This window comes from Kitasatospora sp. NBC_01287 (assembly GCF_026340565.1).
GTDB lineage: Bacteria > Actinomycetota > Actinomycetes > Streptomycetales > Streptomycetaceae > Kitasatospora.
The window spans coordinates 1,025,605-1,082,300 of record NZ_JAPEPB010000001.1 but is presented as its reverse complement, the minus strand read 5'-3'; the positions used below and the strand labels follow the sequence as shown (position 1 = coordinate 1,082,300).

The window sequence follows — 56,696 nt, the reverse complement described above, 5'->3', positions numbered from 1 at the left end:
GCCGCGCGTACGGCCGATACGTCGAATCCGGCGACGATCGGTCTGTTCACGGTGATCCTCCGGGTTCGCTCCCGCCATGGGGATGGTGGCCCGTTCTCCATCGTGCGCGCCGCAGATGGAGCGGGCCAGCGGAGCGGCGGCCCCCGCGGTACGGCCTTCCGGTGGGTGGCCGCCGAGTCGGCGATACGCCGGCAGCGCCGGCAGCGCGATGAGCGTCACGAGAGCCACGGCGACCAGAGTCATCGGTCCGTACCTCCAGCCGTTCATGCCTCCGTGGTCGAAGCCGTGGAATCATCGCGCGCCTCCTGGGCCCAACCCTCGTGAGTGTCCCCGAGAACCACTCCGCGTCGACGGCAGGCGAAGTGAACAGGGCCGCTCGGCGCGGCAGGCGGGGCCGGCCGGCCCCTGCGCCCGGACGCTTGCCACGCGCACGATGGGCGGTGGGAGGAGGAACCCCTCCTCCGCCGGCGGAGGAGGTCCTCATGCTCACCTCGACCCTCGACGCCGCAACCCTGGAGAATCTGGTCTCCGCCGCGGTCGCGGCACCGTCCATGCACAACACCCAGCCCTGGCGCTTCCGCTTCCGCCCCGAGACGACCACGCTGGAGGTCCGGGCCGTGCCGCAGCAGGCGCTGCAGGTCACCGACTCCGCAGGCCGCGGGGTCCACATCTCAGTCGGCGCGGCCGTGTTCAATCTGCGCGTCGCCGTCCGCCACCTGGGCCGCGAACCGGTCGTGCACCTCCTGCCCCACGCGGCGGAACCGGACCTGCTGGCCGCCATCCGTCTCGCCGGCCCCACCCACGTCGTCGCGGGCGGTGATCGGGACCTCCACGAAGCGATCTGGCACCGGCACAGCAGCCGCCTTCCCTTCACCGGTCGGCCGGTCGACCGTACGATCCTCGCCGAACTCGCCGCTGCCGCCCGTGCGGAGGGCGCGGAACTCGAAATACCCAGCGAGGCAGAGGTTCTCCGGCTGCTGGCGGTGACCGCGGAGGCCGAGCGACGCAACACCACCGAGCCCCGACGCGGCGCCGAGAGCCGGCACGCCCTTCACGCGGCCGACGGCGGTCGCCACGGGATTCCGGCGACTTCCCTCGGCCCACAGGATGCCGAAGGCCGACTGCCGGTGAGGGACTTCTCCGCCGTCAGACCCGCCGAGCACTTGCCAACCGCCTCCTTCGAGGCCCACCCGTGCATCGTCCTGCTGTCCACCACCCACGACGAGGCTGCCGACTGGCTGCGCGCCGGCCAAGCACTCGAACACGTTCTGCTGCTCGCCACCGACCACGGATTGCGTGCCTCGCTGCTGCACCAGGCGATGGAGTGGCCTGACCTGCGCTGGTCCCTGCGTGACCCGCACCATGGCCCCGGCCACCCCCAGATGCTGATCCGTCTGGGACACGGGCCCGAAGGAGCAGCCACACCTCGCAGTCCGGCGAGCGACGTCCTGGACGGTGAACCCGATGAGCCCCGCTGATGCCCCCAGGGCTGCGCGGCGGCCCACTGCCCCGCCGACCGGTCCGCCCGGTCCGACCGGTCGGCCTGGTGGCGCGCGTGGACACCGCACACTCCTCCCTCAGCTCCCTCAGCGCTCCTTGCGAACAGTGAGTGCGAGGCAACAGCGGGCCGTCGAATCGTGTGCTGTCCGGGTCAGGAACCACCGGACGTGACGTGGTGCCGGTCGGTACCGGCGGATGGGGGCTGGGCCGGTGGCTGCAGGTGGTGCCGCGACGGCGCGTTGCTCGTGCCGGGAGTAGTGGCACTGACAGTCGTGGCCTGGCCGGGAAGGACATAGGCGAAGACACCGGCCAGGGCCGCGCAGAGCACCGCTGCCGCTGCCGCGCAGCGGCGGGTCCAGGATGCCGTTCTCGCCAGGCCCTCGTCTCGCAGGCGATTGCGAGGGGTGTTCACGGGCCGCACCTCCAGATGCTCACCGCGCTGACGGTGCGGCCGTAACCGGGAGTCGGCGCACCAAGGGGTTCACGCTGACTCCAGTGTGCTGGAGCGTCGGTAGGCGACGGGTGAAGAAACCCTGCGGGTCTTCTTCAGATGCGCAATCGCCACCCGTGGCCGGCTACGTGCCGCTTCGTGCGGAAGCCACGGCATGCGGAGCGTGGTGGCGCGAGGTGTGGTGGGCGGCCGTACTCCAGTGGGAGGCCAGGGGGGAGCCGGCCAGGGCGATGGCCAGCCCGGCGCCCAGGGCCAGCGCCAGCAGCGACCAGCGCGCGGCGGCACCACCGATCCGGCCCGAGCCGGAGCCGGGGCGTGCCGACCGGATCCGCAGATCGGCACCGATCAGTCGGGGCAGCCGCCAGACGTGTGACAGGACGTGCGCCGTCATCGCGGCGGCCCAGCACACGAAGCTGGCCTTGTGCAGGAAGAGGACCGGGACCGGTCCGGTGTCGCGTCCCAGGAGGGCGAGCGTGCTGCCGGTGGCCAGGAGCGCGACGGTGGTGGCGACCACGAGGGGTGCGAGCAGGCGCAGCAGCAGGTGCGGCGGCCCCTGGCGCCGGTAGGCGGGGTGGCCGGTGTAGTAGCGCACGAAGCGGTAGCCGGTGGAGCCGAGTTTGAGGCAGACCGGGCCTATCAGCAGCATGCCGATGAAGAAGTGCCAGGTGAGGAGCTGCCCGAGGAAGAGGATGGTGACGCCCTGGGCGGCGAAGAGCACCAGCAGGAGCGCGCCCACGGCGGCGATCAGCCGCCGGTTGCCCTCGGGACCACCGCGACGGCCCTCGTCCTGCGGCGTGGTTCCGCTCTCCGCTGGTGCCACGTCGCTGCTGGTCAGAGCCATACGGGTCGTCCGCCTTCCACTGGTGCCGGCCCGGGGGCGCGGAGGAGGCGGCGCCGGTCCGGGGTTCGCGAGAGTGCCCGTGTCTGCGTCAGGTCAGGGCAGACAGCAGTGTGCCGGAGCACGGACTAAGAAGTGGTTCAGGTCACGTGTCAGCTGTCCGCCGCGATCACTGACGGTCGGTGGACCGGTCCAGCCGCAGGGCCAGCACCGGGCAGGCGGCGACCGCGCGCCGGGCGTTGGTGAGCAGGCCGTCGCCCACGGTGGTGTCACGGATGATCGGATAGCCCCACTCGTCGAGGTCGATCAGCTCGGGGAGCAGTTCGGCGCACAGGCCGCGTCCGTCGCAGGCGATGCGGTCGATGCCGAGCCGGTGGGTGCGGGTCATCGCCATCCCTCGCTCTCGGGGCCCTGGGCGTCGGGGACGGGCAGGACGGGCCGGCGTCCGGCGGCGGCGCACGGTCCGCTGGTCAGGTGGTGGTGGACATCGTCGGCGAACGCGTGCAGCGCGGTGGCGGCGAGCCGGGCCGCGCCGTCGGGGTGGCGGCAGGCGCCGCGGCCGGGGAGCTGCCCGGTGCGGCGGTGCAGTCGCTCGATCAGCGCGGAGTCCGTTGGGCCCCAAGCGAGTTGGATGAGGTCATCGGCGACGGCGGGCAGTCCGAAGCGGCAGGGTCCGCACTGGCGGGCGCTCTGGGCGGCGAGGTGGTCCAGCACGCGGGCGGTCTCGGCGAGGCCGCACGCGTCCTGCGGAAGGGCGACCAGGACGCCGGCGCCCGGCCCGGCACCGGCGGCGGCGAGGTCGGTCTTGGTGAACGGAACGCCGGCGGCGGGGGCGGCGGGGAGCCAGCTGCCGAAGAAGCCGCCGACCAGGATCGCCTGGACGGGCTCGGCGACTCCTCCCGCACTGTCCAGGACGCTCCCGAGCGGCGTGCCGAGCGGGATCTCGTAGACCCCCGGAACGCGGACGGCACCGGAGAGCGTGACCAGAGTGGTCCCCGGAGCGTCCGGTCGGCCGGTGCCGCGGAACCAGCCGGCGCCGTAGCGGGCGATGAGGGCGAGGTGCGCGAGGGTCTCCACGTTGTCGACGAGGGTCGGGCGTCCGTCCACCCCCTTCTCGAAGGGCCGGGGCGGGGTGGCCATGGGGCGGGCCTCGCCGCCGTTGAGCCACCGCACAAGGGAGGTCTCCTCGCTGGAGACGTAGTGGTGCGGAAGGGCGTGCACCCGCACGGGGATCCGGTCGAGCCCGGCCCGGCCGCGCTCCTCGACGGCGGCCGTCAGCCGGCGCACCTGCTCGGCCCGGGTGCGCGGCAGGCACAGGTGGACGGCCGCGGCCCCGACGGCCGAGGCGGCCAGCGCGGCCCCGTCCAGGACCAGGTGCGGGGCGAGGTCGAGCAGCACCTCGTCCTTGCGGCTGGCCGGTTCGCTCTCCATGCCGTTGACGACCACCACCGCCGGTCCGCGGCCCTCCGAGACCGAGCGCAGCTTGCGGCCGGTGGGGAAGGCGGCGCCGCCGCGTCCGGTCAGTCCGGACTCCTCCACGGCCTGGATCAGCTGGGTGGCCGGGCGGCGGCCGGGCGGCAGCGGGGGCGGGCCGTAGCGGTGCAGGTGCTCAGCCAGGTCGGCGCGCCCGCCGGTGCTGTACCAGCCGTGCAGCAGGCGGGCGCCGTGCGGTCCGCCGCGCCCGTTCTGGACCTGATCGGTCAGGACGGCGTCCGGTCGCTGGTTCACGCACTCTCTCCCGTTCGGTCGGCGGTCACGGTGGCGACGCTCGGCGCGGCGCCGTCGGCGCGGTGCGCCCAGCCGGCCTTGAGCGGGCCGGTGGCCAGGAACACCGCCAGCACGACGGGGACGGCGGCGACCGCCAGCGCGGCCCAGAGCCGGCCGGCCCGGTGGTCGGGTCCGGCCCGGTGGAGCCGCCACCAGACGGCGACCATCACGATGGCCAGGCAACCGGTGGAGAGGACCAGTTGGAGCGAGAGCCGGGTGTCCGTCCCGGTCCCCGCGCCGTGGAACAGGGCCAGCGGCCAGCTCGCGTACGCCAGCCAGTGCACCGCCTTCCAGCGCCGCTGCCCGATCCGCAGCCGCACCGCGCTGGTCACCAGGACGGCGAGCAGCAGGTCGAACGCCAGCGTCCCCAGGCCCAGCCAGAGCGGGCGGTAGGAGGAGGCGAACGGCACGAACGCGTCCAACCAGGTCAGGTGCACGAAGGTGTCGGCGATCGCGGTGACGATGTGCAGCGCGAGGAAGGCGAGTGTGAGGATCGAGAGGTTGCGGTGCAGGGCGCCGATCTCGAACCGGGCGATCCGTTTCGGTGCGTACTGCCCGCCCGCGACGATGCCCAGCACGACGGTGGCGGTGAGCAGCAGCAGGGCGACGGTGCCGCCCGCCCGGGTGGCGTACCAGAGCGGGCTGGGCCCGGCGGTGGCGAGCTGGACGGTACCGGTCATCGGGGGCCTCCCTGGGGGCGGTGGGGGCTCGGTGGGTCGGCGGGCCAGCCACCCAACCGGGCCACGGACCCGTCCACGCGCACCAGCCGCGCCGGCAGACCGGTGTCGCGCAGCCAGCCGAGCGCCCGCTCGCCGCGGACGATCGCGGCGGTGCTGGCGGTGTTGGCGTCCACGCAGGTCGCGGCGGCGACGCTGACGGTCCGCCAGAACGGCGCGGGGACGTCCCCGGTGGCGGGGTCGACGATGTGGTGGAGCGTGCGGCCGGCACGCAGCCAGGTCCGCACAGTGGTGCCGGAGGTGGCCAGGCCGCCGCTGCGGACGGCCACCACCGGGCCGGACGCGGAGGAGGGCGCCGCGTGGTCGTCGGCGATCGCCACCTGCCAGCCCTCGGCCGGCGCGGAGCCGGCGGTGGCCAGGTCACCGCCCAGGCACACCAGTACCCCGCACCCCGCGGCAGCGGCGGCACGCCCTGCCGCCCGGTCCGCGGCCAGCGCTTTGGCCGTCGCGCCCAGGTCGAGCGCCGTCCCGGGCGGCAGTCGCAGGCGTCGGCGCTCGGGGTGCCATTCGACGCCGCGCCAGCCGGACGGGCGCACCGGTGCGACCGGGCGGACGTCCTCGGGCCGTACCGAGGCGAAGGTCCGGTCGTAGCCGAGCGAGACGAGCGACCGGCCGACTGTCGGGTCGACCGCGCCGTCGGTGAGTTCGGCCGCCCGCAGCGCCGTGGTGATCGCCTGTGCGAACAGCGGCCCGACGGTGACGGTGCGCCCGGCAGCGGCGTTGGCCCGGGACAGCTCGGAGTCCGGGCGGAACCGGCTGCAGGCCAGGTCGATCGCGGCGAGCTCGTCCTCCAGGACCTCCCGGGCCGCCCGTGTGCGGGCGGGATCGGCCACCAGCAGCACCGCGGTGGTGCCGAGCGCGGCGAACCGGGTGACGCCGGGGCCGGCCGTCGTGGCGCTCATGACGCGCCGGACCTGGTGGGCGGCGGCTGCGGAGGCTGTGCGACCGGTGCGGGCGGCTGGGCCGGGGGCTGCAGGGCGGGCGGCTGCTGGGTCTGCGCGGGAGCCGGCTGCGGTGGCGCCTGCTGCGGAGCGGGTGCTTGCCGGGTCTGCGCGGGAGCCGGCTGCGGTGCCCGGCTCGTGGGGATGTTCGATTGCGTGTGTGCCGGCGCAGGCGGCCGCGGGCGGGAGGGGGCGGGCGAGGCGGACGGTGCGGGGGGCGCAGGGGCGGCCGTCGGCGCCGTGCCGGGCGCGGCGCTGGTCGGGTCCACGCCGGGCGAGGGGGAAGCGGCACGGGATGCCGGACCGGCCGCCGTACCGGGCAGTGACTGGGCGTATCCGGCGCCCATCACCACGGAGCCGGCGGCTGCGACGACGGCCACCGCGACGGTGGTCAGACCGACCCGCCGCAGTCCCCGGTCGCGTCGCCGGACCGCCCGTCCGCCCGGGATGCGCTCCGCGTGGGGCATCGTGGTGCTCCTCCTGCTCGGTGTCCCGGGCCGCCCCGCACCATCGCAGCGGCGCCGGCCCAGCGGACGCACCTGTCGCACGTCTGGCTTCCAGCCTCCGGGACGAGCGGTCGGGATACCGTTCAGAAAACCTTCGCAACCCGTTAAGCCGTCGAAAATCGTGCTGAGAACCCAGGGTCGAGGGGAACGCAGAGGCGCGGCGCCGAGCGACTCGGTCTCAGCCGGTGGCCGGCGGCCCGGGTGCCTTCACCTGGTCATGGGCGCGGCGCGTGCGAGGAAGTCCAGCTCGACGGTCAAACCGCCGCCGTCGGTGTCCTCCAGCCGGGCGGTGCCGCCGTTGGCGGTGACCAGGCGGTGCACGATGGCCAGGCCGAGGCCGGTGCCGCCCGCCTCCGGGTTGCCGAACCGGCGGAACGCGGACTCCCGCGCCCGGACACTCATCCCCGGGCCGTCGTCGACCACCCGCAGCTTCGCCGCCCCGCGACCCGCTCTCCCCTCCACACGCACATGGCCCCCGCCGGGGACCGCGTCCAGCGCGTTGGCCAGCAGGTTGTCGAGCACCTGCTCCAGGTCTCCCGCTCCCAGAGGGGCGCTGAGCCCGTCCGGGCAGTGTCCGGCGAGTGCGACCCCGCGCTCGCTCGCCAGCGGCTCCCAGGCCGCGATGCGCTCCGCCACCACCTGGTCCACCCGCACGGTTACCGGTCGAGGGACCGCACTCTCGGCCCTGGCCACCGCGAGCAACCCGTCCACCAGCCGCGACAGCCGGGCGATCTCGTCCTGCGCACCCGCAAGATCCGTCGCCGTCTCCTCGTCGGCATCGGCAGCGAGCAGATCGAGCCGCAGCCTCAACGCCGCCAGCGGGGTCCGGAGTTGGTGCGAGACATCGGCGATCACCGTCCGGTGCCCGTGAACGAGGGCCTCGTTGCGCCCCGCCATCGTGTTGAACGTCGCCGCCAGCCTGCGCACCTCCTGCGGCCCGCGCCCGGTCGGCGCCCGCACCTCCAGCGCACCCTCGCCGAGCCGCTGGGCGGCCTCGTCCACCTCGCGCAGCGGACTGCCCACCCAGCGCGCCAGCCGGACCGAGAGCAGCACGCCCGCGAGCAGTCCGGCGACGCCGATGGCGGCCAGCCAGCCCCACACCACCGCGATCCGGTCGTTCAACGGGTCGGCCGACCTCACCAGGACCGCCACCCCGACGGCGTCCTCGCTGTCCCCGATCGGCGCCGCCACCGTCAGCCGGCCGTCGGCCCGCGTGACGTCGGTCCGCGGCTGTGCCAGGACGGCGGTGACCATCGCCGGGACGGAGCCGCCGGTCGCCGTGGTGCAGGAGGTGCGCGCGATCGCCTGCCCGGTGGCGTCGTAGACCGCGGCGCAGCCGCCGTCCGCCTGCGTGTCGGCCAGTACCCGCAGCATCTCGGTCTCGGGTTTGTGGTCGGAGAGGTTCTCCTCCGCGGCGGAGGCCAGAGCGCGGGCGCTCGCCTCGGCCGCACTGCGGAAGGAGGTCTCCTCCCGCTCCGTCAGCAACACCCCGAGCGGCACCACCGCCAGCACCAGCAGCACGGTGACCAGGGCCAGCACGGTCAGTGCGATCCGGCGGGTCACGGCCGCTCAGCCCGGTTCGCCGAGGCGGAAACCCCGACCGTAGACCGTCTCCACCAGTCCCGGTACGCCGAGCTTGCGACGCAGCGCCGCCATGTGGACGTCCAGCACCTTCGTCGGGCCGTACCAGTGGGCGTCCCACGCCCGCTCCAGGATCTCCTGGCGCGTCACCACCCGGCCCGGGTCCGCACTCAGGCACTCCAGGATGTCGAACTCCTTGGGCGTCAGCGCGATCTCGCTCCCGTCGACGGTCACCTTTCGGGTGCGCGGGTCGACAGTCAGACGCCCGTGTCTCAGCAGTTCCGGTTCGGCCGGACGGGTGCGGCGCAGCACCGCCCGGATCCGTGCCAGCAGCTCCGCCAGCCCGAAGGGTTTGACCAGGTAGTCGTCGGCCCCCTCGTCCAAGGCGGAGACCCGGTCGCCCTCCTCGCCGCGCGCGGTCACCACGATGATCGCCGCGTCGCAGCGCCGGCGCAGCAAACGGCAGACCTCGACGCCGTCCACATCGGGCAGGCCCAGGTCGAGCAGGACCACCTCCGGTAGCGGATCGGCCCGTAGCGCGGCGCGGCCGGTGCCGACGCTCTGCGCCGCATAGCCGGCTCTGGCCAGCCCGCGCACCAGCGACCGGGCTATCCCGGGGTCGTCCTCGACCACCAGCACCCGCACGGCGTCAGCGGCCGCGTTCATCTCCTGCATGGGCGACAGCGTAGGCCGTCGCCCGGCCCGAGGCGGGAGGCCAGGACCGACCCGCGACGCCGTGGCACCGACGGCGAGAAGCCGTTCAGACGATTCCGGTAGCCGGCGCCGGCTACCCTCACCGGTTGACGCGGGACAACGTGCTCTTCGAGAACCGCGGGCTCGGCCACGCGAGCTTCGAGCCGGTCACCCACGCTCCCCGTTGTCCGGCGTGCGGATGACGCGGCCGCTGAGTTCGGTCGGCTTGATCCGGACCCACAGGTCCCGTTCGCCGCCCGCCCAGGGGGAGGGGGCGTCCCGCTCCTTCAGATGGGCGAGAGCCGGTTGGTCGTCCACCCGAGCCGCGGTGCCGACGGCCAGCACGGACCAGCCGGTGCGCAACACCTCGTCGATCCGGTCGACCTCCAGGGCCACACGCGCTCCGACTGCGCCGGCCAGCGGGCCGTCCGCAGCGGTGCGGAAGATCAGTGTGCCGTCCAGCACCCAGTAGTTGACCGGCAGGACGACCGGACCGCTCGCGGTGGTGAGCGCGATCCGGCCGATCCCGTACGTGGCGAGCCGCTGCCAGCACTCGGCATGTGCGAGCTCCTCCAGCACCGGATGCGCGGCGGCCTTGTCCCGGCCGGGCGGCAGGTCGAGTCCGCCGCCCAGCAAGTCGTCGACTGAGGTGTCCAGCGCGGCGGCGAGCCTGACGAGCGTGCCCCGGTCGGCGACGCCGGTGGAGGTCTCCAGGTACTCCAGGTACGGCACGGCCATGCCGGCCTGTGCCGCGACCTGCTCCCGGCTGAGCCCCTGCCGCTCGCGGCGCCGGGCGACGCGGCGGCCGACGTCACCGGGATTGCCGGGCCGGGCCCGGTCGACTCCTTCACCAGCGCGTTGACCGGGCCCGGCCTCCTCCGCCTCCGGCCGGTCGGGCGCGTCCGGCCGCTCTGGCGGGCACGTAGCGGAGTCATGGTGGGCGAAGTGGTGCAAGTGGGTGTCCGGGCCGGGGAAGAACGTGGTGGTGTGCCCGTTGTCCGACCACAGGACGTCCCACGGCGGGTCGCCGTCCGGGTGGTGCAGCGCGGTCACCCGCCCGTCGCGTCGCGGTGTGCCCGGGCGGGTGCCTTCCACGATGACCCGGTCTCCGATGGTGGCTTTCATCGCGGCCTCCCCGCGGGATGTCGTCGTGCGGGGTGGTGAGTGCCTGCCCCGCCTCCCAGCACAACAGAGCCGGGCCGTCGGTGCCAGGGCCGAACGGGCCCGACGCGATCCGTGGACCGGCCGGCCGGCCTTGTGCACCCGCCCTTCGACGCACGGCTCCGACCGCCGCCCAGCAGGATGCCCTTCCCGGCCAGGCCGACCCGCGACGCTGTCTTGCTCGAGCCGCGGTTGCGGCACTCGTGGTGGAACTGGGCGGCGAGGTGCCCGAGATCCGACCGAGCCGGCACTTAGGGTGAGAATCCGTACCGCTACGTGACCGCCGCGGCTTGACGGCAGGGGCATCGAGTGCGCTGCCAGGGTCGGCTGCCCGGGGCGAATGACCTGGGCCTGTCGTGAGGAGGGCCGATTGAGCCAGTGGGCCGTGGTGGTCGCCGGTGTCGTCGTCGTCGGCTACGGCACACTTTCGCGACGGTTGGCGAGGACCGCGGTCTCCGGGCCGTTGGTGTTCACACTGTGCGGTCTGGCGATCGGTCCGTTGGGCCTGGGCCTGATGGATCAGGCCCGGGATCCGGAGGTCACCCGGACGTTGCTGGAGGGCGCACTGGTGCTCCTGCTCTTCGCGGACGCGGCGGCGATCCGGGGCCGGGACCTGCGCAGGGAGGAGTTCCTGCCGCTGCGACTGCTCGCGCTGGGCCTGCCGGCGACCATGGCTCTGGGGTGGCTGGCGGCCTGGCCGCTGCTGCCCGGTCTCAGTTGGGGGGAACTGGCCTTGGTCGGCGTCATCCTGGCGCCGACGGATGCCGCGCTCGGGCAGCAGGCCGTCGCCAACGAGCGGGTCCCGGCGCTGGTCCGCGGTGGCCTGGCGGTCGAGTCGGGCGTGAACGACGGTCTGGCGCTGCCGTTCTTCGTCCTGGCGCTGGCAGCGGCGGGTGAGGGCCACGGCTATCCGGGCGTCGTCCCGACGTTCGCGCGTGCGCTGCTGCTGAGTGGCGTGATCGGCCTCGCGGCCGGCTGGGCAGGGGCGAGCCTGCTGCACTGGTCGGCCGTCCGGAGGTGGAGCGGTTCCGACTGGGCGCAGTTCCTGGTGCTCGGCGTCCCGGTCATCGCGTACGGGACGTGCGCCGCGGCCGAGGGGAGCGGTTTCATCGGCGCCTGGGTCTCGGGTTTCGCCTTCGGCGTCCGCCTGCGCCGAGTGTCCGCCGGCGGCGGCGGCGTTCGTGCGCCGGCTCCGGATCCCGTGCGGAGCACGGCGTTCACCGAGCGTCTCGGCCTCCTGCTGGCCTCGCTGAGCTTCCTGGTGTTCGGCGCGGTGATCCTGGGACCGGCACTGCAGCACGTGACGTGGCGAATCGTCGTCTACGCGGTGCTCAGTCTGACCGTGGTCCGGATGCTGCCGGTCGCTCTCGCCCTGCTGGGCACGGGCCTGCGCCCGGCCTCCGTCGCCTACGTCGGCTGGTTCGGCCCGCGTGGGCTGGCCTCCCTGGTGTTCGGCCTGATCGCCATCGAGGAGCACCTGCCCGGCATCACGTTGCTGGGCGATGTCATCGCGGTGAGCGTCGGTCTGAGCGTCCTGCTGCACGGTGCCACCGCACCGTTCCTCGGGGACCGCTACGCAGACTGGTTCACCCGGGCGCTGCGCGCCGAACCGGGCCTGCGGGAGAACGCGCTCGCGGCCGACGGCAGGTCGGGCGCGCCCTCGGCCCGGTAGCACAGCCGCCTGAGCGGCAGGGTCGTAGAGCGCACCTGGGGGCGGTCCGGGAGGCACGCGGTGATCCACGACTTCGACAACCACGAGGCCCTCTCTGTCAGCCTTGGGCTAGACGTCCCGCTTTTGTCGGGTCAGCTCGACTCGGCGGCCTTCGAGGAGATCGGCCGGCTCCTCGACGGCTGACGACGCCCCGCCGGAGGGAGTGGCAGGGCAAGGATCTGTCCGTGTCGACGCATCTGGCCACGCGCCTTCTGGCGGTCGGTCAGCCCCTCGCCGGTGGCGGCACGAAGACTCGACGTCTGTCAGGCCGGCCACCACGGTCCGAGGCACACCCACCGCACCTCGAAGACGCCGCCCGGGGGCCTCCGCACAAGGTGCACGCTTCGAGCCCGAGTACGTGCCACTCGATAACGACCGGAACGTCCAACCGACGGACTGAGCGTCAGGTTTCGGGGCCGCGGACCACCACGACCGGGCACTGCGCGTGGTGGACGCAGTGCTGGCCCACCGATCCCAGCAGCGCTTCCGCGAAGCCTCCGTGGCCCCGGTTGCCCACCACCAGGAGTGCAGCGCCGTGGGTGGCCTCCAGAAGCGCCGATGCTGGGTTGCCCTGGACGACGTGCGTGCGGATCTCCACCGGTCGGTCGGGGCCCACGGCCGCCAGGACGGCGTCGGCCAGGATCCTCCTCGCGAGCAGCCCGTACTCGAACGTGTGGCTGGTCGGCGGAGTCCAGCCGTACCAGGCCAACGGATACTCCCAGGCGATGACCGCCTCGACGACGCCGCCGCCCGACTCGGCGTACCGCACCGCCCAGCGCAGCGCCGCTTTCGACGAGTCCGAACCATCCACCCCACCACGATGCGCTGCTCACCTGCCGATCCGTCACTCATCACGCGTCTCCTCTGCCGACTGGGACCACGGCCAGGGCGTGCTCGCATGCCTTGGCCAGCTCCTCCACCGGGTGCCCACGGATCACCTCGTGGGTCAGGTCGACGTCCGGATACGTCTCGTGGCGCCCGGCCACCGCCTCGGAGCCGACGACCAGGCACTGCGCGTGGGCGGCTGCGAGGGCCAGTTCGGCTGCCGGGTGGCCCATCCTGACCTCCTGGCGGACCGAGACATCGGGGTAGCGTTCCCGCCAGCCGGCGAGCGTCCTGGAGAGCGCGAGGAGCGACTCCTCCTCGAAATCGGGAGTCCCGACCTCGCGCGGCGCCCGTACCTCGACGGCCGGCAAATCTGTGTGGCGCAGTGCCGCGTCCTGGAAGGCGAACGCGGCGGCGGCGGAGCACTCGGAGCCGTCGATGCCCACGACCACCGGTCCGCCGGCGGCGGGCTCGGGTGGGCCCTCGGTAGCTGTGCCGCACTACCCGGTGAGCAGGACGGCGACGCCGGTGACCCGGTCGGCCGCCAGGTCGGCCAGCGCGGTGTCGGCGTGCTCCATGGCGTAGCGCCGCACGTGGACGGCGGGGCGGGTGCGGGTGGCCTCGGCCAGGTAGGCCAGGCCGTCGGCGCGGGTGTTGGCGGTGACGCTGCGCAGGGTGCGTTCCTGGAACAGGTGCTCCTGGTAGTTCAGTGCGGGGATGTCGGTGAGGTGGATGCCGGCCACCGCGAGGGTGCCGCCCCGGTCCAGGGCGCGCAGTGCCACCGGGACCAGGTCGCCGACGGGGGCGAAGAGGATCGCCGCGTCCAGTGGCTCGGGCGGTGCGTCGTGGGCGCCGTGGGCGGAGGCGGCGCCGAGGTCGAGTGCCAGCCGCTTGGCCTGCTCGGATCTGGTGAGGACGTGCACGGTGGCGCCTCGGGTGAGGGCGAGTTGGGTGGTCAGGTGCGCGGAGGCGCCGAAGCCGTAGATCCCCAGCCGGCCGCCCTGCGGCAACTCGGCGCGCTGCAGTGCCCGGTAGCCGATGATGCCGGCGCAGAGCAGCGGGGCGAGCTCCTCGGCCGGCGGCCCCTCGGGCAAGTGGTAGCTGAATCGGGCGTCGGCGAGCAGGAGTCCGGCATAGCCGCCGTGCCGGTCCCAGCCGGTGTAGCGGGAGGCCGGGCAGAGGTTCTCGTGGCCGGCCCGGCAGTACCGGCAGGAGCCGCAGGTGCTCGCCAGCCAGGCCACGCCGACCCGGTCGCCGGCCGTGAAGTCCGCCGGTCCGTCGCCGGTGCGCAGCACCCGCCCGACCACCTCGTGGCCGGGCGTGCAGTGCGGAGCGCGGGGGACCAGGTCGCCCTCAGTCAGGTGCAGGTCGGTCCGGCACACCCCGCAGGCCGCCACCTCGATCAGCAGCTCTCCGGGTCCCGGCTCGGGTACCTGCCGCTCCACGCGCCGCAGCGGAGCGCAACTCAGCGGCCCCGGTTGCTCCACCACCCATGCGGTTGTCTCGGGCATGGCACCTTCCTCGGGAGTCCGTGGCGATGCCGCGCGTTCCGTACGGCGGTGCCGGGCGGGCGCGGGCCGTTTCCTTCTCATCGTGCGCCGCCGACCGTCCGGACGCCGTGGGACCGAACGGGCCCGGCAGCGGTCCGTACGTCCCGTGCCGACAGGGGCCGGACAGCCCGCTCGCCGAGCGGCCTCCCAGGCGCACGATGGGGGCAGCGGCGGCGGTTGCTCGCCGCCGGAGCAGAGGGAGGCCATGATGCTCACCTCAGGACTCGACGCGGTGACCCTGGAACGGCTGGTCTCCGCCGCGGTCGCGGCGCCGTCCATGCACAACAGCCAGCCCTGGCGCTTCCGCTACCGTCCCGAGACGACCACGCTGGAGGTCCGCCTGGTGCCGCAGCCCGGCCTGCGGGTGACCGACCCCACTGGGCGGGGCCTGCACCTGTCGGTCGGCGCGGCGGTGTTCAATCTCCGGCTGGCCATCCGGCAGCTGGGCCGCGAGCCGGTGGTCCGGCTGCTGCCCCGGTCACCCGAGCCGGACCTGCTCGCCGCCGTCCGGGTGGCCGGCCCGGTCCGGTCCGCCGAGGAGAGCGGACCGGACCTCTACCGGGCGCTCTGGCACCGGCACAGCAGCCGGCTGCCGTTCTCGGACACGCCCATTCCCGGTGAGGTGCTGGGCGAGCTCGCCGAGGCGGCCAGAGCCGAGGGAGCGGTCCTGGAGTTGCCCGGTGAGCTGGAGATCCACCGCCTGCTGGCGGCCACCGCCGAGGCCGAGCGGCGCGGTACCGCCGAACCCGGCCGCAGATCCGAGAGTCGGCGGGCGGTTGACCGCGCCTCCGACGGTCCCTACGGCATCCCGGCGGAGGCGCTCGGTCCGCAGGACGCCGAGGGACGCCTGCCGGTGCGCGACTTCGGTGCCCTCGACCCCGCAGAGCACCAGCCGCCGGTTCCGTTCGAGGCGCGTCCCCGGGTGGCGGTGTTCTGCACCGCGCAGGACGAACCCGCCGACTGGCTGCGTGCCGGCCAGGCCCTCGAACACGTCCTGTTGCTGGCCACCGCCCACGGCCTGCGCGCCTCACTGGTGAGCCAGGCGCTGGAATGGCCTGATCTGCGCTGGGCGATGCGGGACCCGCGCCACGGTCCGGGCCACGTGCAGATGCTCGTCCGGCTGGGATACGGGCCCGAGGGCGCACCGACACCCCGGGCTCCGGCGGCCGACGTCCTGGAGCGGGGCCCGGACACCCGCACCTGAGGACCTGTGCCGTCAACACGACTGGTGGCCGCCCTGCTCTCCGCTGAGCGGGCACGCGGTTGCTGCCGGCATGGTGGCAGACCCGGCCGGGCAAGGGCAGCGTGGAGATCAGCGGTGGGGACCGACCTGTCCGTGTCGCGGGGGCCGACCGTCCGGCCGGTCGGGGCGAGCGGACCTATCCGTCCGCGCCGGACACCGCAACGCTGGGGCGGTTCACCGGATCAGTACGCGCTCGCCGGAGTGCGGCACGACGGCGGTCCAGCCCAGCTCGCGGTCGATCCGGTCACGCAGGGCCTGTGAGCCCTCCGGTTCGCCGTGCACCAGGTAGGTGGCGCTGGGTGGTGGTGCGGTGTGCAGCCAGTCGATGACCTCGGCGGCGTCCGCGTGGGCCGAGAAGGCGGGCACGTTGACGACCTCGGCGCGCACCGGAACGTAGCCGCCGTACATCTTCAGGACCCGGGCGCCGTTCACCAGGTCGCGGGCCCGGGTGCCCTGGGCGGCGAAGCCGACCACGACCACGGTGTTGCGCGGGTCGGGCAGCAGGCGGCGCAGGTGGTGCACGACACGTCCACCGGTGGCCATGCCGGAGGCGGAGACCAGCACGCAGGGCACGCTGGAGCGCTCCAGCGCCAGCGACTCCTGGAGCGAGTGGATCAGCGTGAACGGTTCCGGGTCGAGCGCCGCCTCGCCCTCGGCGAGTACCTCGGGGCGCAGTTCGGGGGAGCGGGCGGTGAAGGCCTCGCGGTAGATCTCCAGCGCGGCCAATGCCATCGGGCTGTCCACGTAGACGGGGGCACCGGCTGCCAGCCGGCCGGTGCGACGCAGTTCGGCGAGCTGGTGCAGGACGACCTCGGTGCGGTCGACGGCGAAGGAGGGGATCAGCACGGTGCCGCCGCGGGCCAGGGTGCGCTCGACGGCGCGCGCGAACCACTCGCGGGCGGCTGTCTCCTCGTGGTGCCGGTTGCCGTAGGTGGACTCCAGGAGCAGCACGTCGGCGCCGGTGAAGGGCTCGGGCGCGCGCAGCAGCGGATGCACGGGGCGGCCGAGGTCTCCGCTGGCGGCCAGAGTGTGACCGTCCTCCAGGGTCAGGTGGGCCCAGGCGGAGCCGAGGATGTGCCCGGCCCGGTGCAGGCGCAGGGTGGTGCCGCTGATGATCTCGACGTCGGTCTCCAGCGGAACCGGGTCGAACATGGTCAGGGTGCGCTCGACGTCCTTGTCGGTGTAGAGCGGTTCGGCAGGGGAGTGCTTGGACCAGCCGTTGCGGTTGGCGTGCTCGGCGTCCTCGCGCAGCAGGTGGGCGCTGTCGCGCAGGATCAGTTCGGCGAGGCGGGCGGTGGCCGCGGTGCACAGGATCGGGCCGCGGAAGCCGTCGCGGACCAGCCGGGGCAGGTAGCCGCAGTGGTCCAGGTGGGCATGGGTGAGGACCACGGCCCGCACGTCGGCGGGGTCCAGCGGCAGCGGACGGCGGTTGCGGCGGCGCAGCTCGGCCAGGCCCTGGAAGAGGCCGCAGTCGACCATGATCCGGGCGTGGTCGGTCTCCACCAGGAACTTGCTGCCGGTGACGGTGCCGACCCCGCCCAGGAAGGTGAGCAACCCGGGACGGGGCGTGGCGCTCGGGGCGGTGTTCGCTGTGTTCATGGCGTCCTCCGGGACGGGCCCCTGCTGGCGGCCCCTCCTTCCATCGTGAGCCCGCGCCCGCCCGCTGTCGTGGCCGGGGCGGCCCTGGTGCGGGGTCGAACGACCCGGGGAAGTGCGGCAGGGCGGGCGCAGAGTGGTGGTAGGGGACCGAGCTGTGAGGAGTGAGGACCATGCAGCACCGCACTGTCCACGACGTGATGACCCGGGAGGTCGTCAGCGCGCGGCCGGACACACCGTTCAAGGAGGTCGCGGCGCTGTTCCACCGCAACGACGTCACCGCGATCCCGGTCGTCGACGACCAGGGTCGGCCGGTCGGCGTGGTGTCCGAGGCCGACCTGATCCGCAAGGAGGCGGTGCTGCCCGATCCCGGGGGCCGCGACCCCGGCCGCCGGCTGGACGCGTACGACCGAGCCCGCGCCGAGGCGGAGACCGCCGGTGGCCTGATGACCGGCCCGGCCGTCACCGCCCGGGGCGGCTGGAGCATCGCCGAGGCGGCCCGGGCGATGGAGAAGCACAAGGTCAAGCGGCTGCCGGTGGTGGACGAGATAGGCCGGCTGGTCGGCATCGTCAGCCGCAGTGACCTCCTGGAGGTGTTCCTGCGGCACGACTCGGCGATCCGCGAGGAGATCGACCACGACGTCCTCGGCCGGACCCTGCGGCTGGCCCCTGACGATGTCCGGGTGGCCGTGCACGACGGCGTGGTCACGCTGAGCGGCCGCCTGCCGCGCCGGAGCCTGGTCCCGATCACGGAGCAGTTGTGCCGGGCGGTGGACGGCGTGGTGGCGGTCCACCAGACGCTGACCTGGAGTGAGGACGACACCGAACTCCGGGTGGAGCACCCGCACGCCTATGGCGCCGGTCGGCGCTGACCGGGCGCGCGGTGGTGGTCAGGAGCAGGCTCCGGCTCCCACCCTCGCCCGCGCGGTGGCCCATCGTCAGGGGCGTCAGCCTCCGTGGCGGGCCTGAGCGGGGCGGTTCCGGCAGGGCCGACCGGCCCAACACCGGGTACCCCGCAGGCCCTGTCGGTACTGGGGGCCGATGCGGTCTGCTGGTCGCAGCGGGGGCCGCAGGGCTGGAGGGCCATCATGCAGACCGAGAGCATCGCGCACGAGCAGAGCCTGCTGCGCACCCGCAGCGGCCGGACCATCGCGGTCTCCCGCTACGGGGTGGGGACGCTTCCGCCAGGGCGAGGCCGGGTGGTGCTGGACACCGAAAGCGAGCGGTACGACCTCGGCGAGGTCTGGGCCTCGATCACGTCGGACGAGGCCAGGCAACTGGCCGGGCTGCTGCTCCAGCAGGCTGCCCTGGTGGACGGTACCGGTGCTGAGCCCGAGCACCGCATCACGGCCGTCGGGGTGGAAGGCGACGTGTACGCCGTGACCGTGCGCGGCCACCTGGTGACAGTCGACCAGCCCGCCGCCGAGGGCGGTACGGATGCCGGTCCCACTGCGGTCGAACTGCTGGTCGCCTCGCTGGCCGGTTGCGTGGCGCACTACGCCGGACGCCACCTGGACCACCACCGCGTCCCGCGGGCGGGTTTGCGGGTGACGGCCGACTACACCATGGCCGACGAGCGCCCCGGCCGGGTCGCCTCCGTGGACCTGCGGCTGACCGTTCCCGGCCTGCCACCGGAGCGCGCCGCCGACCTGCTCGCGGAGGCCCGGCTCTGCACGGTCCACACCACGCTCTCCGACCGCCCTGAGGTGACGGTCGAGCTGGAGCCGCGATCATGAGGGTCTCCGAGCTGATGGTCACACCGCCGGTCACGGTGCCCCCGCAGGCCACCGCTCGGCTGGCGGCGATCCGGATGACCGAAGAGGCGGTCGGCTGTGTGCTGGTCGCCGAGGACGACCGGCTGCTCGGCATCGTCACCGACCGCGACCTGGTGGTCCGGGGCTTGGCAGGCGCCGCCGAACCCGACACAACGGTCGCCGAGCTGATGTCCGCCACCATGGTCACCATCGAGGCGACCGCGGACCTGGAGACCGCGTACCGGGCCCTGCGCCGCACCGGCGTGCGGCGCCTGCCGGTGCTCGACGGGCACCGGCTGGTCGGCCTGCTCACCGTCGACGACCTGCTGCTCGACGTTCTGTACCGGCTGTTCGATCTGCTCGGCCCGGTCTCCTGGAGCGCGTTGCGCGAGGGTGGACCCCGTGACCATGAACGGAACCCGATCGGAGGAGCCTGCCATGACACGCCAATGGAACACCGTCGCTGATGTGATGACCCACCCCGTCATCGCCGCCGGCCGGGACACGACGTACCGGGAGATCCTGAAGATGCTCCAGGAATGGAAGGTCAGCGCCGTTCCCGTGCTGGCCGGAGACGGGCGGGTCGTGGGCGTGGTCTCCGAGGCGGACCTGCTGCTCGCCGGTGAGCGCGACCCGTGGCACGCACCGACGATGACGGCACGGGACCTGCTGACCTCGCCCGCGGTCTGCGTGCACCCCGAGAGCCCGATCGCCCAGGCCGCCCGCGCGATGGCCCGCCAGCACCTGAAGCGGCTGCCCGTCGTGGATTCCGAGGGCGTGCTGGTCGGGATCGTCAGCCGCAGTGACCTGCTCAAGATCCACCTGCGTTCCGACGAGGAGCTCGCCGATCAGGTGCGGATCGAACTGCTCGCAGTGCTTCATTCGCAGCAGGCGTCCGATGTGGACGTGCGGGTCGAGGAGGGGCGGATCACGCTGACCGGAAGCGTGGCGGATACGGAGGAACTGCCCGTGCTGGAGCGGCTCGTGCGGGCGGTGCCCGGGGTGGTCGACGTCGAGGTCAGGCCGGCCACCAAGTCCTGAGACGCGGCCCCGCACGGCCGCTGGGCAGCGAGGTCACCCGGTCCCGTCACCGAGTCCGCCCGTGCCGATCCCGTCGGCGCCGCCGCCCCGGTCGCTGCCCTGCGCGGCCTGGGTGGCCGCCGGGCTGGGCGGGCCGCGCAGCAGCCAGGCGAGTGGCACCGCGAGTCCGGCGCCGATCGTGCTGCCCCCGTTCGAGATGGCCGTGCGGGAGGGGCGGCCGCGCTCGGTCATGCACGCCTACACCGACACGGACGGCATCCCCTCGGCCGCCGACCCGGAACTGCTCACCGGGCTGCTCCGGGACCGCTGGGGGTTCGCCGGGACGGTGGTCGCCGACTACTTCGGCATCGCGTTCCTCAAGCTGCTGCACGGCGTCGCCGCCGACTGGACCGAGGCCGCCGCGATGGCGCTGGCCAGTGGGGTGGACGTGGAGCTCCCGACCGTCAAGACCTTCGGGCAGCCGCTGCTGGACGGTCTGTTGGACGGGCGGATCGACGAGAGCCTGGTCGACCGCGCGCTGCGCCGGGTGCTGGTGCAGAAGGCGCAGCTCGGACTGCTCGACCCGGACTGGTCCCCGGTGCCGAGCGCGCTGGCCGGCCTGGCCGGCCTGGCCGTCCTGGACGGCGAGTCGGGCGAGGAGGCCGAACCGCGTGGGCGGATCGACCTGGACGGCTCCGCCAACCGCGCCCTGGCCGAGCGGATCGCCGAGGCGGCGGTGGTGCTGGTCCGCAACGACGGTACCCTCCCGCTTGGCCGGCTGCGCCGGATCGCGGTCGTCGGCCCGAACGCGGACACCGCGCAGGCGCTGCTGGGCTGCTACTCCTTTCCGGTGCACGTCGGCAGCCAGCACCCCGACATGCCGCCCGGCATCGAGCTGCCGACGCTGCTGGGGCGGGTCCGGGAGGAGTTCCCCGGCGCGGAGGTGGTCACCACGAACGGGACCGGCATCGACACCGCCGACACCTCAGGCATCGCCGCGGCGGTGATGGCGGCCCGTGGCGCGGACGTGGTGGTGCTCGCCCTGGGCGACCGCGCAGGCCTGTTCGGGCGCGGCACCAGCGGCGAGGGCTGCGACGCTGAGTCCCTGGAAATCCCGGGAAGACAAAGACAGTTGCTTGACGCACTGCTGGACACCGGGACCCCCGTGGTGCTGGTGCTGCTGGCCGGGCGCCCCTACGCGCTCGGGCGGGCAGTGACCGAGGCGGCCGCCATCGTCCAGGCCTTCTTCCCGGGGGAGGAGGGTGCCCGCGCGGTCGCGGGCGTGCTCAGCGGCCGGGTGAACCCGTCGGGGCGGCTGCCGTCTACAAGACCGTGCACAAGGTCGTCGCCGAAGGCGACCTGGTGCTGCTGCAGTCCGAGGGCGAGTTCGGCGTGCCCGTGGCGTACTGGGACCTGTTCCGCGTCGGCGACGGCAAGATCGTCGAGCACTGGGACGTCATCGCCCCGGTCCCGACCGAGCTGCCCCACTCCAACGGACTGTTCTGAACCCACGGGGGCCGGCACGAGTACGCTCGCCCACGCCGGGAAGAGGTTCCGGTTCACCGTCGACAACGGCTCGGTGTTCCACAACACCTACGCATCCGACGGTACCAAGCTGCACCGGGAAGCTGTCGCAGGCCACCACGCCCCGTCCGTGCGCGAAGGTCGGACGTCTGAGGTCAGTGGATCCTCCAGCACGCTGGGATCACGACGCACCGGCCTGCCGGCCGCCGGGCCGAGCGCGCGGTCCTCAGTGAACGACCGGCTCGGCGTGGGAGGAGGCCGGGGCGGTGCTGGCCCGTAGCGAGACCGGCGGGGTGAGCAGGATGTGGCGTGGTGGCGCGGCGGGCTCGGCGATCCGCTCGACCAGCAGCTCGATGGCCTGGGCGCCCATCTGTTGCGCGGGGACGTCGGCGGCGGTGAGCGGCGGGCGGAAGTCCTCGGCCCACTGCCGGGCGGCGACCCCGGCGATCGAGAAGCCGCCGGGCACCCGCAGGCCCGCGTCGTCCAGGGCGTGCTGGATGCCGGGCAGCGCGGCCTCGTTGAGGGTGACGGCGGCCGTCACCTCGGGGTGCTCGGCGTGGATGCGGCGGATCACGGCGCGGCCGGAGGCGGTGTCGTCGCCGCAGGGGTACGGGTAGCCGGCGATGCCGCGTTCGGCGGTGGCCGCGGCGAAGCCTTCGGCGGCGCGCAGGCCGGGACCGTAGCCGGCGGTGAGCAGCTCGGGGGAGCGGTTGATCAGGGCGACGGCACGGTGCCCGAGGTCGGCCAGGTGGTGCACGCAGCGGGCGACGAGGGTGGTGTAGTCGACGTCGATCCAGGACATCCGGTGGTCGCCGGCCGTGTGGCCGATGCCGACGAACGGCAGGTCCTCACGCAGCAGTCGCTCGACCCTGGCGTCCTTGACCCGGATCTCCATCAGGATCACGCCGTCCACCCGGCGGCCGGAGACCAGGCGCTCGAAGGAGCGGTCGTGGTCCCCGCCGGACGGCGAGAGCAGCACGTCGAGATCGGCCTTGGCCGCCGCCTCGACCACGGCGGCGACGAAGTCGAGCTGCATGTGGGTGAGCCGGGCGGTGGCCGGAGGGATCACCAGGCCGATGGTGCGGGTGCGGCCCTCCGCGAGGGCGCGGGCCGCGGCGTTGGGCTTGTAGTCGAGCTCGTCGATGACGTCCTGGATCCGCCGCCGGGTGGCCTCGGAGACGCTGCGCTTGCCGCTCAGCGTGTACGAGACGGTGCTGCGGGACACGCCGGCGCGGCGCGCGATCTCCCCGATGTTCATGGTTCTCCTGGCGGCGGCTGTCGCGACGGTAGTCGAACCGATTCGATGACTATAACTGCCTGCTGGTGCTGGGTAAAGAACAAGTCCTGTGAGAGGGCGGTACGTGACGTGATGTCCGTTTCGGTGCCGCCAGATCGTGTGACTGTGGAACCTTGGGTTACTTGAGGATCTCCAGCATCCGGTTCCCGAGGACCGCGGCCGAGGCCGGGTTCTGTCCGGTCACCAGGTTTCGGTCCTCGACCATGTAGGGCTCCCAGACCGGACCACGACTGAACTTGACCCCGACCTTCGCCTTCACGTCGGTCTCCAGCAGCCATGGTGCCTTGGCGGCCAGTCCGACGCCATCCTCCTCCTCGTCGGTGAAGCAGGTGATGTTGTGGCTCTTGAAAGGCGATTCACCGTGGATCCTGGTGGCCAGCATCGCGGCGGGACCGTGACAGACGATGAACAGCGGGTTGCCCGAGGCCAACTGCTGGGTCAGCAGCCGCCCCACATCGGCGTCCCACGCCAGGTCTGCCATCGGACCGTGACCGCCCGGCAGGTAGACCGCGTCGTAGTCCTCCAGGCGCACGTCTGACAGCTGCAGCGGTCGACGCATCACCTCCGCGGAACGGATGACGGCCTCCAGCTCCAGGGCGCTGTCGTTTCCGCCGACCATCTCGGGACGCAGGCTCATCATGTCGACGGTCGGAGTCACACCGTTCGGCGTCGCGACGACGACGTCGTGACCGGCGTCCGTGAGGATCTTGTACGGGTTCGCGAATTCCTCGGCCCAGTAGCCGGTCGCGTGTCGCGTGCCGTCCTTCAACACCCAGTAGGTGGCTCCGCTGACGATGAAGAGCACCTTTGCCATGGCAGAAATCCCCTTTCGGGCGCATGCCAGGAGTGGTTTCGGCGGGATGCCCCACCCAACCGACTCGCCCCGCCGGTGATCTCTCCCTCCCCACCACAACCACGCTAGGCAGCTGCGCCGACCGCACGCAACCCGCGGCTCCGTCGGCGGACTCGGACTCGTCTCGCGCCGTCGGCGGTTTGCCCTCGACCACGGACGCATCCGGTCACACGTCCAGGACCACGTCGGTCGGCTCGGCCGGCCGGGCCGCGGCCGGGGGCGTCGAACAGCAGATGAGCGCGCTTCCTCCAGCGGGGGCCCCGGGACTGCGGGGCGTACTCGACGTGGCCGCAGGTAGAGCAGCGCGTCGATCTCCGCGACGGTCATCTCCTCAGACCCGAGGAGACTTCACGATCTTGTCCCCGGCCCGCACCCGCCCTTCGGTCAGCACCCGCATGGAGAGGGCCCGGGTGCCGATGGGACAGCAGCAGGGCGGCCATCTGTGGCTCGCCGAGCCGCAACCCCACGCGGTAGCACGTCAACCGGGGTTGGTTGACTTCGACAACCGCACCGCCGATCTGGTAGCGGTCACCGATGCACACCTCGTCGTCGGCGAGTCGGTCCACGGTGAGGTTCTCGCCGAACTGGCCGTACGTAAAGTCGTTCCGTTCCAGGGAGTCCTGCCAATGGCGGTAGGAGCTCAACTGGTGTACCAGCACGGCACGCTACTCGCCGGCGTGCCCGGCAAGGTCACCTTGGCCGTCGCAGTCCAGGTCGAGCCGGCGCGCCATCACGGGCCCGGCGACGGGGTGCTTCCAGATGCCGCTGCGGGTGGTCCTGCCGTGCCAGGGGACGCCCCTCGGCGTGCCGACGTTCACGGCAATCAGAGCGGCCATGACCTGTGCTCCTCCCACGCTCGGCAGGGCGGTGCGTCCAGCGTCGTACGGTCGGCCGCCGGCCGTACCCGATGAGCTCCACGCGGGCGCCGGGGCTCGGCCGGACGTAGGGTGGAGCCGGTGGGCGCAGTCGTCGTGCGCGGCCCGCCGTGAGCCGGAGACTTCCAGCGTGAGCACCTCAGCTTGGACATGCCGATGAACTCGGAGAAGAAGGTGGCAATCGTCACCGGTGCGTCACAAGGCATCGGTGCGGCCCTCGCTGACGCGTACCGCGGGCGTGGGTACGCCGTCGTCGCGACCGCGCGGTCCATCCCCTCGTCGCACGATGCGGACGTGCTCGCCGTGCCCGGCGACCTGAGCCGGCCCGGTACCGGTGCACAGATCGTCGAGCAGGCGCTGGATCGCTTCGGTCGGATCGACACACTGGTGAACAACGCCGGCGTCTACATGGAGAAACCGTTCACCGACTACACCGACGCCGACTACGACCTGGTGACCGGCGTCAACCTGCGCGGCTTCTTCGACGTCACGCGCAGCGCCATCCCTGCGATGCTCGCCGGCGGCGATGGCGGGCACGTCCTGTGCGTGTCGACGTCGCTGGTCGACCGCGCCAACGCACGCATACCCGCGGCGCTCACCTCGCTGACCAAAGGCGGCCTGGCCGCAGCGACGAAGGAACTGGCCATCGAATACGCGGCGCGCCGGATCCGCGCCAACGCCGTCTCACTCGGCGTCATCCGCACTCCGCTGCACCCGGACGACCCGGGCGGCACGCTCGCCGCGCTGCACCCGCTCGGGCGGATGGGCGAGATCGAGGACGTCGTCGAGGCTGTCATGTACCTCGAACAGGCCTCGTTCGTCACCGGCGAGATCCTGCACGTCGACGGCGGCCAGAGCGCCGGCTTCTGAAAGAACCGGGATCGGGAGTGATCGACCCATGCGCACGCGCAAGCAGCTGACTCCGCTCGGCGCCGTCGGTGCGGGTCTGGCGGCGGGAGTGATCGGCACCGTCTGCATGGACACCGTGCGGTTCCTGCGCCAGCGACGAGCCGGCGGCGAACACAACGCCCTGCACTGGGAGTTCGCCCCGGTTCGCAGCTGGCAGGAGGCGCCGGATCCCGGCCAGGTCGCCAAGCGCCTGGCCGAGGCCTTCACCCAGAGCGAGCTGCCGGACAGGGCGGCGTTCCCCGTCAGCACGTTCATGCACTGGGCCTACGGAGTAGGCAACGCCGCCTTCTACGGCGTCGTCAGCGCCTCGCTGCGCAAGCCCCACGTCCTCTACGGGCTCCCGTACGGCGCGCTCGTGTGGCTCAGCGGATACGTGGTACTTCCGATCGCGGGACTCTACAAACCCATCTGGACGTACGACGCGAAGACGCTGGGTGATGATCTGACCGCCCACCTCGCCTACGGCGTCGGCACGAGCAGCGCTTTCTGGTTGCTGAGCAGGGCTTCCGTGTTCTCGCGGCAACTGTAGTCCGCGATCCGCGGTGACGGCGTGCCGATCGTCACCGCCGAGATGACTTACCGACACGGCCCGGACTGGACCGGACCTCGGTGCCCGAATACCGCTCGCCCGGTACAACCTTGCCGCCGGACCGACCTTCCTCGTCCGCGAGGGACCGGCCGCCCGCAGCCACGACGGGTGCGCGAGGTCCGCCAGCCGTTACCCACCTTCTGAAAGGCGCCTCACAACGCGATCCTGGCCGAGCGGCCCCGGCCAGTGCCGGCGTTCGGTGACTTGCGGCGACAGCCCGCGCATCTGCCGGAAGGGTGATGCCGTGAATTATTGGCTTCTTCGAGGGAATGCTGGAGCAACGCTGAATCCCGCTCATGTCAACGCCGCCTGCAGGCCTCGCGGTCAACGGGCTATGAGACCGACCTGCGGAGGTACCAGATGGCCGAGCTCCCCCCACCGCCAGAAGGAATTGTGCTGGCCCACTTCATCGTCTCGGACGATGTCGAGCGCTCTCGGCGCTTCTACACCGAAGTACTCGGCGGCCGGGTGGCCTACTCCGGCCCCGGAGGGCTGACCTATGTCGCCCTGGCCAACAGCTGGATCATCATCAATGTCGGCGGCGGCCCGACTGACGACAAGCCGTCGGTCACCCTGGCCACGCCACGCGATCCCGACCGCGTCAGCAGCTTCCTCAATATCCGGGTCAAGGACGTCCACGCCTTGTACGCGGAGTGGAGCGCCCGGGGCGCCCAGTTTCTGACACCGCCGAAACAGCACGAGTACGAGATCCGCTGCTACATCCGCGATCCCGACGGCCACCTGATCGAAGTAGGGCAGACTACCGACCCCGAGGGAGACTGGTCGCCCGCTCACTGGCCGTCAGGTACGCGCGCTGGCGATTCGGAGTGAATGCCGGGGTCCCGGCCACACTCGGCGCGTCCCACCTGCCCGCGAATCGCGCGAGATGGAAGCCCGATCTGGGCCGAGAAGAGTATCGGAAGTTCAGAGAACAAGCTGTCGCAAGGTAATGCTATGCATGCAGAGGGTCATGTCTACTTTCGATCCGGTCGTCAGTGGGATGACACAAGCCAGTGGGGGTGTCAGATGGTCGAGCTCCCGCCGCCCATCGATGGGGTTCTGCTGGGGCACTTCATCGTCTCGGACGATGTAGAGCGCTCCCGGCACTTCTACACCGAGGTGCTCGGCGGCACCACGATCTTCGGCGGAGTACCGACCGTCGTCGCTCTGTCCAACACCTGGATCGTCATCAACGCCGGTGGCGGTCCGACCGACGACAAGCCGACGGTCACGCTGGAGACGCCGCGCGATCCCGACCGAGTCAACAGCTTCCTCAATTTCCGGGTCAGGGACATCGAGGCGGTGTACGCCGAGTGGAGCGCCCGGGGTGCTCAGTTCCTGACGCCGCCGAAGCAGCACCCGTACGAGATCCGCTGCTACATCCGCGATCCCGACGGCCACCTGATCGAGGTGGGTCAGACCACCGACCCGAGGGGCGACTGGGCGCCTGCTTTCTGAGGCGCCCCGAGGTTTCCGGACAGAGACCCAAATCCAGCACAGCGGTGAGCTGCGTGATCTGCTCGGCCTGCGCGGCGATCTCCCGCTCGCGCTCCTCCAGTCGTGCCAGCACCGCACCCAGGGTCAGTTCCCCACCGGTCATCCGCCGCGCCAGGATAGGGTCGCGCTGCCCGTTAGTCGACGGGTCATCACGTCGCTTATCGCCCAGTACACCCGGGATTCGGCCGAGGACGGGCGGTGCTCGTAGTCGCGCACCAGCCGCCGGTGCAGCATCAAGATCCCGTTCGTCTGCTCCACGCGCCACCGGATTGACGGAGGCAGCCAGCACCACCACGGCGATCACCAGACCCAGGACGTCCACAGTAAGTCCCCGCAACCGCGAGCGCTGACGCCTCGCTGACCGCCTACGGGCTCACCAACACCCGTCCGTACCAGATCAACGAGTACGGCGCGCTCTCCCAGCAGGACCCCGGCGGCGGCGCCTGGTTCATCGGCCGCCTGGAGCGGGCCGGCGCCGACGGCCTGCGCGGCAACTGGGGGTGGGGGACAGGCCTGCACGATGACGAGGCAAACCTGCTGACCAAGAACAGCGCCGGCCAGTACCTTCCTCTCGGTGAGTGGTTCACGTACCGCTACTACGGCTCGCAGACCGGAAACGTCGTCAACCTCGTCCCCGGCAACGGCATCGACGGCTTCGTGACCAAGGACAACGCCGCGGGCAACGCCAAGGTCCTGCTGGGCTCCAACGGCAACACCGGCAACGTGACCGTCGCCCTCACCGGCCTCAACACCACCTCCGTGGTGCAGAACGGCCAGGTGCGCGCCGTGGTGCAGCGCGTTCCCGACAACAACGGCACCGCGGTGGACGGCCCGGTCACCATCTCCGACACCACCCTGGCGGTCGGCAACAACGCCGCCTCGGTGACCGTCCCCTACACGGATGCCAAGGACGGCTACACGATCACGCTGCTCCCGCCCTCCGACACCACGGTCTCCACGGTCGCGGTCAGCGAGAACAGCGGCCAGTGCCTGGACGACACCAACCTCTCCACCAGCCCCGGCACCCGGTACCAGCAGTACTCCTGCGAGGGCGGCTACCAGCAGATGCTGGACCTCAAGCCGGTCGCCGGGCAGGCGAACACCTACACCGTGGTCAACGAGCACAGCGGCCTGTGCCTCGACGTCTCCGGTGCCTCGACCGCTGACGGCGCGGCGGTCATCCAGTGGAACTGCAGCGGCCAGGCCAACCAGGAGTTCACCCTCAGGCCGGTCGCCGCGCTCGGCAACAGCCAGGACTACCAGCTCGTCGCCGCCCACAGCGGCAAGTGCGTCGACGTCTACGGCGTCTCCACGGCTCCCGGCGCCGTGATCCACCAGTGGACCTGCGACACCGGCAGCACCCTCGCCACCAAGACCAACCAGATCTGGCGCCTCCTCGGCAAGAACTGATGGGACGTCAGGACGTCCCGCGCGGTGCGCCATCGGTCGGATGGCGCACCGCGCGGGCTCGGTCCGCGTCAGCGAACCAGGCGTACCTCGCGCAGTCGGACGCTGGCCGCCGGGCCGACCGCTTCGAACCGGACGTCGACCGGCCCGCCCGGCCCGCCCGGACGGTCCGCGTCAAGCGTGAGCACCGGGGAGACCTCCCCGTCCTCGGGGTGCGAAGAGGGTGTCAGCGTGCCCAGCACGCGCCCGCCGACCCCGGCTCGCGGTACGCGGGGTCGTCCGGGGCGCCGCCGAAGAGGCCGCCGCTGTCGGTGTTCCACCAGGGGATGCCGCTCATCGCGACGTTCAGCCCGGCCCTGATCTGGCGCGCGAGGGAGTCGAAGGTCGTGGGGATGTCGCCGGACCAGAGCAGGGCCCCGTGCCGCTGGCTGCCGGCCAGAAGCACGCCACGCCCAGCGATGCGCCCACCGGCATCGGCGGTCCACCGGGTGCTGTCGGCGCCCAGTTCGACTTCGAAGCGCTACTCCGTCCGGCCGCCCGCCGTGTGGACCCGATGGCCGGCGGGATGCGTGTGCGGGCTCGTCTCAGTGAGGAGTTCGCGGCCCGAGACGGCGTGACGGAACGTCAGCCGACCTTCCGCGGAGGCCTCGACGGCGAGGCGACCGTTGGCCAGGCGGGCACAGCCATCGTCCGATACGGACAGTTCGGCGTGCGGGGAGGGCGAGGGGCTCTCCAGCGCGCCGGGGGCGGTGGGGTCGATGGTCCCCGGCCGAAGCCCGCACCCGGACGGCGTCCGGCCCCCAGGGCTCGATGCGGAGGACTTCGGCGGCGGTGTGCCGTTCCAGACCGCCCGCGCGGATGCTGTAGGGCAAGGCGACTCCTCTTTCCTCCTCTTTCCTCCTCTTTCCTCCTCAAGGGTCCGGAGGCGTGTTTGTGTTCGGGCGCCGTGGTCGCGATCGCCGGTACCGTCCGTGGCGCGACGGAACCGGCGGGTGGCCGACCCGTTCAACGAGTCAGCGGGCGCCGAGCAGGTGCTCGATGGCCAGCTGGTCCAGCTGCTCGAAGGCCATGCCACGAGCGGCGGCCGCGTCGACGTCGAAGTCCTCGAAGGCGGTGCGGTCGGCCAGCAGGGCGGCCAGGCCGTCCTGGGCGGTGCGGGCGGCGAGTTCGGGCAGGCGGGATGCGGCGAGCGCGGCCTGCACCTCCGGGTCGGCGCGGAAGGCGCGGGAACGCTCGGCGAGCAGCAGGTAGTTGCGCATGCAGGCGGCGGCCGAGGCCCAGACGCCGTCGAAGTCCTCGGTGCGCGGGGGCTTGAAGTCGAAGTGCTTCGGGCCGTCGTAGCCGGCCGACTCCAGCAGGTCGACCAGCCAGAAGGCCTGGCGCAGGTCGCCGGCGCCGAAGCGGAAGTCCTGGTCGTACTTGATGCCGGACTGGCCGTTGAGGTCGATGTGGAAGAGCTTGCCGTGCCACAGCGCCTGGGCGATGCCGTGCGGGAAGTTCAGCCCGGCCATCTGCTCGTGGCCGACCTCCGGATTGACGCCGACCCGCTCGGGTCGCTCCAACTCGTTGATGAACGCCAGGGCATGGCCGACGGTGGGAAGCAGGATGTCGCCGCGCGGCTCGTTGGGCTTGGGCTCGATGGCGAAGCGCAGGTCGTAGCCCTGCTGCTCGACGTGCTCGCCGAGCAGGTCGAAGGCCTCCTTGAGCCGGTCGAGCGCGGTGCGCACGTCCTTGGCGGCGCCGGACTCGGCGCCCTCGCGCCCGCCCCAGGCGACGTAGACCGTGGCGCCGAGCTCGGCGGCCAGGTCGATGTTGCGGATGGTCTTGCGCAGCGCGTAGCGGCGCACGTCGCGGTCGTTGGCGGTGAACGCGCCGTCCTTGAAGACGGGGTGGGTGAACAGGTTGGTGGTGGCCATCGGCACCTTGAGGCCGGCCGTGTCCAGGGCGGCGCGGAACCGCTTGACGGTCTGCTCGCGCTCGGCCTCCGAGGCGCCGAACGGGATCAGGTCGTCATCGTGGAAGGTGACGCCGTACGCGCCCAGACCGGCGAGCCGCTGCACGGTCTCGACCGGGTCGAGGGCCGGCCGGGTGGCGTCGCCGAACGGGTCCCGGCCCTGCCAGCCGACGGTCCACAGGCCGAAGGTGAACTTGTCGGCCGGGGTCGGGACGAGGGGGTCGCTGGTCACTACTGGCTCCGATCATTGCCGGGGGAATTCCGCCCGCAACCATGTTTGTCAGGGCGGGAAACAAATTAGTATGCCGAGGCGTCGGAAGGAAGTCCCCAGATGGAGGAACGCATGGCAGCACAGCGAGTTGTGATCGGAATCGACAGCTCCACCCAGTCCACCAAGGCCATCGCCGTCGACCTCGCCACCGGGACCGTGCTCGGCCGAGGGCGTGCAGCGCACACGGTCAGCGACGGTGCCGCGCGCGAGAGCGACCCCGAGCAGTGGTGGCAGGCCCTGGGCGAGGCAGTGGCCCGGACCGGCTGGGCGGACCGCGCCGCCGCCGTGTCGGTGGCCGGCCAGCAGCACGGTCTGGTCGCCCTCGACGCGGCCGGTCGCCCGGTCCGCCCGGCCCTGCTCTGGAACGACGTCCGGTCCGCGCCCCAGGCCGCGCGGCTGCGGGACGGGTTCGGCCGGGAGGAGATCGCCCACCGCACCGGCAGTGTCCCGACCGCCGCCTTCACCGCCGCCAAATGGGCCTGGCTGCGCGCCAACGAACCCGCCGCCGCCGACCGGGTCGCCGCCGTCCGGCTGCCCCACGACTTCCTGACGGAGCGTCTGACCGGCGAGCCGGCCACCGATCGCGGGGACGCCTCGGGAACCGGCTGGTGGGGTCCGGACGGCTACGACCTGGAGATCCTCGGCCGGATCGGCCTCGACCCCGCGCTCCTGCCGCCGGTCCTCGCACCGGGCACGGCGGTCGGCTTCGTCGGCCCCGGCCTGCCGCTGCGGAAGGGGGCGCTGGTCGCCACCGGGACCGGCGACAACATGGCCGCCGCGCTCGGGCTCGGCCTGATGCCAGGTCAGCCGGTGCTCAGCCTCGGTACCTCCGGCACCGTCTACGCCGTCGGTCGCAAGCGTCCCACCGATCCGAGTGGGACCGTGGCCGGCTTCGCCGACGCCCTCGGCGGCTGGCTGCCGCTGGCCTGCACGCTCAACTGCACCCTGGCCGTCGACCGCTTCGCCTCGGTCCTCGGACGCGACCGCGAGGAGGTCGAGAGCGGTGGCACGGCGGTGGTGCTGCCCTACCTCGACGGCGAGCGCACCCCGGACCTGCCAGGCGCCTCCGGCCTGGTGCACGGCCTGCGCCACGACACCACCCCGGGCCAGTTGCTCCAGGCCACCTACGACGGCGCCGCCCACGCTCTGCTCGCCGCCCTGGACGACGTGCTGCGCGCTGCCGGCGAGAGCCCCGACCCGGACGTACCGCTGCTGCTGATCGGCGGCGGTGCCCGCGGGCGTGCCTGGCAGCGGACCGTGCTGCGCCTGAGCGGTCGCGCCGTCCAGGTGCCGGCCGCCGAGGAACTGGTCGCGCTGGGCGCCGCGGCGCAGGCAGCCGCGCTGGTGACCGGTGAGGCGGCCGATGCGGTGGCGCGGCGCTGGCGGACGGCTGACGGGCTGGTGCTGGAGCCGGTGGCGCGGGACGGTGCGACGCTGGAGCGGATCACGGACACGCTGCATCGGGCGGGGGCGTTGCAGGGTGCGGTGGGGGTGGGGGAGCGGTAGAGGGGGAGAATCGGGGCACCAGGTGTTGCCGCGCAGGCCGGTGCGCCAGGGGCCGGACGGCCGCCGGGCTGGTGCTGGAGCCGGTGGCGCGGGACAACGTGGCGCTTGAGAGGATCACGGATACCCCGTGTCGGGCGGGAGCGTCGCAGGGCGCCCCGTCGCGGGACCAGTAGGAGGGAAGGCGCGAGGTGGCGGTCGGCGGAGTGAGCAGGAGCTCGGAGGGCGGGCCGGCCTCGCAGCAGGACATGCGCCGGCAGAACCTCGCGGTGGTCCTCGGCACGGTCGCCGGGCGGAGTCCGCTCTCCCGGGCGGACGTCGCCGGGCTCACCGGGCTGACCAGGGCGGCCGTCTCCTCGCTGGTCGACGAGCTGATCGGCCGTGGCGCGCTGACCGAGGCGGAGACCGCGCCGAGCGGCCGGGTCGGGCGGCCCGGCCGTTCGCTGGCCGTGAACGACTGCGGCCCGGCGGGCCTCGGACTGGAGGTCGGCGTCACGCACCTCGGCGCCTGCGTCGTGGACCTGCGCGGCGGGCTCCGGGTCTGGCGGCAGGTGGAGCGCGGCAACGCGGGCCGACCGGCCGCGCAGGTGCTTGCCGAGGTCGCCGTGCTCGGTGCCGACGCGGAGGCCGAGGCGGCCGGGCTCGGACTGCGCGTCGAGGGCCGGGTCCTGGCCGTGCCGGGTGTGGTGCCCAATACGGGGCAGGGCCTGGTCGAGCATGCCCCCAACCTCGGCTGGCACGCGGTGCGACCCACCGACCACTGGCCCGATCGGGACACCGTGCCCGTACCGGAGAACGAGGCCAACCTCGGCGCGCTGGCCGAGTACTGGCAGGCCGAGCACGGCGCCGAGACCTTCGTGCACGTCTCCGCCGAGGCCGGCATAGGTGCCGCACTGATCGTCGACGGCCAGCTGTTCCGGGGGGCCCGCGGCTTCGCCGGCGAGCTCGGCCACATCCCCGTCCACCCGGACGGCGTGCCCTGCCCGTGCGGCGCGCGCGGCTGCCTGGAGCAGTACGCGGGCGAGGCGGCCGTGCTCCGCGAGGCCGGGCTCAGGGCGGCCGGCGACCCGGTCGTCCTGCTGGCCGAGCGGGCCGGCGCCGGGGACCTGGCCACCCTGCGGGCCCTGGAGCGGGCTGGGCGCGCCCTGGGCCTGGCCCTCGCCTCGGCGGTGAACCTGATCGACCCGGACGGCCTCGTGCTGGGCGGTGCGTACGCCGAGCTCGCCGAGTGGCTGCTGCCGGCGGTCCGCGCGGAGCTGGCCGCCCGGGTCACGGTTCGGCCCTGGCCGTCCGGAGCCCTGCGCCCCTCGGCGCTGGGGCGGCGCGGCGCGCTGCTCGGCGCAGCCCTGCTGACGACCCGCCAGATCATCGCGGACCCCACCCGCTTGCCCTTGGCCTGACCGGCTCGCCTGGCTGCGGCCTGGGTTCGGCCGGGCCGGCCCGGTGACGACCCGGCCGGCCGTCGCTTGACCGGCTCGCCTGCCGCAGTCCCCGGCCTGTCCACCTGGCCCCCGACCCGCTGGCCCGCGAGCCCGCCGGGCGAGGGCTGAAGTGCGGCCGGCCCGCGGGCTCCGGTCGAAGGAAAGGCCACCACGGCCACGACGAGGGGCATAGTGACCGGTCTGACATCCGAGTGCTGGGAGACAGTGACGTGGCCGTGGCGGACGAGGCCATCGAGAAGATCAAGTCGATGATCCTCTCCGGCCGGCTCAAGCCCGGCGACCGGCTGCTGAAGGAGCCCGACCTGGCGGCGCAGCCGGGGCTGTCGCGGAACTCGTTGCGGGAGGCGGTGAAGGCGCTGTCGTTGCTCAACGTGCTGGACGTGCGGCGGCACCTACGTGACCAGCCTGGAGCCCGTCGCTGCTGCTGGAGGCGCTGACCTTCATCCTGGACCTGCACCAGGACGAGTCGGTGGTGGAGCTGTTCCAGGTGCGGGCGGTGCTGGAGTCGGCCGCATCCGGCCTGGCCGCCCAGTGGGCGACCGACGAGCAGTTGGCCGAGATGGCCGAGCTGCTGGATGGTGTCGGGGCGGATCCGGCGGTCGAGGTGCTGGTGGCGCACGACGTGGAGCTGGCCAGGACGCGGGCGGCGGTGCACGTCGGCGGCGTGGTGGAGTGGCTGCGCAAGGCGCTGTGACGAAAGCTGCGGGGGGCAGCTGCGACCGCGACCGCCGCGGGGACCTCTGTGGCCGACGGCACGGGCCGTCGGCCACAGAGATCGCCGAGGTGTGCGAGCGCCTCGGCACCAGCCTGCCGGCGGCTGCCATCGCCTTCCCACGGGCCCACCCGGCCTTCGGCGAGGCGATCCTGAGGCGGCCGGACTGCGTGGGCGGATCGACCTGGACGGCTTCGCCAACCGCGCCCTGGCCGAGCGGATCGCCGAGGCGGCGGTGGTGCTGGTCCGCAACGACGGAACCTCCGCTGGGCCGGCCGCTCCGGACCACGGTCCGACAGGGCGGCCCTCCTGAGAAATGACGGCGGGGGCGGCAACCTTCTTGGCGTCGGCGGCAACCGAGCGGTGGAGCACCGACTCGATCGACCGAATGGATGGCCATGAAGGCAATGAAGCACGCCGCCCGGCGACCGTGGCACAGGCACGGGCCGGCCAGGGGCGTTCCCCTCGCGCTGCTGGCCGTCGGCGTCCTGGTCTGCCTGGTCGTGACGTTCCTGGTCGGGGGCGGAGGGGACTCCGGGCGCCCGGTCGTCGGAGCGGCCGCCCGCACCACCGAGCCGGGGGTGAGCGTCCCACCCACTGCCCAGGCCGCGGCGTCGGCCGCCAGTGCGGGCGCGGACGCGCCCGCCACCGTCACGAGCTCGGTACCGGCCTCGGCCACTCCCTCACCCGCGCCGTCCGCCTCACCCACACGCACGCAGGTGCCCGCAACCCCGGTAGCGCCGACGGCCTCCGCGAGCGGTAGCGCCGGCGCGGTCTCCGCGAGCGGCAGCGCGGGCGTGGCCCCCGCGGCGGCCACCCTGGCGGGACGGATCAAGCCCGGCGTCACGAACCAGGGTGTCGCCACTGCTTATGCCGCGGGTGACGGCAACGGCTCCTGCCTGTACGGCCCCTCCGACGACCTGATGATCGCGGCGATGAACTACACCGACTACGAGTCGTCCAAGGCCTGCGGCGCCTACGTGTCGGTGCGCACCGCGAGCGGCGCCGCCATCACGGTGCGGATCGTCAACGACTGTCCGGCGCCCTGCGCGCCCGGCCAACTCGACCTCAGCCAGCAGGCGTTCGCCAGGCTCGCTGATCTCTCAGTGGGCCGGCTGCCGATCACCTGGACGCTGCTGAGCCCCGACACGGCGGGTACCGTCTCGATCCGGTACAAGACCGGGTCGAGCAAGTGGTGGTGCGGCATCCAGGTGATCGGCCACCGGAACCCGCTGGCGGAGCTGGAGGTCCGCGGTGCCGGCGGCTGGCAGCAGCTGCCGCGCTCCGACTTCAACTACTTCCTCTCCACCGACGGCACCGGCTGCGGCGGCGAGATCAGGCTCACCGACATCTACGGCCAGCAGCTGACCGTGGACGGGATCATCGTGCAGCCGGATGTCGTGCAACCGACCGGGGCGCAGTTCGCCCGGCACTGAGGGCATCCGGCCCCGTCGCCGGGCGCTGTTATGCTGCCACCCCACTGTTAACGCGCACATGTTTTCGACCTGCACTGATGAGAGGGCGACCGAGGAAGATGCTCCTCGATGACGCGTCCGCGGAGTTCAACGATTTCTTCGAACGCCACTACGCCGAACTGGCCCGCCTGGCCCACCTGCTGACCGGAGAGAGCGACACGGCCGACGACCTCGCGGCCGATGCGCTGGTGGCCCTGTGGCAACGCTGGGACCGGTTGCGCAGCGCCGACCACCCGGTGGCCTACGCTCGCGGGGTGGTGGCCAACATGGCGCGGGAGCGGATCCGCAGCGCGGTCCGCGAACGACGCCGGATCACGCTGTTCTGGACCCGCGCCCCGGAGCGGACGGACGGGCCGGACGTGGCGGCCGTGCTGGACGTGCGTGCGGCGCTCGCCCGCCTGCCGTTCCGCAAGCGGGCCTGTGTGGTGCTGCGCCACGCCTTCGACCTGTCGGAGAAGGAAACCGCGGTGGCGCTCGGCATATCTGTCGGCACGGTCAAGAGCCAGACCTCGAAGGGAATGGCCGAGCTGGAAGGTGTACTCGGCACACGAGCGGCCGACGAACTGGTGGCAGGAAGGAGGAACCGGTGAACGAGGAGATCGCCCGGCGGCTGCGCGAGGCCGCCCAGGCCCATCAGCCCGACCGCGCCAGGATGCTGGCGCGGATCCAGCGCGGCGTCACCGGCCCCGCCGTCCGCCACCGCACACCGTCGCGCTTCCGCTCCTTGTCCAGGGCCGCGCTCGCCGGCATCGCCTCGGCCGGCATCCTGGCAACGGGCGGCCTGGCTGTCGCCGGCATCGCCGTGACCTCCTCGTCCTCGGACACCGTCACAGCTCCGCCCAGTCCGTCCCCTTCCGGGTCCCCGTCAGAGTCCCGGCCCGGCAGCGCGCCCGGTACACCGTCGTCCCGGCCCGTCCCCGTCGTCCCGCCCCCGGTCACCACGCGCCCGACACCGTCGACCACCGTCCAGGCGCAGAACGGGCCGCTGTGGTCGGCCGGTTCGGTGGATCCGCACAGCATCGTCTATTGGACCCAGGAGAACCTGGTCCTGAGGACCACCCAGCCGCTCACCGCACTCACCGTGGAGCTGGGCTTCGCGCAGACCGGCGGCCTGCAGGACACCGGCGACTGGCAGACCCTGCCGAGCGATGACTTCACCGTCACGGTCCAGCAGAGCGGCGGCATGCTGGTCTACCGCTGGGTGCTCAAGCCTGGCCGCACGGTGCCGGCCGGGGAGCACGAGTTCGCCGGCCAGTTCAACCACGCCACCGGAGTGCGCAGCGCCGCGGGTGACGTTTACCGCGTCGAGGCACAGGGTGCGGGCGGCTCGGCCTCGGTCGGGGGAGGGTTCACCCCGGCACGCTGATCCCCACGCCGACCGGGCTGGTCCGCTGGTCCGGGAGCGTCAGTCGTGGTCGACCACGAGCATGGCGTGCTCGTCGAGGACGGTCACCTGCACGTTGCAGGTAGGTGCCGTCGTACTGCCAGGGGAGTTCCCGGCCCTCGGGTTGCAGCCGCACGGAGCGCGGCGCATGGTCCAGCCGCAGGACCAGGGCGCCGCCGACCAGTTGGATCAGCGCGGCCCGCCAGCCCGCCAGCCCGCCAGCTCGGCCGCTGGCCGACCGCACCGAACCGCCGTGGGCACCACCGAGCACGTCGAACAGAAGCGCCGCCCCGTGGCAGCTGAAGAGCAGGGCGGCGACTATTCGCAGGGCGCCGGTCGCGTGCGGCCGGGCCCGTTCGGCGAACTCGTCGGTGGCGGTGGTGAAGGGCATCGCTGCTCCATGTGGTCGGGGGTGTTGCGGCTGGGTGTGTCGGATAGGACGACTGGCGGTAGGCACCCTGCGGCAACCCGGTTCAACGACGCGCCGCATTTTCCTTCCGTGATTTCGAGCCCGGCCCCGGTGCGGCCGTGACCCGTGACTCGCCGGGCCGGCGGCGCCGGGCGGCAGCTGACGCCGGGTCAACCGGTCTGCCCGGGCAACGGAACCGTTGTCCGGGCGGACCGGTCACGCCGTCAGCCGCAGGGCGTGCCGTTCAGCGTGAAGCCGCTCGGGGCCGGGTTGCCGCCCGAGTAGGAGGCGTTGAACCCGACGCTGGTGCTCGCGCCCGGCGCCAGGGTGGCGTTGTAGGAGAGGCTGGTGGCGGTCACGGTGCTGCCCGACTGGGTCCAGTTCGCGTTCCAGCCGCTGCTCAGCCGCTGGTCGCCGGGCCAGTCGAAAGAGAGTGTCCAGCCGCTCACCGGCGCGCTGCCGGTGTTCGTGAGCACCAGGGTGGCGGTGAAGCCGCCGCCCCAGTCGTTCACCGAGTAGCCGACCTCGCAGCTGCTGCCGCCGGTCGCGGCCGCCGTGGTCACCGTGACGGTGCCGGAACGGGCCGACCGGTTGCCCGCCGTGTCCCGGGCGTAGACGGCGAAGGTGTAGGCGGTGCCCGGCAGGAGGCCGTCCACCGTCGCGCCCGCGCCCGTGGGCGAGGCCACCGCGGTCTCGGTGCCGCCCTGGACCCGCACCACGTCGTAGCCGGCCAGGCCGGTGGAGCTGCTGGACGGGGCCCAGCTCAGGTTCACCGAGGTGCTGGTGACGCCCGAGGAGGTCGGCGTGCCCGGGGTGGTCGGCGGGGTCGCGGCGCTGCCGGGCTGCAGGGTGAGCAGGACCGCGCTGTACGGCGCGACGGTCTGCGAGGCCGCGGTGCCCGTGCCCGCCGTGGTCAGCGCGGCCGAGGCACCCGCCATCGTGGTCACCGCCGGCGTGCCCGGCGCGGGGGTGAATCCGGCGTAGTCGAGGCCCACCTGGTAGCTGTTGGCCGGATCGTCGTTCACCAGCAGCACCCGCAGCGAGCCGTCGGCTGCCTTCACCGAGTACGCCTTGACCAGGGACTGGTTGGAGCTGGCCCGGACCAGGGTGTCGCCCGGGTGGACGAACCGGCCGAGCAGCGTCATCCCGTTGTAGGCCGGGAACGGCGTGTCGGCCGCCGGTTCGCACAGCTGGGCGCCGCCGGCGGTGCCGCAGCTGCCGTCGGCGAGCATGCCGTAGTCGCCGTACGCGGCCGAGCCGTAGAGCGCGGAGCCGTTGTCCCCGCTGGTCACGATGCCGTTGTGGATCTGCCACCAGTCCACGCCGGCAGCGCCGTTGGTGAGCCAGCCGAGGTAGTCCTGCGGTAGGAAGAGGGCGTTGACCAGGCCGACGGTCTGCTTGCCCGGGTTGGAGGAGACCGAGTTGGTCTCGGTGATCATGATCGGCACCGAGCCGCTGTCCGCGTACTGGTCGAGCTGCGAGCGCAGCGTGCCGATCATGGCGGGAATCTGCGCCGGGGCGGCGAGCAAGCCGGAGTCGGTCGGCCCGGGCGGGGTGACACTGCTCGGGTTCTGCGGGTACCAGTGCACGTCCGCGAAGCCGATCTGCCCGGCCAGCGTCGTCATCACGGTCTGGTTCCAGGGCTGCGGGCTACCGGCCGAAGTGCTGCCGTCCGGCCAGTTCCCCGGGGCGGTGAGCACCACGCCGACCTGGATGGTCGGGTCGACGGCCTTCATCGCCGCGATGTACGCCTCGGCGTTCCGCGCGTACACCGCCGGGCCACAGTTGCTCGGACTCGCGCCGGCGGCGCAGTGCTTGTCCGTCTCCCAGCTGCCGCCGTAGGTCCCGTTCCCGTAGACCTCGTTGCCGATCTCCCAGTACTTGATGCGGTAGTTGTGCGTCACGTTGGCGTAGCGCACCCAGTCGGCCGCGAGCTGGGCCCCGGTCTCGGCCGGGCTCTCGGTGGCGCCGACGACGTCGCCACTGCCGTAGTTGACCGTCACCATGCCCTGCGCGCCGGACTGCTGGAGCATGGTGGCGTACTGGTCGAAGTCGACCGCCTGGGTGCCGTTGGTGAGGTCGCTGTTGGTCTTCCAGTCGTAGCTGTCGGACGAACTGCCGCCCGGGAAGCGGACCAGGCCGACGCCGGCCTGCTTCAGCAGCCCGGGCACCGCGGCGTCGGCCAGCTTGCTGTCATAGACCGAGCCGTTGGTGCCGATCGCGGTGGCGGGGACGGTGGCGAGGGACTGCGCGGCGTTCACGCTCACCGTCGCGGCGGTGGTGGCGGAGGTGGCCGCACCGGCGTTCGGCGTGGTGCTCCAGAGCGGGCCGGCGGCCAGCAGGGCCAGGCCGGCCAGGGCGGCGGGCAGGCGCAGCCTGCTCGATGGGGGCGGCAGGGACATGGACGTGTTCCTCTCGACGGGTGGGTACCGTCGGGGCCTCGCGGGTGGGGACGGGGGTACGGACCGCCGACGGTGACCCGAGGGTCGGCCGGTGCGCCGACGGGCGTCAACGGTGCCGGTGGCCGCCCGCGCCGTTCCAGGGGCTGAGCTGCGGTGAACGGCGTCCTGACCCGCCGTAACTTTCATCGATCCGGTTCCCGCCGGGATCTCGCCGGCACCGGCCGCCCCTGAGGCAGCACCAGGCGCCGTGTAGGTCACGGTGGTGACGCCTGGGGGTGGCCGTAGCCGCTGCCGGCCCGTGTGATCATGTTGTCCATGTCGATCGCCGCAACCACGGTGGTGCTGCTCATCGCCGCACTCCACGTGTACATCCTGGTCCTGGAGATGTTCCTGTGGGCCGGCCCGAGGGCCCGTGCCGCGTTCGGGACCACTGCCGAGTTCGCGGCCGCCACGAAGGCGCTCGCGGCCAACCAAGGCCTGTACAACGGCTTCCTCGCCGCCGGTCTGGTGTGGGGAGCGGTGGCCTCGGAGCCGGTCGGTTTCCAGGCGAAGGTGTTCTTCCTGGTGTGCGTTGCGGTGGCCGGCGCGTACGGGGCCGCCACCGCCGGCCGGAAGATCCTCTTCGTCCAGACCGTTCCGGCCCTGATCGGATTGGCCCTGGTGCTGGCGAGCCACTACTGACCCGGGCTGGCCGGCCGCGTCCGTCAGGGCAGGACGACCAGCTTCCCCCGGGTGTGGCCGGTGCGGCTGGCGTCGAAGGCCTCGGCCGTGCGCTCCAGCGGGAAGGTCTGTGCGACCTCGACCGTCAGCGCTCCCCGGTCGACCGACGCGGCGAGTTCGGCGAGCTTGGCGCCGTCCGGGCGGACCCAGATCCAGTGACCGCCGTGCTGCTCCACGCCCGGGTCGGCGACCGAGACGTGCCGACCACCGTCGGCGAGGACCGCGAGCGTGGTCTCCAGCTGGCCGCCGACGAAGTCGGCCGCGGCTGTCACACCGTCAGGCACCAACGCCCGCACCCGCTCGGCCAGCCCGTCCCCGTAGGTCACCGGCTCCCCGCCCAGAGCGCGGACGAACGCGTGGTTGCGCTCCGAGGCGGTGCCGATCACCCGGGCGCCGCGGTCCGAGCCGAGCTGCACCGCCAGGCTGCCCACGCCGCCGGCCGCGCCGTGCACCAGCAGCACGTCACCGGACCCGATCCGGAGCTGCTCCAGGCTGCGCAGCGCGGTGAGGCCGGCCAGTGGCAGCCCGGCCGCCTGCGCCCAGTCGAGTGCGGCCGGCTTGCGCGCTACCGCCGGTGCGGCGACCGCGACGTACTCGGCGAAGGTGCCGCCCTGCACCACGTCCTTGCGGGCGTAGGAGATCACCTCGTCCCCTGGCGCGAACTCGGGCGTGTCCGGGCCGGTCCGGGTCACCACGCCGGCCACGTCCCAGCCGGGGACGACCGGGAATACCGTGTCCATCATCCCGTCCAGGCCGCCCGCCATGATCTTCCAGTCGACCGGGTTGACGGCCGCCGCGCGGACCTGGATCAGCACCTGCCCGGGGCCGACCTTGGGTTCCGCCACCTCGCCGTACCGCAGCTGCGAGTTGTCCGGGGCGTACGAGTCGTAGGTCACCGCACGCATGAACCAACCTCCAGGGTGTCGCCGACTGGCGCCGTCACCGGACGTGCGGGCGCCATCGGCAACGCTATGCCAGGCAGGGGTGCCCGGCACCCCGACGGGCCGTCAGGGTGGCCCGGAACCACGGTCGAGCAGGCCGGTGATGTCGTCGCGGCGCAGCATCCGCACGCACCACTGGAAGTGGCCGTCGGCGTCGGTCGGGTCGTAGGCGTTGCCGGGGACCAGGGCGTAGGCCGCCAGCTACAGGAGCAGCAGCTCGCGCGGGTGGCCGAAGCGGGTGACCAGTGCGTCGTCGAAGAGCGTCTCGGCCTCGCGGGCGCGTGGGCTGATACGTGTCCACGATGCTCGCGGTCAGCGCGATCAGGGCGCCGGTCCAGTCGGCTGCGCCGCCGTGGGACGGCGCGGCCCCAGGTCGGGTCGGCGGCGCCGGTAACCGACTCGTGACCAGGGGGTGTTGGCACTGTCGTCCTGGGGAGTGTTAGCGTTAACAATCACGCCCGGGGTGTTCTTCGCGGGGTCGGGGATGTCAGTCGGCCCGCCGGGCCGGTGGAGGCTTCCCTCGGAGGCCTTTGCCCACTAATTTGTTCGCTGCCATGACGAAGTGGCGGCCGGCGGACCCTAACCGTCCCTGGTCATGCGCCGGATCATGGGCCCGGCATCGCCGGAGGCGGCACCCGGCCGTCGAACGAGCCTCGGACCCGCCCGGGCCGAGCGGAACCGATCAGGAGAGTCGATGCCCGCAGACCCGGCCCCCGCGCCGCCGACCAACTGGGCAGGGAACCTGCGCTACTCGGCGGCGCGGGTCCACCGGCCCACCAGTGTCGAGGAGTTGCGCGGCATCGTCCGTTCGGCCGCACGCGTGCGTGCGCTCGGGTCGCGGCACTCCTTCAACGCGCTCGCGGACACTGCTGGCGACCTCGTCAGTACTGCCGGGCTGCCCGGGGTGCTGAGGATCGCCCCGGACCGCCGCTCGGTGCGGGTGAGCGGCGGTCTGCGCTACGCGGAGGTTGCCGACGAGTTGGCGGGATCGGGGTTGGCCCTCGCCAACCTCGCCTCGCTGCCGCACATCTCGGTGGCGGGGGCGGTCGCCACCGGCACGCACGGCTCCGGCGACCGGAACGAGGGGCTGGCGTCGGCCGTTCTCGCCCTCGAACTCGTCGACGCCGGCGGCAGGGTGCGCGAGCTGGACCGGGCAGCTGATCCGGAGCTCTTCCCTGCGGCAGTGGTGGCGCTGGGCGCGCTCGGTATCGTGACCGAGCTGACGCTGGCCGTCGAGCCGGCCTTCGAGGTGGCGCAGATGGTCCACCTCGACCTCGCGCTCGACCGTCTCGCTGCCGACTTCGACGAGGTCTTCGCCGCGGCCTACAGCGTGAGCGCGTTCACCGACTGGGCCGGCGGCCGGGCGGCCGTCTGGACCAAGCACCGCACGGACGCCGCCGAGCCGCCCGGGCCGGTGGCCGGTGCCGTCCCGGCCGCCACGCCGCAGCACCCGATCCCCGGCCTGTCGGCGGTCAACTGCACCGCCCAGCTCGGGCAGCCGGGCCCGTGGCACGAGCGCCTGCCGCATTTCCGCGCCGACTTCACCCCGAGCAGCGGTGACGAGCTGCAGTCCGAGTACCTGCTGCCGCGAGGCCTGGCCGCCGGGGGGATCGCCCGGCTGCGGGCTCTCGGGCCGCGGCTCGCACCGGCGCTGCACGTGTCCGAGATCCGCACCGTGGCCGCCGACGAGCTCTGGCTGAGTCCCGCCTACCGGCGCGACAGCGTCGCCTTCCACTTCACCTGGATCGCCGACCAGGTCCGGGTCGCTCCGCTGATCACCGCGGTCGAGGAAGCCCTGCTGCCGCTCGGCGCCCGCCCGCACTGGGGCAAGCTGTTCTCCTGTACGCGGGCCCAACTCGCCGCGGCCGTACCGCGACTGGCCGACTTCGCCGCTCTCGCCCGACGCCTCGATCCCGAAGGCAAGTTCCGCAACGAACTGCTGGACGGCTGGCTGCCCGGCGCCGGCGACTGACTACAAGCGAGCACATCGTCCGCCGCCGCCCGCACCGCCGCCCGCACCGCCGCCCGCACCGGGGCGCGCGGTGCGGGCGGGCGACGGCGGAGCGGGTCAGCCGTTGAACACCTGCATCGAGTACAGCGAGTAGCTCCACTGGGCGGCGCGCGCGGTGCCGTACATCCGCACGTAGCGCCCGGAGCCGGACAGGCTGCTGACGTTCTCCACCCCACCGGTGCCGCTCGTGGTGGTGTAGACGGTGGTCCAGGTGGCGGCGCAGTCGGAGTGACGACGGCGTATGCGGGGCCGAGCGGCTGGTGACCGGGAGGAAGGCGTGCGGTCGGCCGGGTGGACGACCGCACGCCTGGGATCCTCAGCCGTCAGGATCCGGGTGACGGTTGGGAACGGATTACGCCGGTACCAGCCGCCATTGCTGATTGGCGCCGCCGCCGGACGTGTACTGCACGACCTTGGCGTTCTCGGTGGTGTCCCAGCTGTAGTCGTCCGCCACCAGCCCGCTGTCGTGGCTGACGATGGTGAAGTACGCGTCGCCGGTGGGTCGCAGGTACCACTGCTGGTTGGTGCCGCTGTTGGATGTCCACTGCTGCAGCTGGAGTCCGACGGTGGGGGAGGAGCCGTTGACGTCGAGTACCTTGCCGCTGGCGGTGCAGCTCAGGGTGTACGCGCCGCCGGGGGCGGCGTTGACGGTCCAGGCGGCGCCGGCGGCCTGCTGGACGGCCAACGCGCCGTCCGCGGTAGATCCGCCCGCTATGGCCGGCCCTTTCCCGCTGTTGCGGTTGACGATGCGGTAGTTCGTGCCTGACACGGGTTGGTTGGCGACCTCGAAGCGGTCAATGGTGACCCGGTCGTGTGTCGCGGAGGGCTGCTGGGCGCCGGTGACGCACACGCGGCTCGTGTGCGTGCCGGAGGTGAGTCGGGGGCTGGTCCACACCGGGACGTCGCCGGTGCGCGTTGCCGAGTACTCGTCGACGAGCGTCTCGGCCCCGCCGTCGATGGAGACGGCCGCGATGCCGTGGTCGGACGCGGTCACGGCGTGCGGCGTGACGCCGTCCGAGAGCGTCGCCTGGTTGTTGACCGCACCGAACTCGATCCACACCGACTGCGGCTGCCCCGTGTTCGGTACGGTCACGGTTCGCGAGTACGTCGCCTCGGTCACGTCGGTGAAGCCCCGCTTGTACCAGCCGCCGCCGGGCACGGTGATCGATGTCGTTGCTCGGCCCGTCGGCGTGAAGCTCCACGTTCCGGACAGGTCGACCGACGTGAGCGGTCCGGATGTCGCCGGCCCGGTTCACCACCTACGAGTCCGGCCCGCTGCGGGTCAGGATCCAGGCTCCCCAGGCCGGGCAGACGCTCACCGTCGACGGGGTGGTGGACTACCGGTCCCGCCCACGCCGTGGGCAGCTACCGGCTGGGTTCCGAAACGGGCCTGCCGGCCTGGGACTACGCAGGCCTGGGGGTCGTCCCCGGACACCCACAGGACCCGCTCGTCGCGGCCGCGTCGATGCCGCCCGGCGCCGTCCTCGCTGGAGGCGATGTCGATGCCCAGGATCTCGCGGTGGCCGTCCGCGTTGACGCCGACGGTGACCAGGGTGTGGACGTTGACGATGCGGCCGCCCTCGCGGACGTTCTGCGTCAGTGCGTCCATCCACACGAAGGTGCAGGGGCTGCCGCCCAGGGGGTGGTTGCGAAACGCGGCGACCCGTCCGTCCAGGACCTTGGCCGTCGCCGCGGGCCGGTGTGCGGCCGGAAGCATGTGATGGTTCGCGCCGTCGAGGTGGAAAGGCCCCCGGCGTGCAGCCGGGGCGCCCGGTTACGGGGTTACCGGGTCCGGTGAGACGGTGCGACCGCGTCTGGGCGAAGAAACGATGAAGAAATGATTGAGACGGCAACCTTTCCGCTCCGACCGGCAACTCAGGGGTGTACCGACGGGGGCGAGCCGTGGTCAGCGGCGCTACGCCCTCTGTGTCAACACCCGATCGGAGCCCCACGTGTCACCAGACAACCCGAGATCCGCCGAGCAGCCGACGCCTTGGGGCCGCACGCACCGCCGTAGCCGAACGCGCCGCCGCATCGTGGCGGGGCTGGTTGCGGCCCTGGTGGCCGGGGCCGGCGCCGGCGCCCTGGCACTGGGGGCGAGCGCCGCGCCGACCGTCGCCGTCACCGTCGATGCCGGAACCTCGCTGGGCACAGTGCCCAGCGGCGGTGTCGGCCTCAACACGGGCGTCGGCGACGAGAACATGGGCACCGCCAAGGTGACATCGCTGATGAACGCCGCAGGAGTTCGGCAGCTGCGCTTTCCCGGCGGCTCCGGCGCGGACGGCTACCACTGGAAGACCCACACCATGAACGACGGCGGCTGGATCGCGTCCAACACCGACTTCGACAACTTCATGGCCACCGCGAAGACGGTCGGCGCCCAGCCCATCGTTACCGCGAACTACGGTTCCGGCACCCCCCAGGAGGCCGCCGACTGGGTCAAGTACGCCAACGTCGACAAAGGCTACGGCGTGAAGTACTGGGAGATCGGCAACGAGGTCTACGGCAACGGCCACTACGGCAACGGCAACGGCTGGGAAACCGACACCCACGCCGACAAAAGCCCGACGGCGTACGCGAAGAACCTGATCGCCTACGCGCAGGCGATGAAGGCCGTGGACCCGACGGTGAAGATCGGAGCGGTGCTCACCACCCCCGGCGGCTGGCCGGACGCGGTGACGGCTCCCGGTGACAGCGCCGACTGGAACCACACGGTGCTCTCCATCGCGGCAAGCTCGATCGACTTCGTCATCGTCCACTGGTACCCGGGCGGCACCACCACGGCCGACCTGCTGAACACCCCCTCGCGGATCGCCGGAGTCACATCCACCCTGCGCTCGCTGATCGCCACCTACGCGGGCTCGCGCGCCGCTTCGGTGGAGATCGCGGTCACCGAGACCGACGCCGTCTTCTCGCCCGCCTTGACCAGCCAGGCCGCAGCCCTGTACGCGCCGGACACCTACATGACCTGGTTCGAGCACGGCGCCGCCAGCGTGGACTGGTGGAACCTGCACAACGGCACGGACCAAGCACCCACCACCGTCAACGGCCAGACCGACTACCAGGACGGGGGCATGCTCTCCGCTGGAACCTGCGCCGGGGGCAGGTGCGAACCGCAGCGCGATACGCCCTTCCCCACCTACTGGGGCATCCGCTCGCTGACCGCACTGGCGCAGCCTGGCGACACCATGGTCAAGTCGTCCTCGGGCAACTCGTCGGTTGCTGTGCACGCGGTGCGGAGCAGCAACGGCGGTCTGAACGTCATGCTGATCAACAAGGACCCGCAGAACGCGGCGCAGGTGTCGCTCTCGTACGCCGGATTCACCCCGGCCGCAGGGGCGGTCACGACCGTTTCGTATGCCAGGGAAGGCACCGCCCTGACGACGGCGGAGCGGGGCACGGCGGTCGCACAGACGCTGCCGCCGTACTCGATCACGACTCTTCAGCTGAAGCCCGCGGCGGGGACTGCCGGCGCTGCCAAGCCGTCGCCCGCCCCCACGCCGGCCGCTGCCACGCCGACCACCGGCTCCTCGCCCGCCCCCACGCCGGCCGCTGCCACGCCGACCACCGGCTCCTCGCCCGCCCCCACGCCGGCCGCTGCCACGCCGACCACCGGCTCCTCGCCCGCCCCCACGCCGGCCGCTGCCACGCCGGTTGTCTCCGCCTCCAGCACGATCGGCACCCGTGCGCAGGCCGCGGCCGGCACGCCCTCCGGCAGCGGCTCCACCTCCGCCGGTCGGCCGACCCAGAGCAGCACGCCCGGCGGCCTGGCCTTCACCGGGATGAGCAACGCCGTCACGTTCAGCGCCCTCGGTGGCCTGCTGGCCATCGCCGCCGGCAGCGTGCTGGTGCTTCGCGGACGTCGCCGCAAGGCTTTGCACGGGAAGTGAGAGCGCGTGAGTGACTGACGGCCCGGCAGCAACGCCACCTACCCGTGGCGTGCGCGCCGGGCCGTCGGCCTCCGCGCCGGCGATCAGGAGACAAACCAGGCCCGGGTCGTTGACCTGGACATGGTCTTCCTCGGCACCGGTCCCGACCCGTGGGGCGGCTCACGGGCCGCGTTCCGGGCCACCGTGGAACTGCCGCGCGATGGGACGCGACACTGCCGAGTGAGTGGCGCGTCGACGCTTTGGAGCAGCTCGCGCATCTTGACGGCAGGGTGGCGTCGCGCCAGGCTCTGGTACTGGCCTCGATCCCGCCCTCTGCGGTGACCTGCGGCTGCGGGCAGCGGACGTCCTTGGGCGGCTCGACCCTTGGCGTGCCGCGGGCGTCTGCTTCGTGCTCGCCTACGATCCTCTGGCCCATAGCGGTGTCCGGGTGGCGGCCGCGCGTGATCCCCGGTCGGCCGACCTGTGCTTCGTACTGGCGCGGGACGATGAATTGGATCGGGAAGACCTTCAGAAGGCTGTCCGTGTTGTTCGCGGGTGCCCGGGTGAGCACGCCCCGGAAGGCGGCGCCGGGCCGCACGGAGGGCTTCTCCGTGCGGCCCGGCGGTGGGTCGGAGTGAGGTGTCAGCCCCAGGGCTGGGCGGTGAGCCAGCTGGTGTCGTCGGCCCAGGACGTCGTGGAGTCCCAGGTGTTGGAGCCGCCGTCGGAGGCGGTGTAGACGGTGTAGTTGAAGTGGCGGAGGTACTTGTCGGGGTAGTTGACGGACTGGAAGGAGTAGCCCTGGCCGTTCTGTCCGGTCTGCGGGCAGAACGTGGCGTCCTGGGCGAACAGGGAGGTGTTGTCGTTGGCGTTCAGGTAGAGCTGGAAGTTCGAGTGCCGCAGGTACTGCCCCGGGTCGTTGGCGGACTCGAAGGAGACGCAGGTGCTGTTGGCCAGGCCGGCCCGGACGATCCAGGTGGAGTCGGCCTTGACCGTGGCGGAGCTGGAGGAGTCCACGGGGGAGATGACGACCTTGGTGTCGGAGTCGTCGTGGCGGATGTAGTCGCCGGTGCAGCAGGAGGTGGTGGCCTGCAGCGAGATCCGCGAGCCGGGGGCGATCGAGCCGGTGCCCGAGGAGGTGTCGGCGTAGCCGGCGGCGGTGATGTTGGCCTGGACCGAGTTCTCGGTGGCGTCGCTCGGGTAGCCGGAGGTCATGACGCCTTCGTAGAAGGTGCCGGCGGCGCCGTTGCTGTTGTCGCCGCCGATGCCCAGGAGGATCGCGCCTTCCTTGTGCATCGGGTTGTAGCCCGTGGGGCGCGGTCCGCTGAAGAAGGTGGACAGGCTCCCCGACTGGGCGTCGCCGCCGCGGATCGCCCACTGGTTCGACTCGCCCTTGAGCATCGCGGTGGTGAACCGGTGGTTGATCGTCGGGTCGCCCGGGTTCTGGCTGTTCACGTTGGAGCCGGAGAACAGGCCGTTCTCCTGGTCGGCCATGATCCACGGCCCGTTGCCGGCACCGGTGTCCCAGTAGGAGGCGTTGCCGAAGTAGATCGCCTCCATGGTGCCGTTGCCGTCGTCGTGGTTGGTGGTCTCGGCGTTGCCGTAGTCGAAGCAGCACCCGTTGTTGTAGTGCGTGCCGTCCACCACGCCGTACTCGCCCTCGGGACTGTCACCGGTGGCGACGCCGTTGGTGCTGTCGTCGCGGTACCCGACACCGGCGGAGATGAACACGCCGTACGCCTTCTGCCCGCCGATGGTGACCGGTGCCGAGGTGGCGTCGGCGGGCCGGTCGGGGGTCGCCACTTCTCCGCCGCCCGGAGCCGGAGTCAGGTTGTTGCCGCGCCCGGACTGGTCGTAGATCACCGTGATCACACAGGACGTGCCGGCGCAGAACGAGTCCTGCGCGGTGGCGTTGGCCACCCCGCCGGCGGAGAGCAGGCCGATGTTCGTGGTCGCGTTGTCCGAGGCGCGCCGCACCTGGTACAGCGGACCGTTGTACGCCGCGTACAGCGCGCGCGTGGTCGAGTGCGCGGCCACGCACGGGGTGCCGCCCGCGGCGTAGATGTCGCACGCCTGCTGGCTGGCCGCCTGTGAGGTGGTGGCGGTGCCGACCAGTACGCCGGTGGCAAGGGCGAGAGCCGCCCCCGTCGCCAGCAGGGTGCGCCGAGCGTGGCGCAGCCATCCCGAAATGATCACGTGCGAACTCCTTCGTCCGTCTGTGGGCGGGGCCGGTGCTCCCGGTTGTTAGCGTTAACAATTCATGCTGTGGAATTGCCCATGGGAAAGCCCGGGGATAGTGGCTGCTTGAGCAGCGCGATTGCCAACTATGGAGGCGCGCGCAGGTAGCGTCAAGGTGTCGCACGGACCTGATTGCTGACGTGAACAATTGTCGGACATCTCTGCCTGACTTTTCCGTGATCTTGGTGCTTCCCGGTGCGCGAGCGTGATCGGTGGGCGTCTCGGGCTGTCTCGTCGACCGATTCAGCCGCCGAGGTGTCCGTTGTCGCTTCACCCTCGTTCTGGTGGGCAGGTCCCGTCTCTGACCGCGCAGATCGCCTGGGCGAGCAAGTGGCGCGACGGCAATGTGGGTACCGGACCAGCTGGACGGGCTGTGGTGCGATGAGGACTTCGCGAGCTGGTGTCCGCGAGACGGACGTCCGGGGCTCTCGCCCGCCCAACTGGCCACCGTCTGCGTGCTGCAGTTCCTGCTGGGCCCGTCGGACCGGCAGGCCGCGGAAGCGGTCCTCGCCTTTTTGGCCATGGGGGGATTGGCTGCGTTCGCGCGAGAGTCCCGGTGGACAGCTGCGCGTGACACGCCATCAGGGGGCTGTTGCTGACCATGGCCGACGTGTGGATCCGCCCGTCCTTCCAATGTGTTCGTGCGGCGGTCGATGGGACTGCCGGGTGCCGACAAGGCTCATGTGCTGCTCGGGCGCTCGGCCTCGGATCGCGAGAGCCTCGAACTCGGCGTGCGGCCTGCGCCCGGGTCTGCGCCCCGCCGGGGAGCATGACGGCGGCCAGCGCCACGCAGAGCGCCGCGAACGATGCGCGGTGGGGGTTGGCGGAAGGGGAGACGCACGGGAACCTCCGTGGAACTGCGTCTGCGTGTGTTAGCGCGCACAACGAGCCGGGATCGAGTGTCCACGCGGAGACCCGGCGGGTCAACGCTTTGAACGCCCCGTTCGCAAACCGGAGAAGGAGGCCTCCGTGGGCCGACTCGCCTCTGCCGCCGGAGGTGGGGGCCGCCGTGGAGATCCTCTTGAAGACAGCCGGTTCGACTTCTTGACGCCCCGTCCGGAGTGGGTCAATAGTGAGGGCTTAATCCGAACGGCCGAGTGACAGTTGACTCGGCCTGCAAGTTGTTAACGCTAACATTCGCTCGCACTCCCGTATCAATGAACAAGGGAGTTCATGATGCCTTCCCTGCACCTGTTTCGCCCCCTGCGCCGGGGGCTGGTCGTCCCCCTGGTCGCAGTGCTGCTCGCCTTCACCGGCCTCATCGCCTTCAGCGGCACCTCGCACGCCGCCTCCCAGGGGCCCTGCGACATCTACGCGGCCGGCGGCACCCCGTGCGTCGCGGCGCACAGCACCACCCGCGCGCTGTTCGCCTCCTACAACGGCTCGCTCTACCAGGTGGAGCGGGCCTCGGACAGCGCCCTGCTGAACATCGGGGTACTGTCCGCCGGAGGCGTCGCCAACGCCGCCGCCCAGGACTCGTTCTGCGCGGGCACCACCTGCACCATCACCCGCGTCTACGACCAGACAGGCAACAGCGGCAACACCCTGGTCTACCAGGGACCGGGCGGGACCGGGGGTGCCGACTCGGCCGCCACCGCGACCACCGAGGCGTTGACCGTGGGCGGCCAGAAGGCCTACGCGCTCTACATCAACCCCGGCAACAGCTACTGGGCCAACGGCTCGGGTGTGCCGACCGGCAGCTCGCCCGAGGGCGAGTACATGGTCACCAGTGGTACCCACGTCAACAACGGCTGCTGTTTCGACTACGGCAACACCGAGACCGACCACAAGGCCGACGGCAACGGCGCCATGGACGCGATCAACTTCGGCACGTCGTGCTGGTTCGGCGGCTGCAGCGGAACCGGGCCGTGGGTGCAGGCGGACCTCGAGGACGGCCTGTTCCCCGGCGGCAGCACGGCCTGGAACACCAACCAGGTCTCCGAGACCAGCCACTTCGTCACCGCGATGCTCAAGAACAACGGAACCACCCAGATGGCACTGCAGGGTGCCAACGCCCAGTCCGGGAGCCTGACCAAGCTCTACAGCGGCTCACTGCCCAGCGGGTACAACCCCATGCACAAACAGGGCGCCATCATCCTCGGCAGCGGCGGCGACTGCTGCCAGACCAACCACAACGACAGCGCGGGCACCTTCTACGAGGGCGCGATGGTCAAGGGCTACCCCACCGACGCCACCGACGCCGCAGTCCAGGCCAACATCGCCGCGGCCGGCTACACCACCGGCACCACCCCCTTCGCCCCGGGCGCGCGGATCTCGCTGCAGGCCACCACCTCCTGCTGCACCGGCGACTACATCCGCCACGACGACTCCGACACCAAGGTCGTCATCTCCCCCGTGGACTCCTCCAGCTCCGCCACGGTCAAGGCCGACTCCACCTGGATCGTCCGGGCCGGCCTGGCCAACAGCACCTGCGTCTCCTTCGAGTCCGCCAACGACCCGGGGCAGTACCTGCGGCACTCGAACTTCCAGCTCTACCTGAACGCCAACGACAACACCTCCCTGTTCGCCCAGGACGCCACGTTCTGCCCGCAGACCGGACAGAACGGCCAGGGCTACTCCTTCCAGTCCGTCAACTACCCCGACAAGTACCTCCGCCACTTCAACTACACCGTCTACACCGCCTCCGACGGCGGCTCCAACACCTGGGACTCCACGACGTCCTGGGCCGACGACACCAGCTGGCTCACCGCGTCCCCCTGGAGCTGACCAGGGGCCGGATGACGCCCAGCCGCCTCGGAACAGGCAGAGGAACCGCTCTCTGCCTGTTCCGTCGGCAAGCTCCTGGCGCGAAGGCCGACCGGGCGATGTGGTCCCGGACGCAGTGACCGGTGTCGAAGGTCAGCGCCGGGTTGGCGTTCTTCACCAGGCCCACCCTGTGGAGCAACCTGTGCGACAAGGTCCTGGCCGAGGTCCGCTCCCACGCCGGCTGCTGGGCCACCGCCGTGAACCCCGTCCGGCCCGCAGGCGTACGCGAGCACACCACGCGCGAGCGCTGGCAGCGGGTCCACCACCTCCTCGACCAGGGCGTCGGCCTGCTCGAACGCGCCCGCCGCCTCGACGTCGCCCTGAACACCGTCAAACGGTACGCCCGCATGCAGGGGCCCACCGGCGACCGCCGCGCACCCCGCTACAAGCCCACTCTCGTCGACCCCTACCGCGACCACCTGCGCCGACGCCGAGCCGAGGACCCCGCGCTACCCGTCACCCACCTCCTGTGCGAGATCAAGGAGTTGGGCTACACCGGCAGCGCGAACCTCCTGGTCCGCTACATCACCCCAGGGTCGTGCCGAGGGCGACAAACCGGTCACCACCCCGCAGCGCTTCGCCCACCTCCTGCTCACCCGTCCCGAGAACCTGCGCGACAAGGACACCGCACTACCACAGGAACTCACCGAAGCCTGCCCAGAGATGACTGAACTCGCCTGCCTTACCCGAGAGTTCGCTCAGCTACTGACCCCAGCGGAGGGCAATGACGCCAAGCTCACCGACTGGATCACCACGGTTCGCGCCACCGACCTGCCCCACCTGCACTCCTTCGCGAACGGCCTCGAACTCGACCGCGCCGCCGTCGACGCCGGACTCACCCTCCAGTACCACAACGGCCGCACCGAGGGCGTCAACACACGCACCAAGCGAATCATGCGGCAGATGCACGGCCGAGCCGGGTTCCCCCTGCTCCGCCACCGCATCCTCCTCCAGTGACCACTACGTAGTGCTACCACCGATTACGAAACAGAGCCGAAGACCGTACAGACGCCCGCCGGGGCGGAGCCGGGCGCCGCGGTCGACCAGGGGTCGGCGGCCGTCGCAGCGCCCGGCGGTGCCCTCGGCAGTCCGCCGGACGCTGCGGAATCCGGGCGGCCCGGAGGGGCCCGCCGGCCGGGCCGCCCCTCGGTAGAGGCTCTTGTGCAGCGGCTATTGTGAGCGCTAACATCTCTCTGTCCCACGGTGCGGAGTGCGACGGAACATGTCAACCACCCTGCATGCCTCGCGTCTTACCGTGTCGCCCACCCCGCCGGCCGGATGGCGGCCCTCCTGGCTTCTCCGGTGCCGGCGGTCGTGGTTCCGCGCCTTATGAGGGTGAGGCGGCGGAACTCCGGGCCGGCCGCCGATCCGCCGTGCGGACCGTTCGGCGGCCGGCCGCCTTCCACCCCAGCTCCGCACGAAGGACGAAACTGTGACCGATACGATCTCCGACCGAGCTACCGGCGCCGACGACCAGGACGATCGCTACGTTGTCGGCGTCGACTTCGGGACGCTCTCCGGCCGGGCCGTGGTCGTCCGGGTCCGCGACGGCGAGGAGCTGGGCACCGCCGTCCACGCCTACCCGCACGCCGTGATCGAGGACCGTCTTCCGGTCACCGACCGGGCCCTGCCGCCCGACTGGGCGCTGCAGCACCCGGAGGACTGGCGCGAGGTGCTGCGCAATGCCGTGCCGGCGGCCGTGGCCGGCGCGGGCGTCGATCCCGCCGCCGTCATCGGCATCGCTACCGACTTCACCGCCTGCACCGTGCTGCCGACCCGGGCCGACGGCACCCCGCTGGCCGAGACCTCCGAGTGGGCCGCCCGCCCGCACGCCTGGCCCAAACTCTGGAAGCACCACGCCGCCCAGCCGCAGGCCGACCGGATCAACGCCCTGGCCCACGCCCGCGGCGAGAAGTGGATCCACCGCTACGGTGGGCGGATCTCCGCCGAGTGGCAGTACGCCAAGGCGTTGCAGGTGCTGGAGGAGGACCCGGCCGTCTACGCAGCCTGCGAGCGTTGGATCGAGGCCGCCGACTGGATCGTCTGGCAGCTCACCGGCGCCGAGAGCCGCAACGCCTGCACCGCCGGCTACAAGGGCATGCACCAGGACGGCGGCTACCCGAGCGATGAGTACCTGGCCGCCCTGCACCCCGGGTTCGCCGACTTCGCCCGCACCCGGCTGGAGCACCCGCTCGCCCCGCTCGGCTCCCGGGTCGGCTCGCTGAGCGCGCGGGCCGCCGCTTGGACCGGCCTGCCCGAAGGCATCGCGGTGGCGGCCGGCAACGTGGACGCCCACGTCGCCGCCCCCGCGGCCCGAGCCGTGGACGACGGCCAGCTGCTGGCCATCATGGGGACCTCGACCTGCCACGTCGTCAACGGCCGGACCCTCGCGGAGGTCCCGGGCATCTGCGGCGTGGTCGACGGGGGGATCGTCGACGGTGCCTGGGGGTACGAGGCAGGACAGAGCGCGGTCGGCGACCTCTTCGCCTGGTGGCTGCGCCAAGGCCTCCCCGTCGGCTACGTGCAGGAGGCGGAGGCCACCGGCGAGGACCTGCACCAGCTGCTCACCCGCAAGATCGCGGACCAGCCGGTCGGCGGCCACGGCCTGGTCGCGCTGGACTGGATGGGCGGCAACCGCTCGGTCCTGGTGGACCACCACCTGACGGGCGTCATCGTGGGCCTCACTCTGGCCACCCGGCCCGAGGAGGTCTACCGGGCCCTGCTGGAGGCCACCGCCTACGGCACCCGCGCGATCGTCGAGGCCCTGGACGAGGGCGGGGTTCCGGTCACCGAGTTCGTGGTCGCCGGCGGGCTGAAGAAGAACGCCCTGCTGATGCAGATCTACGCCGACGTGCTGCGGCGCCCGGTCTCGCTCGCCGCCTCCGAGCAGGGGCCCGCGCTCGGCTCCGCCATCCACGCCGCCGTCGCCGCCGCGGCCTACCCCGACGTGCGCACGGCCGCCGCCACGATGGGCAGCGTCGAGCGCCACGCCTACCTGCCCGACCCCGCGCGCGCCGACGCCTACGACGCCCTCTACGCGGAGTACCGGCTGCTGCACGACCACTTCGGCACCAGCCCGGACAAGCAACTGCACCGCCTGCGCGCCATCCGCAACGCCGCCGTGAGCGAGGCCCACCAGGCCTCCGACGACTCGAACTGTGAGGTTGACCGGCCATGACCGATGCCATCGAGCTCATCCGCCGTCAGGTCAGCGACCTGCATGAGCAACTCGTCCGCTACGACCTGGTGGTCTGGACGGCCGGCAACGTCTCCGGCCGGGTTCCCGGCGAGGACCTGTTCGTCATCAAGCCCAGCGGCGTCCCGTACGAGGAGCTGACGCCGGACAACATGATCCTCTGCGACCTGGACGGGAACGTCGTCGCCGGTGAGCACAGCCCGTCCTCCGACACCGCCGCCCACGCCTACGTCTACCGGCACATGCCCGAGGTCGGCGGTGTGGTGCACACCCACTCCACCTACGCGTGCGCCTGGGCCGCCCGCGGCGAGGCCGTTCCGTGCGTGCTGACGGCGATGGCCGACGAGTTCGGTGCCGAGATCCCCGTCGGGCCGTTCGCCCTGATCGGCGACGACTCGATCGGCCGCGGGATCGTCGAGACCCTGCGCGGTCACCGCTCACCCGCCGTCCTGATGAAGAGCCACGGCGTCTTCACCATCGGCAAGGACGCCAAGGCCGCGGTCAAGGCCGCCGTGATGTGCGAGGACGTCGCCCGCACGGTCCACATCTCCCGCCAGCTCGGCGAGCCGCTGCCCATCGCC

48 protein-coding genes and 5 pseudogenes (2 of these 53 only partly in view) are annotated in these 56,696 nt (G+C 72.3%); 27 read left to right on the top strand and 26 right to left on the bottom strand.

The genetic code is table 11. The annotated features are described in order from the left end of the window. Positions 1–243, bottom strand: the 5' portion of a protein-coding gene (locus OG455_RS04360) for a hypothetical protein (protein WP_266290381.1). Its footprint begins 24 nt before the window's first position; the window shows 243 of its 267 coding nt (coding positions 1–243); its start codon is at positions 241–243; its stop codon lies off the left edge, out of view. A 239-nt stretch (positions 244–482) separates the two neighbouring features. Between OG455_RS04360 and OG455_RS04355 the strand changes: the two genes are divergently transcribed. Next, a complete protein-coding gene (locus OG455_RS04355) occupies positions 483–1,478 on the top strand; it encodes a nitroreductase family protein (RefSeq protein ID WP_266290379.1) in 996 nt (331 codons plus the stop codon). 597 nt (positions 1,479–2,075) lie between these two features. Here the strand turns inward: OG455_RS04355 and OG455_RS04350 are convergent. The 8 genes from OG455_RS04350 to OG455_RS04315 form a co-directional block, all read right to left on the bottom strand. Continuing rightward, complete coding sequence (locus OG455_RS04350) at positions 2,076–2,792, bottom strand: hypothetical protein (protein WP_266290377.1); 717 nt, start codon at positions 2,790–2,792, stop codon at positions 2,076–2,078. Between the two features lie 166 nt (positions 2,793–2,958). Then, positions 2,959–3,177 (bottom strand): ferredoxin, encoded by a 219-nt coding sequence (locus tag OG455_RS04345; protein ID WP_266290375.1) that lies wholly within the window; start codon positions 3,175–3,177, stop codon positions 2,959–2,961. Further along, positions 3,174–4,517, bottom strand: coding sequence for an NADH-ubiquinone oxidoreductase-F iron-sulfur binding region domain-containing protein (locus OG455_RS04340; RefSeq protein ID WP_266290373.1), 1,344 nt, complete (start codon positions 4,515–4,517; stop codon positions 3,174–3,176). The genes OG455_RS04345 and OG455_RS04340 overlap by 4 nt, the downstream gene beginning before the upstream one ends. Next, positions 4,514–5,236 carry a ferric reductase-like transmembrane domain-containing protein gene (locus tag OG455_RS04335; protein WP_266290371.1) on the bottom strand — a complete coding sequence of 241 codons (723 nt, stop codon included), beginning with the start codon at positions 5,234–5,236 and terminating at the stop codon, positions 4,514–4,516. The genes OG455_RS04340 and OG455_RS04335 overlap by 4 nt, the downstream gene beginning before the upstream one ends. Then, positions 5,233–6,195 carry an FAD:protein FMN transferase gene (locus OG455_RS04330; RefSeq protein WP_266290369.1) on the bottom strand — a complete coding sequence of 321 codons (963 nt, stop codon included), beginning with the start codon at positions 6,193–6,195 and terminating at the stop codon, positions 5,233–5,235. The genes OG455_RS04335 and OG455_RS04330 overlap by 4 nt, the downstream gene beginning before the upstream one ends. A 752-nt stretch (positions 6,196–6,947) precedes the next feature. Further along, on the bottom strand, positions 6,948–8,303 hold the full coding sequence (locus OG455_RS04325; RefSeq protein ID WP_266290367.1) for a HAMP domain-containing sensor histidine kinase: 1,356 nt from the start codon (positions 8,301–8,303) through the stop codon (positions 6,948–6,950). A 6-nt stretch (positions 8,304–8,309) separates the two neighbouring features. Beyond that, positions 8,310–8,987 carry a response regulator transcription factor gene (locus OG455_RS04320; protein WP_266300657.1) on the bottom strand — a complete coding sequence of 226 codons (678 nt, stop codon included), beginning with the start codon at positions 8,985–8,987 and terminating at the stop codon, positions 8,310–8,312. Positions 8,988–9,182: 195 nt separating this feature from the next. Beyond that, positions 9,183–10,139, bottom strand: a complete 957-nt coding sequence (locus OG455_RS04315; protein WP_266290365.1) for a pyridoxamine 5'-phosphate oxidase family protein — start codon at positions 10,137–10,139, stop codon at positions 9,183–9,185. 406 nt (positions 10,140–10,545) lie between these two features. On the opposite strand from OG455_RS04315, the gene OG455_RS04310 reads away from it, so the two are divergent. Together OG455_RS04310 and OG455_RS04305 are read left to right on the top strand one after the other, a co-directional pair. Then, on the top strand, positions 10,546–11,847 hold the full coding sequence (locus OG455_RS04310; protein WP_266290362.1) for a sodium:proton antiporter: 1,302 nt from the start codon (positions 10,546–10,548) through the stop codon (positions 11,845–11,847). Between the two features lie 60 nt (positions 11,848–11,907). Beyond that, a complete protein-coding gene (locus OG455_RS04305; RefSeq protein ID WP_266290359.1) occupies positions 11,908–12,030 on the top strand; it encodes a hypothetical protein in 123 nt (40 codons plus the stop codon). Positions 12,031–12,289: 259 nt separating this feature from the next. Here OG455_RS04305 and OG455_RS04300 read toward each other — a convergent pair whose 3' ends face one another. Genes OG455_RS04300 through OG455_RS04290 form a run of 3 tightly spaced genes read right to left on the bottom strand, consistent with a single transcriptional unit; the run spans position 12,290 to position 14,222 of the window. Continuing rightward, entirely contained in the window at positions 12,290–12,697 is a 408-nt protein-coding gene (locus tag OG455_RS04300) for a universal stress protein (protein ID WP_266290355.1), read from the bottom strand. 40 nt (positions 12,698–12,737) lie between these two features. After that, on the bottom strand, positions 12,738–13,157 hold the full coding sequence (locus OG455_RS04295) for a universal stress protein (protein WP_266290352.1): 420 nt from the start codon (positions 13,155–13,157) through the stop codon (positions 12,738–12,740). 54 nt (positions 13,158–13,211) lie between these two features. Beyond that, positions 13,212–14,222 carry a zinc-dependent alcohol dehydrogenase family protein gene (locus OG455_RS04290; protein ID WP_266290349.1) on the bottom strand — a complete coding sequence of 337 codons (1,011 nt, stop codon included), beginning with the start codon at positions 14,220–14,222 and terminating at the stop codon, positions 13,212–13,214. 247 nt (positions 14,223–14,469) lie between these two features. Here OG455_RS04290 and OG455_RS04285 point away from each other — a divergent pair, with 247 nt between their 5' ends. Then, positions 14,470–15,465, top strand: coding sequence for a hypothetical protein (locus OG455_RS04285; RefSeq protein WP_266290346.1), 996 nt, complete (start codon positions 14,470–14,472; stop codon positions 15,463–15,465). Between the two features lie 213 nt (positions 15,466–15,678). Here the strand turns inward: OG455_RS04285 and OG455_RS04280 are convergent, their stop codons facing one another. After that, positions 15,679–17,103, bottom strand: a complete 1,425-nt coding sequence (locus OG455_RS04280; RefSeq protein WP_266290343.1) for an MBL fold metallo-hydrolase RNA specificity domain-containing protein — start codon at positions 17,101–17,103, stop codon at positions 15,679–15,681. Positions 17,104–17,273: 170 nt separating this feature from the next. Here OG455_RS04280 and OG455_RS04275 point away from each other — a divergent pair, with 170 nt between their 5' ends. The 5 genes from OG455_RS04275 (at position 17,274) to OG455_RS04255 (ending at position 21,678) form a co-directional block, all read left to right on the top strand. Further along, positions 17,274–17,972: a CBS domain-containing protein gene (locus OG455_RS04275; RefSeq protein WP_266290342.1), complete on the top strand. Its 699-nt coding sequence runs from the start codon at positions 17,274–17,276 to the stop codon at positions 17,970–17,972. 216 nt (positions 17,973–18,188) lie between these two features. Next, positions 18,189–18,836, top strand: coding sequence for an OsmC family protein (locus tag OG455_RS04270; protein ID WP_266290340.1), 648 nt, complete (start codon positions 18,189–18,191; stop codon positions 18,834–18,836). Continuing rightward, positions 18,833–19,321: a CBS domain-containing protein gene (locus OG455_RS04265; protein WP_266290336.1), complete on the top strand. Its 489-nt coding sequence runs from the start codon at positions 18,833–18,835 to the stop codon at positions 19,319–19,321. The genes OG455_RS04270 and OG455_RS04265 overlap by 4 nt, the downstream gene beginning before the upstream one ends. Continuing rightward, on the top strand, positions 19,293–19,895 hold the full coding sequence (locus tag OG455_RS04260) for a CBS domain-containing protein (protein ID WP_266290334.1): 603 nt from the start codon (positions 19,293–19,295) through the stop codon (positions 19,893–19,895). The genes OG455_RS04265 and OG455_RS04260 overlap by 29 nt, the downstream gene beginning before the upstream one ends. A gap of 61 nt (positions 19,896–19,956) precedes the next feature. Beyond that, positions 19,957–21,678: a glycoside hydrolase family 3 C-terminal domain-containing protein gene (locus OG455_RS04255; protein WP_266290332.1), complete on the top strand. Its 1,722-nt coding sequence runs from the start codon at positions 19,957–19,959 to the stop codon at positions 21,676–21,678. On the opposite strand, the gene OG455_RS04250 is transcribed toward OG455_RS04255, so the two are convergent. The 4 genes from OG455_RS04250 to OG455_RS42010 all read right to left on the bottom strand — a co-directional run bounded on the left by OG455_RS04250 (position 21,625) and on the right by OG455_RS42010 (position 24,384). Next, positions 21,625–22,656 (bottom strand): LacI family DNA-binding transcriptional regulator, encoded by a 1,032-nt coding sequence (locus OG455_RS04250; RefSeq protein WP_266290330.1) that lies wholly within the window; start codon positions 22,654–22,656, stop codon positions 21,625–21,627. The two genes, OG455_RS04255 and OG455_RS04250, sit on opposite strands and share 54 nt — an antisense overlap. Positions 22,657–22,813: 157 nt before the next feature. Further along, positions 22,814–23,509 (bottom strand): type 1 glutamine amidotransferase domain-containing protein, encoded by a 696-nt coding sequence (locus OG455_RS04245; protein ID WP_266300656.1) that lies wholly within the window; start codon positions 23,507–23,509, stop codon positions 22,814–22,816. 362 nt (positions 23,510–23,871) lie between these two features. Continuing rightward, the gene (locus OG455_RS42015) at positions 23,872–24,207 is read right to left on the bottom strand and encodes an MOSC domain-containing protein (protein WP_323185412.1); all 336 of its coding nucleotides are present in this window, start codon (positions 24,205–24,207) and stop codon (positions 23,872–23,874) included. 6 nt (positions 24,208–24,213) lie between these two features. Further along, a complete protein-coding gene (locus OG455_RS42010; protein ID WP_323185411.1) occupies positions 24,214–24,384 on the bottom strand; it encodes a hypothetical protein in 171 nt (56 codons plus the stop codon). Positions 24,385–24,579: 195 nt separating this feature from the next. On the opposite strand from OG455_RS42010, the gene OG455_RS04235 reads away from it, so the two are divergent. The 4 genes from OG455_RS04235 (at position 24,580) to OG455_RS04220 (ending at position 27,379) form a co-directional block, all read left to right on the top strand. Then, the gene (locus OG455_RS04235) at positions 24,580–25,293 is read left to right on the top strand and encodes an SDR family NAD(P)-dependent oxidoreductase (RefSeq protein WP_266290328.1); all 714 of its coding nucleotides are present in this window, start codon (positions 24,580–24,582) and stop codon (positions 25,291–25,293) included. Positions 25,294–25,321: 28 nt separating this feature from the next. After that, complete coding sequence (locus tag OG455_RS04230) at positions 25,322–25,861, top strand: hypothetical protein (RefSeq protein ID WP_266290326.1); 540 nt, start codon at positions 25,322–25,324, stop codon at positions 25,859–25,861. Between the two features lie 420 nt (positions 25,862–26,281). After that, positions 26,282–26,752, top strand: coding sequence for a VOC family protein (locus OG455_RS04225; protein ID WP_266290324.1), 471 nt, complete (start codon positions 26,282–26,284; stop codon positions 26,750–26,752). Between the two features lie 195 nt (positions 26,753–26,947). Continuing rightward, complete coding sequence (locus OG455_RS04220) at positions 26,948–27,379, top strand: VOC family protein (protein ID WP_266290322.1); 432 nt, start codon at positions 26,948–26,950, stop codon at positions 27,377–27,379. Positions 27,380–27,517: 138 nt separating this feature from the next. Here OG455_RS04220 and OG455_RS04215 read toward each other — a convergent pair. Further along, positions 27,518–27,703: pseudogene (locus OG455_RS04215) on the bottom strand (IS5/IS1182 family transposase); the annotation flags it as partial. Positions 27,704–28,075: 372 nt separating this feature from the next. Here OG455_RS04215 and OG455_RS04210 point away from each other — a divergent pair. Beyond that, positions 28,076–28,828, top strand: coding sequence for an RICIN domain-containing protein (locus OG455_RS04210; protein ID WP_266290320.1), 753 nt, complete (start codon positions 28,076–28,078; stop codon positions 28,826–28,828). Between the two features lie 256 nt (positions 28,829–29,084). Here the strand turns inward: OG455_RS04210 and OG455_RS04205 are convergent. Together OG455_RS04205 and xylA are read right to left on the bottom strand one after the other, a co-directional pair. Further along, positions 29,085–29,261, bottom strand: a pseudogene (locus OG455_RS04205) (TIM-barrel domain-containing protein); the annotation flags it as partial. A 577-nt stretch (positions 29,262–29,838) separates the two neighbouring features. Next, entirely contained in the window at positions 29,839–31,011 is a 1,173-nt protein-coding gene (gene xylA / locus OG455_RS04200; protein ID WP_266290318.1) for a xylose isomerase, read from the bottom strand. A gap of 111 nt (positions 31,012–31,122) precedes the next feature. On the opposite strand from xylA, the gene xylB reads away from it, so the two are divergent. From xylB to OG455_RS04170, 6 genes and pseudogenes are all read left to right on the top strand, one after another. Continuing rightward, positions 31,123–32,556: a xylulokinase gene (xylB, locus tag OG455_RS04195; protein ID WP_266290316.1), complete on the top strand. Its 1,434-nt coding sequence runs from the start codon at positions 31,123–31,125 to the stop codon at positions 32,554–32,556. 203 nt (positions 32,557–32,759) lie between these two features. Beyond that, the gene (locus OG455_RS04190; RefSeq protein ID WP_266290314.1) at positions 32,760–33,953 is read left to right on the top strand and encodes an ROK family transcriptional regulator; all 1,194 of its coding nucleotides are present in this window, start codon (positions 32,760–32,762) and stop codon (positions 33,951–33,953) included. Between the two features lie 251 nt (positions 33,954–34,204). Continuing rightward, positions 34,205–34,623, top strand: a pseudogene (locus tag OG455_RS04185) (FadR/GntR family transcriptional regulator); the annotation flags it as partial. A gap of 482 nt (positions 34,624–35,105) precedes the next feature. Next, a complete protein-coding gene (locus OG455_RS04180; RefSeq protein WP_266290312.1) occupies positions 35,106–36,143 on the top strand; it encodes an expansin EXLX1 family cellulose-binding protein in 1,038 nt (345 codons plus the stop codon). Between the two features lie 98 nt (positions 36,144–36,241). Beyond that, the gene (locus tag OG455_RS04175; protein WP_266290310.1) at positions 36,242–36,772 is read left to right on the top strand and encodes a SigE family RNA polymerase sigma factor; all 531 of its coding nucleotides are present in this window, start codon (positions 36,242–36,244) and stop codon (positions 36,770–36,772) included. After that, positions 36,769–37,548 carry a hypothetical protein gene (locus tag OG455_RS04170; protein ID WP_266290307.1) on the top strand — a complete coding sequence of 260 codons (780 nt, stop codon included), beginning with the start codon at positions 36,769–36,771 and terminating at the stop codon, positions 37,546–37,548. Before OG455_RS04175 ends, OG455_RS04170 begins: the two co-directional genes overlap by 4 nt. Here OG455_RS04170 and OG455_RS04165 read toward each other — a convergent pair. Further along, complete coding sequence (locus OG455_RS04165; protein WP_266290304.1) at positions 37,532–37,957, bottom strand: hypothetical protein; 426 nt, start codon at positions 37,955–37,957, stop codon at positions 37,532–37,534. The genes OG455_RS04170 and OG455_RS04165 overlap by 17 nt on opposite strands. 242 nt (positions 37,958–38,199) lie before the next feature. After that, positions 38,200–40,377 (bottom strand): cellulose binding domain-containing protein, encoded by a 2,178-nt coding sequence (locus OG455_RS04160; protein WP_266290302.1) that lies wholly within the window; start codon positions 40,375–40,377, stop codon positions 38,200–38,202. A gap of 315 nt (positions 40,378–40,692) precedes the next feature. Between OG455_RS04160 and OG455_RS04155 the strand changes: the two genes are divergently transcribed. Beyond that, complete coding sequence (locus OG455_RS04155) at positions 40,693–41,058, top strand: DUF1304 domain-containing protein (protein WP_266290300.1); 366 nt, start codon at positions 40,693–40,695, stop codon at positions 41,056–41,058. Between the two features lie 23 nt (positions 41,059–41,081). Here OG455_RS04155 and OG455_RS04150 read toward each other — a convergent pair whose 3' ends face one another. Continuing rightward, on the bottom strand, positions 41,082–42,002 hold the full coding sequence (locus tag OG455_RS04150) for an NADP-dependent oxidoreductase (RefSeq protein WP_266290298.1): 921 nt from the start codon (positions 42,000–42,002) through the stop codon (positions 41,082–41,084). Positions 42,003–42,732: 730 nt separating this feature from the next. Here OG455_RS04150 and OG455_RS04145 point away from each other — a divergent pair. Beyond that, complete coding sequence (locus OG455_RS04145) at positions 42,733–44,010, top strand: FAD-binding protein (RefSeq protein ID WP_266290296.1); 1,278 nt, start codon at positions 42,733–42,735, stop codon at positions 44,008–44,010. A 391-nt stretch (positions 44,011–44,401) separates the two neighbouring features. On the opposite strand, the gene OG455_RS04140 is transcribed toward OG455_RS04145, so the two are convergent. Next, positions 44,402–45,142 (bottom strand): RICIN domain-containing protein, encoded by a 741-nt coding sequence (locus tag OG455_RS04140; protein WP_266290294.1) that lies wholly within the window; start codon positions 45,140–45,142, stop codon positions 44,402–44,404. Between the two features lie 378 nt (positions 45,143–45,520). After that, positions 45,521–45,733, bottom strand: a pseudogene (locus OG455_RS04135) (transposase); the annotation flags it as partial. Between the two features lie 352 nt (positions 45,734–46,085). Between OG455_RS04135 and OG455_RS04130 the strand changes: the two are divergent. Next, positions 46,086–47,939 (top strand): cellulose-binding protein, encoded by a 1,854-nt coding sequence (locus OG455_RS04130; RefSeq protein ID WP_266290292.1) that lies wholly within the window; start codon positions 46,086–46,088, stop codon positions 47,937–47,939. A gap of 621 nt (positions 47,940–48,560) precedes the next feature. On the opposite strand, the gene OG455_RS04125 is transcribed toward OG455_RS04130, so the two are convergent. After that, on the bottom strand, positions 48,561–50,111 hold the full coding sequence (locus OG455_RS04125; RefSeq protein ID WP_266290290.1) for an alpha-L-arabinofuranosidase B: 1,551 nt from the start codon (positions 50,109–50,111) through the stop codon (positions 48,561–48,563). Between the two features lie 1,218 nt (positions 50,112–51,329). Between OG455_RS04125 and OG455_RS04120 the strand changes: the two genes are divergently transcribed. The 4 genes and pseudogenes from OG455_RS04120 to OG455_RS04105 all read left to right on the top strand — a co-directional run. Beyond that, positions 51,330–52,880 carry an alpha-L-arabinofuranosidase B gene (locus OG455_RS04120; protein ID WP_266290288.1) on the top strand — a complete coding sequence of 517 codons (1,551 nt, stop codon included), beginning with the start codon at positions 51,330–51,332 and terminating at the stop codon, positions 52,878–52,880. 167 nt (positions 52,881–53,047) lie between these two features. Continuing rightward, a pseudogene (locus tag OG455_RS04115) lies at positions 53,048–53,876 on the top strand (transposase); the annotation flags it as partial. 475 nt (positions 53,877–54,351) lie between these two features. Further along, complete coding sequence (locus tag OG455_RS04110; protein ID WP_266290286.1) at positions 54,352–56,097, top strand: ribulokinase; 1,746 nt, start codon at positions 54,352–54,354, stop codon at positions 56,095–56,097. Then, positions 56,094–56,696, top strand: partial view of an L-ribulose-5-phosphate 4-epimerase gene (locus tag OG455_RS04105; protein ID WP_266290284.1) — the 5' portion only. It continues 69 nt past the right edge of the window; the window shows 603 of its 672 coding nt (coding positions 1–603); it begins with the start codon at positions 56,094–56,096; its stop codon lies off the right edge, out of view. Before OG455_RS04110 ends, OG455_RS04105 begins: the two co-directional genes overlap by 4 nt.

What these genes read in the sequence shown, in the direction of transcription:
- OG455_RS04245 (WP_266300656.1), bottom strand. Translation starts at nt 23,509, where the DNA reads ATGGCAAAGGTGCTCTTCATCGTCAGCGGAGCCACCTACTGGGTGTTG.
- OG455_RS04230 (WP_266290326.1), top strand. Translation starts at nt 25,322, where the DNA reads ATGCGCACGCGCAAGCAGCTGACTCCGCTCGGCGCCGTCGGTGCGGGT.
- OG455_RS04160 (WP_266290302.1), bottom strand. Translation starts at nt 40,377, where the DNA reads ATGTCCCTGCCGCCCCCATCGAGCAGGCTGCGCCTGCCCGCCGCCCTG.
- OG455_RS04260 (WP_266290334.1), top strand. Translation starts at nt 19,293, where the DNA reads ATGACACGCCAATGGAACACCGTCGCTGATGTGATGACCCACCCCGTC.
- OG455_RS04315 (WP_266290365.1), bottom strand. Translation starts at nt 10,139, where the DNA reads ATGAAAGCCACCATCGGAGACCGGGTCATCGTGGAAGGCACCCGCCCG.
- OG455_RS04150 (WP_266290298.1), bottom strand. Translation starts at nt 42,002, where the DNA reads ATGCGTGCGGTGACCTACGACTCGTACGCCCCGGACAACTCGCAGCTG.
- OG455_RS04120 (WP_266290288.1), top strand. Translation starts at nt 51,330, where the DNA reads ATGCCTTCCCTGCACCTGTTTCGCCCCCTGCGCCGGGGGCTGGTCGTC.
- OG455_RS04350 (WP_266290377.1), bottom strand. Translation starts at nt 2,792, where the DNA reads ATGGCTCTGACCAGCAGCGACGTGGCACCAGCGGAGAGCGGAACCACG.
- OG455_RS04280 (WP_266290343.1), bottom strand. Translation starts at nt 17,103, where the DNA reads ATGAACACAGCGAACACCGCCCCGAGCGCCACGCCCCGTCCCGGGTTG.
- OG455_RS04145 (WP_266290296.1), top strand. Translation starts at nt 42,733, where the DNA reads ATGCCCGCAGACCCGGCCCCCGCGCCGCCGACCAACTGGGCAGGGAAC.
- OG455_RS04330 (WP_266290369.1), bottom strand. Translation starts at nt 6,195, where the DNA reads ATGAGCGCCACGACGGCCGGCCCCGGCGTCACCCGGTTCGCCGCGCTC.
- OG455_RS04175 (WP_266290310.1), top strand. Translation starts at nt 36,242, where the DNA reads ATGCTCCTCGATGACGCGTCCGCGGAGTTCAACGATTTCTTCGAACGC.
- OG455_RS04220 (WP_266290322.1), top strand. Translation starts at nt 26,948, where the DNA reads ATGGTCGAGCTCCCGCCGCCCATCGATGGGGTTCTGCTGGGGCACTTC.
- OG455_RS04250 (WP_266290330.1), bottom strand. Translation starts at nt 22,656, where the DNA reads ATGAACATCGGGGAGATCGCGCGCCGCGCCGGCGTGTCCCGCAGCACC.
- OG455_RS04180 (WP_266290312.1), top strand. Translation starts at nt 35,106, where the DNA reads ATGAAGGCAATGAAGCACGCCGCCCGGCGACCGTGGCACAGGCACGGG.
- OG455_RS04235 (WP_266290328.1), top strand. Translation starts at nt 24,580, where the DNA reads ATGAACTCGGAGAAGAAGGTGGCAATCGTCACCGGTGCGTCACAAGGC.
- OG455_RS04355 (WP_266290379.1), top strand. Translation starts at nt 483, where the DNA reads ATGCTCACCTCGACCCTCGACGCCGCAACCCTGGAGAATCTGGTCTCC.
- OG455_RS04155 (WP_266290300.1), top strand. Translation starts at nt 40,693, where the DNA reads ATGTCGATCGCCGCAACCACGGTGGTGCTGCTCATCGCCGCACTCCAC.
- OG455_RS04320 (WP_266300657.1), bottom strand. Translation starts at nt 8,987, where the DNA reads ATGAACGCGGCCGCTGACGCCGTGCGGGTGCTGGTGGTCGAGGACGAC.
- OG455_RS04165 (WP_266290304.1), bottom strand. Translation starts at nt 37,957, where the DNA reads ATGCCCTTCACCACCGCCACCGACGAGTTCGCCGAACGGGCCCGGCCG.
- OG455_RS04290 (WP_266290349.1), bottom strand. Translation starts at nt 14,222, where the DNA reads ATGCCCGAGACAACCGCATGGGTGGTGGAGCAACCGGGGCCGCTGAGT.
- OG455_RS04225 (WP_266290324.1), top strand. Translation starts at nt 26,282, where the DNA reads ATGGCCGAGCTCCCCCCACCGCCAGAAGGAATTGTGCTGGCCCACTTC.
- OG455_RS04275 (WP_266290342.1), top strand. Translation starts at nt 17,274, where the DNA reads ATGCAGCACCGCACTGTCCACGACGTGATGACCCGGGAGGTCGTCAGC.
- OG455_RS04285 (WP_266290346.1), top strand. Translation starts at nt 14,470, where the DNA reads ATGCTCACCTCAGGACTCGACGCGGTGACCCTGGAACGGCTGGTCTCC.
- OG455_RS04270 (WP_266290340.1), top strand. Translation starts at nt 18,189, where the DNA reads ATGCAGACCGAGAGCATCGCGCACGAGCAGAGCCTGCTGCGCACCCGC.
- OG455_RS42010 (WP_323185411.1), bottom strand. Translation starts at nt 24,384, where the DNA reads ATGGCCGCTCTGATTGCCGTGAACGTCGGCACGCCGAGGGGCGTCCCC.
- xylB (WP_266290316.1), top strand. Translation starts at nt 31,123, where the DNA reads ATGGCAGCACAGCGAGTTGTGATCGGAATCGACAGCTCCACCCAGTCC.
- OG455_RS04335 (WP_266290371.1), bottom strand. Translation starts at nt 5,236, where the DNA reads ATGACCGGTACCGTCCAGCTCGCCACCGCCGGGCCCAGCCCGCTCTGG.
- OG455_RS04345 (WP_266290375.1), bottom strand. Translation starts at nt 3,177, where the DNA reads ATGACCCGCACCCACCGGCTCGGCATCGACCGCATCGCCTGCGACGGA.
- OG455_RS04265 (WP_266290336.1), top strand. Translation starts at nt 18,833, where the DNA reads ATGAGGGTCTCCGAGCTGATGGTCACACCGCCGGTCACGGTGCCCCCG.